This is a genomic window from Streptomyces sp. NPDC004051, from assembly GCF_053604275.1.
In genome coordinates, this window is record NZ_JBSGHG010000048.1 from 1 (window position 1) to 48,141 (window position 48,141).

Below are 48,141 nucleotides of genomic sequence, written 5' to 3' on the forward strand. Positions count from 1 at the left end.
GGTTGATAGGCCGGATCTGGAAGCCCCGTAAGGGGTGGAGGTGACCGGTACTAATAGGCCGAGGGCTTGTCCTCAGTTGCTCGCGTCCACTGTGTCAGTTCTGAGACAACGACCGTTGTCGGCTTTGAGCAGAACACAACAGAAGAGTGTGCTTGTTCGCTCGAAACCATTAGGGTTTCGGTGGTCATAGCGTGGGGGAAACGCCCGGTTACATTCCGAACCCGGAAGCTAAGCCCCATAGCGCCGATGGTACTGCAGGGGGGACCCTGTGGGAGAGTAGGACGCCGCCGAACAATCTTTGGAAGGACCCTTGGTCCCAGCGTTCAGCTGGGACCAAGGGTCCTTTTTTATTTCTGGAGCGCGCCGGAGGTCCGGCTGCGCGAGAATGCTTGCGGTACCGAAGACAGGAGCTACCCATGTCCACCAACTCTCCCGACGATCGACCGGAGCGCGACCAGCGGCGACGGGACAGTGGTGACCGTTCGGACCGTGGCGGTCAGCGAGGAGGCCCGCGTCGGTTCAGTGACCATGACCGCGGGGATCGCAGGGACGGAGACCGCGACCGCGGGTTCCGTCGGGACGACCGTGGTGGCAGCCGGCCGGACCGTGGTGGCTTCCGCCGTGACGACAACCGTGGCGGCGAGCGCGGTGGTTACCGCAGTCGGGACGACCGCCGTGACGACCGTGGTGAGCGGGGTGGTTTCCGTCGCGATGACAGTCGTGGTGGCGAGCGGGGCGGTTACCGGGGCCGCGACGACAACCGTGGTGGTGAGCGCGAGCGTTCCGGCTTCCGTCGGGACGACGACCGGGGTTACGGGCGCCGTGACGACCGCCGTGACGACCGCCGTGACGACCGGGGCGACCGGGGCGGCTACCGGGGCCGCGACGACAGCCGTGGGGGCGACCGGGGCGGCTACCGTGGGCGCGAGGACAACCGCGGTGCCGACCGGGGTGGTTTCCGCGGGCGCGACGACCGCGACCGTGGTGAGCGGGGTGGTTTCCGCCGTGACGACCGTGACGACCGGGACCGTGGTGGCTTCCGCCGTGACGACAACCGTGGCGGCGAGCGCGGTGGTTACCGCAGTCGGGACGACCGCCGTGACGACCGTGGTGAGCGGGGTGGTTTCCGTCGCGATGACAGTCGTGGTGGCGAGCGGGGCGGTTACCGGGGCCGCGACGACAACCGTGGTGGTGAGCGCGAGCGTTCCGGCTTCCGTCGGGACGACGACCGGGGTTACGGGCGCCGTGACGACCGCCGTGACGACCGGGGCGGCTACCGGGGCCGCGACGACAGCCGTGGGGGCGACCGGGGCGGCTACCGTGGGCGCGAGGACAACCGCGGTGCCGACCGGGGTGGTTTCCGCGGGCGCGACGACCGCGACCGTGGTGAGCGGGGTGGTTTCCGCCGTGACGACCGTGACGACCGGGACCGTGGTGGCTTCCGCCGTGACGACCGTGACGACCGCGACCGTGGTGGCTTCCGGGGGCGCGACGACCGAGGCCGCGACGACCGTGGGCGTGGACCGCGCCGGGATGACCGGGGCGGTCGGCCGGGCGGGTTCCGCGGGCGCGACGACCGGCACGGAGGCGACCGGTTCCGTGAGGAGCGCGACCGGGACCGCGAGCCCATCAAGCGGCTGCCGATCCCCGAGGACGTCACGGGCGAGGAGATCGACAAGGACGTACGGCAGGAGCTGCAGAGCCTGCCCAAGACCCTCGCGGACGATGTCGCCAGGAACCTGGTGATGGTCGCCCGGCTGATCGACGAGGACCCCGAGAGCGCCTACGGCTACTCCAGGGTGGCCCTGCGGCTGGCGTCGCGTGTCGCCGCCGTACGGGAAGCCGCCGGCTTCGCCGCCTACGCCAACCAGAAGTATTCCGAGGCGCTTGCCGAGTTCCGGGCGGCGCGGCGGATGACCGGGACCGCGGAGCTGTGGCCTCTCATGGCCGACTGCGAGCGCGGGATCGGGCGGCCGGAGAAGGCACTGGACATGGCCGGTGCTCCCGAGGTGCAGAAGCTCGACAAGGCCGGGCAGGTCGAGATGCGGCTCGTCGCGGCCGGCGCTCGGCGTGACATGGGGCAGCTGGACGCCGCCATCGTGACGCTGCAGAGCTCCGAGCTCGCCTCCCACTCCGTGCAGCCGTGGACCGCGCGGCTGAGGTACGCGTACGCGGATGCGCTTCTCGCCGCCGGGCGGACCGGTGAAGCACGGGAGTGGTTCGCGAAGGCCGTGGAGGCCGACCGGGACGGCAGCACGGACGCTTCGGACCGGCTGGCCACGCTGGACGGCGTGGAGTTCATGGACGCGCTCGACGAGGAGAGCGCCGACAGCGACGCCGACAGCGATGCCGACTCCGGGGTCCCAGAGGGCAAGGACGAGAGCGGCGTCGACAAGGATTGACGGCTCGCGCCTGTGACGCAGGACGCGAAGGGGTGGGGTTTCCGGTTCATGCGACCGGGGATCCCACCCCTTTCCGGTTTCCGGAGCCATCCGTCAGAACGCGCGCAGTACCAGCCCCGACGCCGGCTTGGGCCCGAAGGACGTCGACTTGCGGGGCATCGTCACGCCCTGGCGGGCGAGGTCGCGGACGACCTCCTCACGGACCGGGTGGAGCAGTACCGCCGTACCGCCGTCGCGTTCCGCCTTCTCGACGGTCGCGGCCGTGTCGTGGATGTAGGCGATATGGGCCGGGGAGTCCTCGGGGATGCGCCACACCTGCTTCAGGAGCGTGGAGTGCAGGACCGTGGCGTCCAGGGTGCGCCAGGCCGCCGGGCGGTCGCCGGGGACGCTGCGGGCCAGCAGATCGGGGTCCGGGCGGTCGACGAGGTGGAAGGCGCCGTCACCGGCCAGCAGGAAGGCGTTGCCCGCGCCGGCCGCCTCGGCCAGTACCTCCATAGCGTCCGGCAGCGGGGCGTCCACACGACGGACCCGGAACAGGCCGTGGAGGGCGGCCAGCGCGTCCGCGACGGGCAGGCCGTGCAGCAGGCGGTGGATCGCGCGGACACGCAGCGGATACCGGGCCGTGTCGACCAGGAGCACCAGGCCGTCGTCCCAGGGGCTGGGGGAGGGGTGCTCCGCGCGGAGCCGGCGGTAGGTCGCCCAGCGGTGGTGGCCGTCGGCGATGAGGGCCTGCTGGCCGGCCAGATCGGTTCGGACCGTGGCCAGGTCGGCGGGGTCGGTGAGGGACCACAGCCGGTGCTGGAAGCCGTCCTCCGTGGTGGTCGCGAGGAGGGGAGGGGTCTCGGCCGTGCGCTCGATCAGGTCGGCGGTGGCATCGGTCGAACCGTCGCCGGGGTAGCTCAGCAGCAGGGGCTCGAGGTTCGCGGACGTGGCCAGCATCAGGGCCGCGCGGTCGGCGACGACGTGCGGCATGACGTCCTCGTGCGGCAGCACCAGCCGCTCCTCGGGGTCCGAGACGCGCAGGGCGCCGATGATCCCGCGTTGCAGCAGTCCGGCGCCGTCGCGCTGTTCGTAGACGTACAGGCAGGGCTCGGGGTCCGTGGTCAGGACGCCTTCGGCGCGCCAGCGGTCCAGGGTGTCGGCGGCCTGGGCGTTGCGGGCCTCGGGGGTGTCGGCCTCGGGCAGGATCAGCCGGACGATGTTGTAGGGGTCGGCGGACTGCAGGTGATGCAGGCCGTCGGGGCGGACGACGACGTCGTACGGCGGGGATGTCACGGCGGCCAGGCTGCCGACCCGGTCGGGATCGTAACGAAGGCCTTGGAACGGGGTGAGTTCCAGGCCTCGGCGCGCCTTTGCTTCCGAGGGACCTGCAGTCTTCATCAGGGCATCGTACGGGGCCGGGGGCATGGGGGATGATCGGGGGAAAGCCGTCGAACGAGGAGCGATGCGGAATGAGCCGGAGCATCAGGACGAGGCCCGGGGGCAGTGGGCAGGCCCTGAGCGAGGCGTACGACACGGCGCTGCTCGACCTCGACGGTGTGGTGTACGCGGGCGGGGAGGCGATCGTCCACGCGGTCGACTCGCTGGCCACGGCCCGCGCGGGAGGCATGCACCTGGCGTACGTGACGAACAACGCCCTGCGCACCCCGGACACGGTGGCCGCGCATCTGACGGAGCTGGGGATACCGACGGACGCCGGAGACGTGATCACCTCGGCGCAGGCGGTCGCGCGGCTGATCAGCGAGCAGGTGCCGCAGGGCGCCAGGGTGCTGGTCATCGGCGGCGAGGGACTGCGGGTGGCGCTGAGGGAGCGCGGCCTGGTGCCCGTGGAGTCGGCGGACGACGATCCGGTCGCGGTGGCACAGGGGTACGGCGGGCCCGACTTCCCGTGGGGCCGGTTCGGGGAGGCGAGTTACGCGATCGCGCGCGGGGTGCCGTGGTTCGCGTCCAACACGGATCTGACGATCCCCAGCGGGCGGGGCATCGCCCCGGGCAACGGCGCGGCGGTGGAGGTCGTACGGATCGCCACGGGCGCCGAGCCGCAGGTCGCGGGCAAGCCGCTGCCGCCGATGCACCGGGAGACGATTCTGCGCACGGGCGCCGAACGGCCCCTGGTGGTGGGGGACCGGCTGGACACGGACATCGAGGGCGCGTTCAACGGCGGGGTGGATTCGCTGCTGGTGCTGACCGGAGTGACCGACGGGGCGCAGCTGCTGGCCGCGCCGCCGCAGCACCGGCCGACCTACGTCGACGCCGACCTGCGCGGAATGCTCACCGGGCAGCCGGAGGTGACCGCGGCGGACGGCGACGGCGGATTCCGGTGCGGTGGCTGGACGGCGGCAGCGGACGGCGGGGTTCTGACGCTGGACGGGAGCGGTGCCGCTCTGGACGGGCTGCGGGCGTTGTGCGCGGCGGCGTGGACAGCGGCGGGCGACGGCGTGTGCACGGGGGACGGAGCGAAGGCGCTGGCCCGGCTGGGTTTGTGAGGCCGCCTCGATCCAGCACCCCAGCACCTCAGAACCCCGGCACCTCAGCACCCCAGCACCTCAGAATCTCAGGATCGTGATCGCTTGGGAGGGTAGGCTAACCTAACTGCGTGTTGGTCGACAGTCCTTCCGAACCGCGCGCGGACATCGCCCCCGCGCTCCCGAACCGCCGGGCGATGTCACGTGTCCTCGGACTGGTCCTCTCCGCCGCGATCCTGGGGGCCATCGCCCTGGCGAGCCTCGCGATCGGGGCGAAGGACCTGTCCCTGGACCAGGTCTGGCACGGCCTGTTCGAGCAATCGGGCACCTACGGTGACGTCGTCGTCGCCGACCGGCTGTCACGGACCCTGCTCGGCGCGCTGGCCGGCGCCGCGCTCGGCCTGGCGGGGGCGGTGCTGCAGGCGCTCACCCGTAATCCGCTCGCCGATCCGGGACTGCTCGGCATCAACGCGGGCGCGTCGGCGGCGGTCGTCACGGCCATCACCTTCTTCGGCGTCACCTCGCTGTCGGGCTATGTGTGGTTCGCGTTCTGCGGGGCGGCCGCGGTCGGGGCCCTGGTGTGGTTCCTCGGCGGCAGCCGGGGCGCGACCCCGGTGCGCCTGGTGCTGGCCGGCACCGCGATCACCGCGGCGCTGTTCGGCTACCTCCAGGCGGTGATGATCCTGGACCAGGCGGCCCTGGGGCGGATGCGCTTCTGGACGGTCGGGTCGCTGTCCTCGGCGAGCGGCTCGGTCATCCGGCAGGTACTGCCGTTCCTGCTGGTCGGGTTCGTGCTGGCGCTGCTGCTCGCCCGGCCGCTGAACGCCATGGCCATGGGCGACGACACCGCCAGGGCCCTCGGCGCCAACCTGAACCGCACGCGGGCACTGGCCATGCTCGCCGCGACCGTGCTGTGCGGGGCCGCGACGGCCGCCTGCGGGCCGATCGTCTTCGTGGGTCTGATGGTGCCGCACGTCGTGCGCTCGTTCACCGGACCCGACCTGCGCTGGATCCTGCCGTACGCGGCCGTCCTGTCGCCGGTGCTGCTGCTCGGCGCCGACGTCCTCGGCCGGGTGCTGGCCCGGCCCGCGGAACTCCAGGTCGGCATCGTCACCGCGATCATCGGCGGCCCGGTCTTCATCTTTCTCGTACGACGGCGGAGGACGGCCCAGCTGTGAAGACCAACCGTGCTGTGCGGACGCCGGGCGGCCTCTCGTTCCGGGTGGACGTGCGGGCCCTCGTCGTCGCCGTCCTGCTCCTGCTGGTGGCGCTCACCGCGAGCGTGGTGCTGATCGGCACCGGTGACTTCCCGATACCGGCCGCCGACGTGATCCGGACCCTGCTGGGCGAGGGCGACCCGGGCCAGGAGTTCATCGTCACCGAACTGCGGCTGCCCCGGGTGCTGGTCGGGCTGCTGGTCGGCGTCTCGCTCGGGCTGGGCGGTGCGCTGTTCCAGTCCATCTCCCGCAACCCGCTGGGCAGTCCGGACGTCCTCGGTCTCGGCCAGGGCGCCACGGCCGGCGCGCTCGTGATGATCGTGCTGTTCTCCGGGACCGCCAACCAGGTCGCCGTCGGTGCACTGATCGGCGGGCTGGTGACCGGGTTCGCCATCTATGTGCTCGCCTGGAAGCGGGGCGTGCACGGATACCGGCTGGTCCTGGTCGGCATCGGTGTCTCCGCGATCGTCACCGCGGTCAACGGCTATCTGCTCACCAAGTCCGACATCGTCGACGCGGCCCGTGCGGTGGTGTGGATGACCGGCTCCCTCGACGGCCGTGACTGGGACCAGGTCTGGCCCCTGCTCGCGCTGTGCGTCGTCCTCGTGCCGCTGGTCCTGGCCAACTCCCGCGGGCTCAGGATGATGGAGATGGGCGACGACATCTCATACGCCCTCGGGGTCCGGGTGGAGCGCGTACGGCTGCTGCTGATGCTCTCCGCCGTACTGCTCACCGCGTCCGCGACCGCCGCCTCCGGGCCGGTCGGCTTCGTCGCGCTCACCGCGCCGCAGCTCGCCCGGCGCCTGACCCGTTCGCCCGGACCCAACCTGGTGGCATCGATGTGCATGGGCGCCGCCCTGCTGGTGAGCGCCGACTGGATCTCGCAGCGGGCCTTCGGCGCCGAGCAGTTGCCCGTGGGAGTGGTCACCGGGGTGCTCGGCGGCGTCTACCTGCTGTGGCTGCTGGTCACCGAGCGCAAGGCGGGCCGGATATGAGCGCCTGGAGCGCCAGGAACCCCACCACCGCCGGCGGCGGACGGAACAACCGAAGGAGCACCGTGAACCGACTGTCCGCCGAGGACGTCACCCTCGCCTACGACCAGCGTGTCATCGCCGAGCACCTGTCGGTGGAGATACCGGACAACTCCTTCACCGTGATCGTCGGCCCGAACGCCTGCGGCAAGTCGACGCTCCTGCGGGCGCTGTCGCGCATGCTGAAACCCGCCCAGGGGCGGGTGCTGCTGGACGGCCAGGTCATCCAGTCGATGCCCGCGAAGAAGGTCGCCCGCACCCTCGGACTGCTGCCCCAGTCGTCGATCGCGCCCGACGGGATCACCGTCGCCGACCTGGTGGGCCGGGGCCGGTACCCGCACCAGGGCATCCTGCGCCAGTGGTCGGCCGAGGACGAGCGGGTCGTCCGGGAGTCGATGGCCCGGACCGGCATCGCGGATCTCGGCGAGCGCCATGTCGACGAACTCTCCGGCGGGCAGCGCCAGCGCGTGTGGATCGCCATGGCGCTCGCCCAGGAGACCCCGCTGCTGCTCCTCGACGAGCCCACGACCTACCTGGACATCCAGCACCAGATCGACGTGCTCGACCTGTGTGCGGAACTGCACGAGGAGCAGGGGCGCACCCTGGTCGCCGTCCTGCACGACCTCAACCACGCCGCCCGGTACGCCACCCACCTCATCGCCCTGCGCGCGGGGAAGGTCATCGCGCAGGGCGCGCCGAAGGAGATCGTCACCGCCGAACTGGTCGAGCGGGTCTTCGGGCTGAGCTGCCAGGTCATCGACGACCCCGAGACGGGGACGCCCCTGATCGTGCCGGCGGCCCGCAAGGCGCGCGCCGCGGCCGGAACCGGGCGGACCGACCGGCAGGAGAAGGTGGGCGCTAGAGAAGCTTCCTGAGGTGGAACAGGTCGAGCAGACCCGCCTCCAGCCTCACCCGGCCGGAAGCCCAGGCCCTGGCGAAGTGCAGTTCGCCGTCGACCAGGGCCAGCAGGTCGTCCCCCTTCATGGCGAGCCTGAGCTGGGCCTTCTCACGCGGAGGGCCCTCCAGGGTGTCGTGCACCGCGATCCGTCCGCCGGTGAGGCGGCCGACGAAGGTCACCTCCAGGTCGGTGATGTGACAGCTGACGGAGCGCTCCATCGCAGCGGCCGCGCGGACGTTCCCCTCGGCGTGCCGCATGTTGTCCGAGAGTCTGCTGAGTGCGGCACGGCACTCCTCGATCGTGGCCATCGCGGACGACGGTACCCCAGTGGTTCGCGGTAGCGTCGGGGCATGAACGACGCAGTACCCCAGCCGGGGGGCGCGCAGCAGCCGCCCCCGCGGGGAGAGCACGACGCACCACCGGTCGAGGACACCGCTTCCCGCACCGCGCCCGAGTACGCCCCCACGGCCCCCGCCCCCCTGGACGTGCCCCGCACCCCCACCGGCGACGCCGAGGTGGACGCGCGGCTGGAGCGGCTGGCCGACGCCGACCACCTCACCACGGACGGCCACGCCGAGGTGTACGAAGATGTGCACCGGGGGCTGCGCGACGCGCTCACCGCGCTCGACACCCGTCCGGGGCCGCCGGCTCCCACCCGTCACCCGACCATCCCTCAACGAGGTCCTTCGGGCCACGGGTCCCATTCGCCGCACCGACAGGGGAGCTGAACCGAACGTGGCAGGAGTCGCACGCCGCCGTCTCGACGCGGAGCTGGTCCGCCGGAAGCTCGCGCGCTCGCGTGAACACGCCGGCCAGCTGATCGCCGCGGGGCGGGTCAGTGTCGGGAAGACCGTCGCGACCAAGCCCGCCACGCAGGTGGAGACCGCCGCCGCGATCCTCGTCGCCGAGGACGCCGGCGACCCGGACTACGTGTCGCGCGGCGGCCACAAGCTGGCCGGCGCCCTCGAGGCCTTCGTGCCCCGGGGGCTGGTCGTCGAGGGGCGGCGGGCGCTGGACGCCGGCGCCTCGACCGGCGGCTTCACCGACGTCCTGCTGCGGGCCGGGGCCGCGCACGTGGTCGCCGTGGACGTCGGATACGGACAACTCGCGTGGTCTCTCCGGAACGATGAACGCGTCACCGTCAAGGACCGTACGAACGTACGGGAGTTGACGCTTGAAGCAATCGATGGGGAGCCTGTGGATCTTGTCGTGGGGGATCTTTCCTTCATCCCGCTCGGGCTGGTCCTGCCCGCCCTGGCACGGTGCGCGAGGCCGGACGCCGATCTGGTGATGATGGTCAAGCCGCAGTTCGAGGTGGGCAAGGAGCGGCTGGGCAGCGGGGGAGTCGTCCGCAGCCCGGAGCTGCGCGCCGACGCCGTGCGGGGGGTGGCCGCCAAGGCCTGGGAGCTGGGACTGGGGGCGAAGGGCGTGACGGCGAGTCCGCTGCCCGGACCCTCGGGGAATGTCGAATACTTTCTGTGGCTGCGGGCCGGGGCACCGGAACTGGACCCGGCCGACGTTGACCGTGCAGTGGCGGAGGGGCCGCGTTGACACCGAATCGAGTGCGTACTGTTTTCCTGCTCGCCCACACCGGCCGCCCCGCGGCCATCCGCAGCGCGGAACTCGTGGTCAAGGGGCTGCTGCGTTCCGGGCTCGGCGTACGGGTGCTGGAGACCGAGGCGCAGGACCTGCCGCTGCCGGACGAGGTGGAGACCGTCAAGGAGGCCACGCCCGAGTGCCTCGACGGCTGCGAACTGCTGATCGTGCTGGGCGGTGACGGCACGCTGCTGCGCGGCGCGGAGTTCGCCCGCGCCTCGGGGGTGCCGATGCTCGGGGTGAACCTCGGCAGCGTCGGGTTCCTCGCCGAGGCCGAACGGGACGACCTCGACAAGGTCGTCGACCGGGTGGTGAGCAAGGCGTACGAGGTCGAGGAGCGGATGACCGTCGACGTCGTCGTGCACCGCAACGGCACCATCGTGCACACGGACTGGGCGCTGAACGAGGCGGCCGTGCAGAAGGTGTCCGCCGAGCGGATGCTGGAGGTCGTGCTGGAGATCGACGGGCGGCCGGTGACCGGATTCGGCTGCGACGGGATCGTGTGCGCCACCCCGACCGGATCCACCGCGTACGCGTTCTCCGCGGGCGGGCCCGTGGTGTGGCCGGAGGTCGAGGCGCTGCTGATGGTGCCGATCAGCGCGCACGCGCTGTTCGCCAAGCCGCTGGTGACCTCGCCGGACTCGGTGCTGGCCGTGGAGGTCCTGCCGCACGTTCCGCCGGGTGTGCTCTGGTGCGACGGGCGGCGGACCCTGGAGCTGCCGCCCGGGGCGCGGGTCGAGGTGCGGCGCGGCGCGGTGCCGGTACGACTGGCCCGGCTGCATCACGCCTCGTTCACGGACCGGCTGGTCGCGAAGTTCGCCCTGCCGGTCTCGGGGTGGCGGGGGGCTCCGCACTAGGGAGTGCCTCGGTGTGGGCCGGTAGGGGAGGGTTCCCACGCACGGGTGACGGCCTGCCGTGATCCCGCACGGGCGGGGGGCGGCGTCGCACAGCGCGAGGAAAACCTCGTAAGGTCTGGGACGTGTTGGAGGAGATGCGGATACGGTCGCTCGGAGTCATCGACGACGCCGTGGTCGAGCTGTCACCAGGCTTCACCGCCGTCACCGGTGAGACGGGCGCGGGCAAGACCATGGTGGTCACCAGCCTCGGGCTGCTGCTGGGCGGAAGGGCGGACGCGGCCCTGGTGCGGATCGGTGCCAGGAACGCGGTCGTCGAGGGGCGGATCGCCGTGCCCGAGGACGCCGCGGCCGTCGTACGGGCCGAGGAGGCCGGGGCCGAGCTCGACGACGGAGCGCTGCTGATCAGCCGTACCGTCTCCGCCGAGGGGCGCTCACGGGCGCACCTGGGCGGGCGGAGCGTGCCCGTGGGGCTGCTCGCCGAACTCGCCGACGACCTGGTGGCCGTGCACGGGCAGACCGACCAGCAGGGGCTGCTGAAGCAGTCCCGGCAGCGGCAGGCGCTCGACCGGTACGCGGGCGACGCGGTCGCCGGTCCGCTCGCCAAGTACACCGGGGCGTACAAGCGGCTGCGGGCCGTCGCCGCGGAGCTCGAACAGATCACCACGCGCGCGCGTGAGCGGGCCCAGGAGGCCGACATGCTGCGCTTCGGGCTCGACGAGATCGCCGCCGTGGAGCCCCGCGCCGGTGAGGACGTGGAGCTGGCCGAGGAGGCCGAGCGGCTCGGTCACGCCGAGGCCCTGGCGTCCGCCGCGCACGCCGCGCACACCGCCCTCGCCGGCAATCCGGAGGACCCCGAGGGCGTCGACGCCGGAACGCTCGTCGCGGGCGCCCAGCGGGCCCTGGAGGCCGTCCGGGCGCACGATCCCGCGCTGGCCGCGCTCACCGACCGGATCGGTGAGGTCGGCATCCTGCTGCGTGACGTGGCCGGGGAGCTCGCCGGGTACGCCGAGGACCTGGACGCCGACCCGCTGCGGCTGGCCGCCGTCGAGGAGCGGCGGGCCGCGCTCACCGGGCTGACCCGCAAGTACGGCGAGGACGTCGCCGCCGTGCTGGCCTGGGCCGAACAGAGCGCCGCGCGGCTCACGGAACTGGACGGGGACGACGAGCGGATCGAGGAACTCACCGCCGAGCGGGACGGTCTGCGCGCCGAACTGGGCGGGCTGGCGCAGGCGCTGTCGGAGGCACGGACCGAGGCCGCGGAGCGGTTCGCGGCGGCCGTCACCGCGGAGCTGGCCTCCCTCGCCATGCCGCACGCGCGCGTGTCGTTCGACATCCGGCAGACGGAGGACCCGGACGGCATCGAGGTCGGCGGGCGCACCGTCGCCCACGGACCCTCGGGTGTGGACGAGGTCGAGCTGCTGCTGGCCCCGCACCCCGGGGCGCCGCCCCGGCCCATCGCCAAGGGCGCGTCCGGCGGTGAGCTGTCGCGCGTGATGCTGGCCGTGGAGGTCGTGTTCGCCGGGACGGACCCGGTGCCGACGTATCTGTTCGACGAGGTGGACGCCGGTGTCGGCGGCAAGGCGGCCGTCGAGATCGGACGGCGGCTCGCCAAACTGGCCAAGAGCGCCCAGGTCGTGGTCGTCACGCACCTGCCGCAGGTGGCCGCGTTCGCCGACCGGCAGCTGCTGGTGGCGAAGACCGACGACGGGTCGGTCACCCGGTCCGGCGTGAAGGTGCTCGAAGGGGAGGAACGGATCCGGGAACTCTCCCGGATGCTGGCCGGCCAGGAGAACTCCGAGACGGCCCGGGCCCACGCGGAGGAACTCCTGGCGACGGCCCGCGCGGACGGCTAGCCGTCGTACCTCCCGGGACCCCGGCCCACGGGCCGGGGTCCCGGCCCGTGGGAGGTTTTTCACTCGTGTGGGTGAAGTTTCTGTCCGGTCCGGTACAGGCGGGTGCTCCCGTCGTCGCCGCGATCCCCTGGTGTCCTGGCATGCTGGACGGAGCACGCGTAGGAGACCGTGCGGTACACCCCCTCCGCACGGTCCTTCTGTACGTTCTTCGGGACCATCCGACCCGAACCAGGAGCTCGGCCACGTGACCCCCGTGAGCAGCCACTCACCGCACGGCCAGTCGCCGCTGCGCACCGTGCAGGTGCTGGGCGGTGGCAACGCCGCCACCAGCGCCCATGTGCGCTCACTGGCAGCCGGGCTCGTCGCACGGGGCGTGCGGGTCACGGTGTGCGCCCCCGCCGAGGCGGAGCACACCCACGACTTCACGGGCGTCGGTGCCGGCCACGTACACGTCCCGCGCAGCAGCGACCCCGGCTCGGTGGCCGCCCTGCGGACGGCCTGTGCGAACGCCGACCTGGTGCACGCGCACGGACTGCACGCCTCCTTCCGGACCGTGCTCGCCCTCGGCGGCCGGCACACCCCGTTGATCGTCACCTGGCACGACCGGGCGCCCGCCGACGGCGCCCGCGCGCACTTCCTGCGGCTGCTGGAGCGGAGGGTGGTCAAGGCGGCCACCGTGGTGCTCGGAACCACCTCCGCCCTGGTCGACCGGGCCCGCCGGACCGGAGCGCGGGACGCGCGGCTGGCGGCCGTCGCCCTCCCCGCGCCCCGCACGGCCGGGGAGCCGGAGGACCCCGAAGGGGCGCGGGCCAAACTACGTGCCGAACTCGGCGCCGTCGGCCGCCCCTTACTGGTCGCGGCCGGTTCCCTGGAACGGCGCCGGGGCCACCACACCCTGCTGGACGCCGCGCACGGGTGGCGCCGCCTCGACCCCGTGCCGCTGCTCGTCGTCGCGGGGGAGGGCCCGCTGCGCGGTGAACTCCAACGGCGGATCGCGGACGAGGAGCTGCCGGTCCGGCTCATCGGGCGATGCGACGACGTCACCGGGCTGCTCGGGGCCGCGGACCTCGCGCTGCTGCCGAGCCGGTGCGAGGGGCGCTCCGTGCTCGCCCAGCAGGCCCTCCAGGCGCGCGTACCGCTCGTGGCGACCAGGGCCGGCGGCATGCCCGAACTCGTCGGTGACGCCGCCGAACTCGTCCCGCACGGCAACGCGCGTGCGCTCGCCGACTCCGTCGTACGGCTGCTGGGCGACCCGCGGCGCCGGGAGGAACTCAGGGCCGAGGGCACCCGGCAGGCGGCCGGGTGGCCGACGGAGGACGAGGCGGTGGCCCAGGTGCTCAGCGTCTACGACGAGTTGACGCAGCACCGTCCGCTGACCTGACGTCTGATCTGACCTCTGATCTGACGTCATCTGCCGCGTCGGGGCACGTGCCGCCGTGCCCGCGGGGCCGGGCCCGGGATCAGGACCGTGTGCGGCTCGTCGAGGTCGCTGCCCGGCGACTACTCCGATCCTGGCCGGCCGGGTGTACAGCGTCCGGCGGTTCAGACGCAGTTCGTGGGCCGTCTCCGCCTCGCGGCCCGCACGGGCCGGACAGGTCTCCAGGGCGGGCGGCCTCGAGCGGCGGTCGTGGTCCAGGACCGGGCCGATCGCGCGGCCCCCGCAGGCCGCCAGGCCCGGCTGGTCGCGCAGCCGCCGCATCAGCAGGCCGATGTCCAGGCGGCGGGCGTCGTACCAGGGACGGTCCGGCAGCCCCTGCGCCGCGCTCGCGGTCCGGGCCGCGTGCCGCAGACCCGTCGACGGTGCCGCCCGGTCACCGGCCGCCCCGACCACCACCGCGGGCGGCCGCGCCCCCGGCGGCATCGTCCCCGCCCGCTCCGCCCGGCACGCAGTGCCGCCGCCCCCGGTCCGCGAGCGCCGGCCGTTCCGTCCGCGCGCAGCCCGAGCAGCAGCGGCACTCGCCCCTCCACCGGCCGCACACCCAGCAGCACGGGGACCCGAGCGAGACGGCTCCCCGGCGACCGCACGGGCCGGCACCGCCCAGCCGCCGCCCCGCGGGGACAGCACGTCGTCGATCCGCATCACCACCGGGAGCAGCGGGCCGGCGCCCGGCCTGAAAGCCGGCACGCGCGCCTGCGCGAGCGCGTCCTGCGGGGCGATTCGGCCCTCGGCGAGGTCGACGAGGAAGTCGCCGCGGCCGCGTGCCGCCGGTTCCTCCCCCTGACGGGCCCGCATCAGCACCACCGCGGGCAGCTCCAGCGCCTGCCGCACGGTGACCCCGGCACCCTGCGTGTCGTATCCGCCGTCACCGCCCCTGTCGCCGCCGCCCATGCCCCGGACGGCACCCGTGCGCACGGGGCGCACGGGTGCCGTCGGGCGGGCTCCTCAGCCCCCGTACGCCCCCGACGCCGTCAGGCGCAGGGCCGTGTCGATGAGGGGGACGTGGCTGAAGGCCTGGGGGAAGTTGCCGACCTGGCGCTGGTTGACCGAGTCCCACTCCTCGGCGAGCAGACCGAGGTCGTTGCGCAGGGCCAGCAGCTTCTCGAACAGCCGGCGGGCCTCGTCCACGCGGCCGATCATCGCCAGGTCGTCGGCCATCCAGAACGAGACGGCGAGGAACGCGCCCTCGTCCCCCGGCAGCCCGTCGACGCCTTCGTCGACGCCCTCCGTCGGGTACCGCAGGATGAAGCCGTCCGGGGTGGACAGCTCGCGCTGGATCGCCTCGATGGTGCCGATCACCCGCTTGTCGTCCGGCGGCAGGAAGCCCACCTGCGGGATCAGCAGCAGTGCGGCGTCCAGCTCCTTGGAGCCGTACGACTGCGTGAACGTGTTGCGCTCCTTGTCGTAGCCCTTCTCGCACACGTCCCGGTGGATGTCGTCGCGCAGCTGCTTCCAGCGCTCCAGCGGGCCGTCCGCGTCACCGGACTCGATGAGCTTGATGGTGCGGTCGACGGCGACCCAGGCCATCACCTTCGAGTGCACGAAGTGGCGACGCGGGCCGCGCACCTCCCAGATGCCCTCGTCCGGCTCCGTCCAGTGCTTCTCCAGGTAGGAGATCAGCTTCACCTGGAGCAGGGACGCGTAGTCGTTGCGTGTCAGGCCCGTCATGTGGGCCAGGTGCAGGGCCTCGGTGACCTCGCCGTACACGTCCAGCTGGAGCTGGTGCGCCGCGCCGTTGCCCACCCGGACCGGGGTCGAGTTCTCGTAGCCGGGCAGCCAGTCCAGCTCCGCCTCGCCGAGCTCGCGCTCACCGGCGATGCCGTACATGATCTGCAGGTTCTCCGGGTCGCCGGCCACCGCGCGCAGCAGCCACTCGCGCCAGGCGCGGGCCTCCTCGCGGTAGCCGGTGCGCAGCAGCGAGGACAGGGTGATCGCCGCGTCCCGCAGCCAGGTGTAGCGGTAGTCCCAGTTGCGGACGCCGCCGATCTCCTCCGGCAGGGAGGTGGTGGGCGCGGCGACGATGCCGCCGGTCGGGGCGTAGGTGAGGGCCTTCAGCGTGATCAGGGAGCGGATCACGGCCTCGCGGTAGGGGCCGTGGTACGTACAGTGCTCCACCCACTCCCGCCAGAACTCCTCGGTCGCCTCCAGCGACTGCTCCGGCTCCGGCAGCGGCGGCGGCTCCTTGTGCGAGGGCTGCCACGAGAGCGTGAAGGCGATCCGGTCGCCCGGCGCCACCGTGAAGTCCGAGTACGTCGTCAGCGACTCCCCGTACGTCTCGGAGGGCGTGTCGAACCACACCGAGTCCGGTCCCGCGACGGCGACCGTGCGCCCCTCGTGCCGGTGCACCCACGGCACCACCCGGCCGTAGGAGAAACGCATCCGGAGCGCCGAACGCATCGGCACCCGGCCCGAGACGCCCTCCACGATGCGGATGAGCTGCGGGGCGCCGTCGCGCTGGGGCATGAAATCGATCACCCGGACCGTGCCGTGCTCGGTGTCCCACTCCGACTCCAGGACCAGCGAGTCGCCGCGGTAGCCACGCCGGGTCGCGGCCGGCGGCGGGGCGTCGGAGGCATGCTCCGGGCCGATCCGCCAGAAGCCGTGTTCTTCGGTGCCCAGTAGGCCGGCGAAGATGGCGTGCGAGTCGAAGCGGGGCAGGCACAGCCAGTCGACTGTGCCGTCCCGGCAGACCAGGGCGGCGGTCTGCATGTCTCCGATGAGTGCGTAGTCTTCGATGCGCCCGGCCACGTGCAACTCCAGTCGAACGGCCACGTCACCCCACGAGGGGGCTGTCGCTAGTGCGGTCAAGGGGACAGTGAATGGTGCGTGACGTCATACGTCGTTGAGCGACGAAGCAAAGCAGTCGCTCAGTCATGAATGCAAAGCGCCGATTATTCAATCAACGAACTGACGAGCTTTCGTTGTTCCGGTGTGACGGGCGGGGGTGGTGCCGTCCGGCCGGCCGGGGCTCGGCAGTGGGGTGTCCGAGCAGGATACGACGCACGTGGAGGGTCTGTATGCCGCTCCGGACAACGCACCACTGCCGAACGGGTGAGCAGCGGGTGACGGGCCCGTGAGAGGTGACGGTCCCGTGCCCGGACGTGCGCGGAGCGTGGCCGGACGGCACCACCCCGCGTCGCTGATACGCTGGTAGCCCGTGGACCGGTGGGCCCCTTCCCCGAAGGGGAAATCCGAACAGGGCACCCCCGAACCGCAGCGACGGCACCGCCGGAGTTCTCCGGCAGGCAGCCGCCCCGCACCCTCCAGACCGCGACCACGGGAGCCCCCTCTTGGCCATGCCAAAATCCACGACGACCAAGCACATCTTCGTCACCGGGGGTGTCGCTTCCTCTCTCGGCAAGGGCCTGACCGCCTCCAGCCTCGGCATGCTGCTCAAGGCCCGGGGTCTGCGCGTCGTGATGCAGAAGCTCGACCCGTACCTCAACGTCGACCCCGGCACGATGAACCCCTTCCAGCACGGTGAGGTGTTCGTCACCAACGACGGCGCCGAGACCGACCTGGACATCGGGCACTACGAGCGCTTCCTCGACCGTGACCTGGACGGCTCCGCCAACGTCACCACGGGACAGGTCTACTCGACGGTGATCGCCAAGGAGCGGCGCGGCGAGTACCTGGGCGACACCGTGCAGGTCATCCCGCACATCACCAACGAGATCAAGCACCGCATCCGCCGGATGGCGACGGACGAGGTCGACGTCGTGATCACCGAGGTCGGCGGCACGGTCGGCGACATCGAGTCGCTGCCGTTCCTGGAGACCGTCCGTCAGGTGCGGCACGAGGTCGGCCGCGACAACGTGTTCGTCGTCCACATCTCGCTCCTGCCGTACATCGGTCCCTCGGGCGAGCTGAAGACGAAGCCGACCCAGCACTCGGTCGCCGCGCTGCGCAACATCGGTATCCAGCCGGACGCGATCGTGCTGCGCTGCGACCGCGAGGTGCCGACCGCGATCAAGCGGAAGATCTCGCTGATGTGCGACGTCGACGAGGCCGCCGTGGTCGCCTGCCCCGACGCCCGTTCGATCTACGACATCCCGAAGGTCGTGCACGCCGAGGGCCTGGACGCCTACGTCGTGCGCAAGCTCGACCTGCCGTTCCGGGACGTGGACTGGACGACCTGGGACGACCTGCTCGACCGGGTCCACAACCCCGACCACGAGATCGTCATGGCCCTGGTCGGCAAGTACATCGACCTGCCCGACGCCTACCTGTCGGTCACCGAGGCGCTGCGCGCGGGCGGCTTCGCCAACAAGGCCCGGGTGAAGATCAAGTGGGTCGCCTCCGACGACTGCAAGACCCCGGCCGGCGCCCAGGCGCAGCTCGGTGACGTCGACGCGATCTGCATCCCCGGCGGCTTCGGGGACCGCGGGGTGCTCGGCAAGGTCGGCGCGATCCGCTACGCGCGCGAGAACCGGATTCCGCTGCTCGGTCTCTGCCTGGGGCTGCAGTGCATCGTGATCGAGGCGGCCCGCAACCTCGCGGACATCTCCGACGCCAACTCCACCGAGTTCGATCCGGCCACCTCCCACCCGGTCGTCTCCACCATGGCCGAGCAGCTCGACATCGTCGCCGGTGAGGGCGACCTGGGCGGCACGATGCGGCTCGGCATGTACCCGGCGAAGCTGGCCGAGGGCTCGATCGTGCGCGAGGTGTACGACGGCAAGGAGTACGTCGAGGAGCGCCACCGGCACCGCTACGAGGTGAACAACGCCTACCGCGCGGAGCTGGAGAAGAAGGCGGGGATCGTCTTCTCCGGCACCTCCCCGGACGGCAAGCTCGTCGAGTACGTCGAGTACCCGCGCGAGGTCCACCCGTACCTGGTCGCGACCCAGGCGCACCCGGAACTGCGGTCGCGTCCGACGCGTCCGCACCCCCTGTTCGCGGGTCTCGTCAAGGCCGCCGTCGAGCGGAAGATCTCGAAGTAGCACACCGGTTGTACGGTTGCCGGGGTGCGAACTCCCCAAGGGTGAGCACCCCGGCCGCTCTTCACACCCACCGCAATCGCACGACCCCTGTACGTCGGGAAGGACGGGCATGACGATCAAGGACACCCCGGAGGAGTGGGAGGTCCGGGAGACCCGGACCCCCTTCGTCGGCAACAAGACCTCCGTCCGCACCGACGACGTGGTCATGCCCGACGGGACCGTGGCCCACCGCGACTACCAGGTCCACCCGGGCTCCGTGGCCGTCCTCGCCCTCGACGACGCCGACCGTGTCCTGGTCCTGCGCCAGTACCGCCACCCCGTGCGCCACAAGCTGTGGGAGATCCCGGCCGGTCTGCTCGACGTGCCCGGAGAGAACCCGCTGCGCGCCGCCCAGCGGGAGCTCTACGAGGAGGCGCACGTCAAGGCCGAGGACTGGCGGGTGCTGACCGACGTCTACACCACCCCCGGCGGCTGCGACGAGGCCGTACGGATCTTCCTGGCCCGCGGGCTGTCCGAGGCCGAGGGCGACCGCTTCGAGGTCGAGGACGAAGAGGCCGACATGGAACTGGCCCGGGTGCCCGCCGCGGACCTGGTCCGCAAGGTGCTGGCCGGTGAACTGCACAACAACTGCCTGGTGGTGGGCGTCCTCTCGCTCGTCGCCGCACGGAGCGGGGACGGGCTCGACGCGCTGCGCCCCGCCGAGGCGCCGTGGCCGGCGCGCCCGTTCGAGGCCTGAACCACCCCGGCCCCTTGCGATGTGACCATCGGCTGATCCGATTGGGGGACGCGTTCGCCGCGCTCCCCACGGAACGTAGCAGAGCGTGAACTAGGCTCTGGAAAACGCCCGGTCCGGAGTCCCGGCGGGCTTGCGCGTGCGGTGGGACGGGAGTGTGGCCCGTGACGGATCAGGCGGCGGACACGGACGGTGCACGGCTCTCCCGGGGTGCTGCCGTGGGCGACCGGTTCCTGGGCCGTACCAGGGAGCTGAAGGAACTGCGCGCCGACATCGAGCGGGCGGGACTGGACACCCTCTCCGGCCGCAAGGCTCCCCGCGCGCGCGTGCTGCTCATCGCCGGCCGGCCGGGCTCGGGCCGCACGGCTCTCGGCGAGGAACTCGTACGCCAGGTCGCCGACCGGTACCCCGACGGGGTGCTGCGCGCCCGGCTGAGCGAAACCGACGGCACGCGCGTACCCGTCGAGCGCTCCGCGCGCGAACTGCTCGACGCGCTCGACGTGCCCGCCCCGGCCGGCGCCGCCGAGGACGATCTCGTCGAGGCGCTGCGGACCGCCCTCGCCGACCGCCGGACGCTGCTCCTGCTGGACGACGCGGCCGACGCCGAGCAGGTCGACGCCCTGCTGCCGGACAACCCCGACTGCCTGGTGGTCGCCGTCTCGGAGGGGCCGCTGACCGGCATCTCCGACGTCCGCCCGTGCACCCTCGGCGGCCTCGACACCAAGTCCGCCGTGGAACTGCTCTCCCGCTCCACCGGCTCGGTCCGCGTCACCGTCGACCCCCGGGCCGCGGAGAGCCTGGCCGAACAGTGCCAGGGGCAGCCGGCCGCCCTGGTCCTGGCCGGCGGCTGGCTCGCCGCCCGGCCCAAGGCCGCCGTCGCCGACCTCGCCAGGCAGCTGCACACCGACCCCGACACCGGCGCCGTCGGCGCCGCGGGCACCGCGGTCGCCCGTGTCCTCCACCTCGTGCACGCCGAACTGCCCGCGCCCGCCGCCCGGACCCTGCGCCTGCTGAGCCTGGCCCCGGCCGGCCTGGTCGACCCGCACACCGCCTCCGCGCTCGCCGGCTGCTCGGTGGGCAGCGCACGCGCCACCCTGGACGACTTCGTCTCCGTGGGCCTGCTGCACCCGGTGGGGTCGTCGCTGCCGCAGTACGAGGTGCCCTGCTGTCTGCACCCCCTGCTGCGCGATCTCGCCGAGACCCACGAACGGCCCGGGGAGCTCCAGCTGGCCCGCGCCCGCATGCTGGAGCGGACCGTGCGGCTGCTCCAGTCGTGCAGGGCCATCACCGAGACCGACAGCCCCCAGGCCCGCGAGAGACTGCTCGGGATGCCGCGCTCCCTGCGCTTCGTCACCCCCCGGGCCGCCGCCGACTGGCTGCGGGCCCGCAGGCCCGCCCTGCTGGCCTCGGCCCGGCTCGCGGTCGCCGACGGGACGCTGGACACCCTGGCCCGCCGTCTGATGTCGCAGCTGGTGCGCGCCATGGTGGCCCACTTCGGCACCCAGGCCGCCGCGAGCGACCTGTACGGCATCCACCGCCTCGTCCTCGACGTGGCCGAGCGCCGGGAACTGCCCCGCGAGAAGGCCGCGGCCCTGCTGAACCTCGGCGACCTCGACGCCCGGACCGGCCGCACGGCCGACGCGCTGGCGCGCTACCGGGCCGCGCTGGACGCCGGACGCGCGGCGAACGACCCGTACGCGACCGGCCGCGCGATGGAATCCGTGGGGGGCGCCCATCTGGAGCTCGGGGACTTCGACCGGGCCGCCGACTGGTTCGGGCGGGCCCTCGCCGAGCGGCTCGCCCGGGACGAGCGCGCGGACGCCGCCCGCCTCTACGGCCGGATCGCCGCCGCCCACACCTACGTCGGCCGCTACGGCGAGGCGCTGCGGAACTGGCGGGCGGCGGTCGCCGGGTACCGCAAGAGCGGCGATGTGGCCGCCCAGGCGCGGGCGCTGAGCGAACTGGCCCGGGTCCAGGAGTACGCGGGCCGGCCCGAGGAGTCGCTGCGCACCTGCCGGGAGGCGGTGGAATGGGCCCGGCGGGCCGAGGACACCCGGCTGCAGGCGGCGCTGCACCTGCGGCTCGCCGACACCTTCGAGCACCTCGGCGACCCCGCCTCGGCCGCGCTGCACCGGGAGACGGCCGAGCGGATGCTGCGGGAGGAGGCCGAGGCGTCCGACGTGTCCGAAGCGGCCGAGGCGTCCGGAACCGCCCCGGAGCGAGAAGGCGGCGCCTGCGAAATCCGTGGTGTTCCCGCGGAAGACTGATGCTTTGCGAGGCCGGACAGTGGTACGGCCTTCGTCGAGACGGTGATGCGGCGCTGTCTCCGGCGGTCCCCCGGTGCGCGCGCGGGCGCCGGGGTATGAGTAGTGATACCTCATGCCCTGCGTATCCTGCGAACTCTCCTGCGAACCGAGGACCGTGATCGATGTGAAGGTCGGCATCCCCCGCGAGGTCAAGAACAACGAGTTCCGGGTGGCCATCACCCCCGCCGGCGTGCACGAACTGGTGCGCCACGGCCATCAGGTCGTCATCGAGCGCGGCGCGGGCGCCGGCTCCTCGATCCCGGACGGCGAGTACATCGCCGCGGGAGGGCAGATACTGGACACCGCCGACGAGGTCTGGGCAGCCGCCGACCTGCTGCTGAAGGTCAAGGAGCCGACCCCCGCGGAGTACCGCCTGCTGCGCAAGGACCAGACGCTCTTCACCTATCTGCACCTGGCCGCCTCCAGGGAGTGCACGGACGCACTGCTGGCGGCCGGCACCACCGCGATCGCCTACGAGACCGTCGAGCTGCCCGGCCGCGTGCTGCCGCTGCTCGCGCCCATGTCCGAGGTCGCGGGGCGGCTCTCCGCCCAGGTCGGCGCCTACCACCTGATGCGGGCCGGCGGCGGCCGCGGTGTGCTGCCCGGCGGAGTCCCCGGGGTGCAGGCCGCCCGGGCCGTCGTCATCGGCGGAGGAGTGTCCGGCTGGAACGCCGTGGAGATCGCCGTCGGCATGGGGTTCCACGTGACCCTGCTCGACAAGGACGTCGACAGACTCCGTGAGGCCGACCGGGTCTTCGGCACGAGGATCCAGACCGTCGTCTCCAACGCCTTCCAGCTGGAGACGGCCTGTCTGGAGGCCGATCTGGTGATCGGCGCGGTGCTGATCCCCGGCGCCAGGGCGCCGAAGCTGGTCACCAACGACCTCGTCGCACGGATGAAGACCGGAAGTGTCCTTGTCGACATCGCGATCGACCAGGGCGGCTGCTTCGAGGACTCCCGCCCGACCACGCACACCGAGCCGACCTTCACGGTCCACGAGTCGGTCTTCTACTGCGTCGCCAACATGCCCGGCGCGGTGCCCAACACGTCCACCTACGCCCTCACCAACGCCACGCTGCCCTACGTCGTCGAACTCGCCGACCGCGGCTGGGCGGAGGCGCTGCGCCGCGACCCCGCGCTCGCCAAGGGCCTCAACACGCATGACGGCAAGGTCGTGTACCGGGAAGTCGCCGAAGCCCACGGCCTGGACCACGTGGAAGTCGCCGCGCTGCTCGACTGAACCCGCGGGCGGAGGGGAAGGTGACCTCCGGGCGTCAAGTCGACCAAGTCACCGACCGGTAAAGGCGATACGTCAACCGGTTTCACCAACGCGGCCGACTCGGCCCGGCCTTGCCCGACAGGTCCGGCGCGATGTGTGTATGGTCACTTCACGGATCCAGGACAACTCGCCTCGAACGTAACGCTTCCGCCGATTCGCACACCGGTGAAACCTGCTGTGCGACGGTCGTACGCCCTTGACAGAGGGATGTTTCATTGTCGACACATCGGGCCGGGTCCGGCGGATTGTGTTGCTGCGGACCGCCGACACGCCATAGAGTCGCCAACCGTCGGCATGATGCCACGCTGACCTGTCTAGAAGTTTCCTGGTCACCAAGGAGGTAAGACGACTTGTGAATGAGTCGACATTTACTCCCGGGGGTGGTCAACCAGGAATGCCTGCACGGGACCGGGGTCCCGCGGGGTTCGCTGCTGTCGGCTCCGTCGCCGTGCACACCTTCGCAGCCCAACAGAGTCAGCAGGCGACTCTCACTGCACACCCGAGCATGGATGGCCATCACGTGAACGCCATGGCCGGCGACGGAAGTGGCGCGCCCCACAACCAACTCGCCGACTACGACGAACTGCCCGAGGGGCATTTCTACGACCCTGACGCCGAGTACGAGCCGGATCCCGAGTACGCGGCCACCCTCGCGCCCGACGCTGCCCGCCAGCGCCGTGAGCGCGTCGGCCCGACCGGCCGCCCGCTGCCGTACTTCCCGATCCCGGGCCCGCTGACCGACCACGGCCCCGCGAAGATCATCGCGATGTGCAACCAGAAGGGCGGCGTCGGCAAGACGACGTCGACCATCAACCTGGGTGCCGCGCTCGCCGAGTACGGCCGCCGGGTGCTGCTCGTCGACTTCGACCCGCAGGGCGCGCTGTCGGTCGGGCTCGGCGTCAACCCGATGGAACTCGACCTCACCGTCTACAACCTGCTCATGGAGCGGGGCATGGCGGCCGACGAGGTGCTGCTGAAGACGGCGGTCCCCAACATGGACCTGCTGCCCAGCAACATCGACCTGTCGGCGGCCGAGGTGCAGCTCGTCTCCGAGGTCGCCCGCGAGTCGACGCTGCAGCGCGCGCTGAAGCCGCTCATGGACGACTACGACTACATCGTGATCGACTGCCAGCCCTCGCTCGGCCTGCTCACGGTCAACGCGCTGACGGCGGCGCACAAGGTGATCGTGCCGCTGGAGTGCGAGTTCTTCGCCCTGCGCGGCGTGGCGCTGCTCACCGAGACCATCGAGAAGGTCCAGGAACGGCTCAACCCCGAGCTGGAGCTCGACGGGATCCTCGCCACGATGTACGACTCGCGCACGGTGCACAGCCGCGAGGTGCTCGCGCGCGTCGTCGAGGCGTTCGACGACCACGTCTACCACACGGTCATCGGGCGCACGGTCCGCTTCCCGGAGACGACCGTCGCCGGTGAGCCGATCACCACGTATGCGTCCAACTCCGTCGGCGCCGCCGCCTATCGCCAGCTTGCCAGGGAGGTGCTCGCCCGGTGTCACGCCGAGTGAGTCTGCCGGGAGCCGACGAACTCTTCCGTACGACAGGGGGGATGGCGCTCCAGCCGTCCACGCCGAGGCGCCAGGCGGGCGGCGAGGCCCGGATCCCCGCTCCCGCGGGGGAGGGCGGCGCGGCCCAGGACGACACTCCGCAGTCGGTGCCCGCGCAGGGCGGCGACGGCGAGGGCGCCGAGCACGTCGCCACGGAGCCCGAGCCGGCCGAGGCCGCCGAGTCCCGCAGCCGCACCGCGCCGGAGCGCCCCGCGCGACGGCGGGGGACGCAGCAGGGGGCGACGGGCTCCGCGGGTTCTGTCGGTTCCGCCGGCACGGCCGCCGAGGCGGCCCCGCGCAAGCGCGCGAGAGCGGCGGCGCGACGGCCCAGTGGACGTGAGCGGCACGACGAGAAGATCACGGTGTACGTGTCCGCCGAGGAGCTCATGGACCTCGAGCACGCCCGTCTGGTGCTCCGGGGCGAGCACGGACTGGCCGTCGACCGGGGCCGGATCGTCCGCGAGGCGGTCGCCGTGGTCCTCGCCGACCTGGAGTCCCGCGGGGACGCCAGCATCCTCGTACGGCGCCTGCGCGGGCGGTAGCGGTAGCCTGCGGAGGCCATGACCTCGAACGACACCCCCGCCACCGGCCACGGCCCGCGGCCCGGCCGCCGGCGCGCGCTGGGGCGGGGGCCGGGGGCCGCGCCTCCGGCAGAGGCCCGGGCTCCGGTTCCTGCTCCCGCCCCCGTGCCCGCTCCGGCGGCCACGGAGGACCGACCGGACGCCGAAAGCGCCGAAGAGACCGGAAGCGCCGGGGGCGCCGGGGAGGGCGACGGCAGGTTCAAGGTCCGGCTGTCGAACTTCGAGGGACCGTTCGACCTGCTGCTTCAGCTGATCTCGAAGCACAAGATGGACGTCACCGAGGTCGCGCTCTCCGAGGTGACCGACGAGTTCATGGCGTACATCCGGGCGCTGGGCCCGGAGTGGGACCTGGACGAGACGACCGAGTTCCTGGTCGTGGCGGCCACCCTGCTCGATCTCAAGGCGGCCCGCCTGCTGCCCGTCGCCGAGGTGGAGGACGAGGCGGACCTCGCCCTGCTGGAGGCCCGGGACCTGTTGTTCGCCCGCCTGCTCCAGTACCGGGCGTACAAACGGATCGCGGAGATCTTCAGCGGGCGGCTCGACGACGAGGCCCGGCGCCACCCCCGGACCGCGGGGCTCGAGCCGCACCACGCCGAGCTGCTGCCCGAGGTCGTCCTCGACATCGGCGCGGAGGGGTTCGCCAGGCTCGCCGTCAAGGCGATGCAGCCCAGGCCCGAACCGCAGGTGTACGTCGACCACATCCACGCGCCGCTGGTCAGCGTGCAGGAGCAGGCTGCGATCGTCGTGGCGCGGCTGAGGGAACTCGGCGAGGCCGGTTTCCGGGAGCTGATCGAGGACACCGACGACACGCTGACCGTCGTCGCCCGGTTCCTCGCGCTCCTGGAGCTGTACCGGGAGAAGGCCGTCGCCCTCGAGCAGGAGACCGCGCTCGCCGAGCTGACCGTGCGCTGGACCGGCGGCGACGGGGACGTCACCCCCACCGTCACGGACGAGTTCGACCGGCCGCCCGAGCCGCCGGGGGAACCGGAGGAGGCGGGGGAGCCGGAGGGACGACCGGAGGAGGAGAAGGCGTGAGCGAGGACACGAGCGACGTTCCCGCGGGGCTGCGCACCGTCGCGGACCTCGACCTCGGGCCCGCTCTGGAGGCGGTCCTCATGGTCGTGGACGAGCCCGTGACCGAGGAGCACCTGGCGAAGACACTGGAACGGCCGAGACGCCTGATCGCGGACGCGTTGCGCGCGCTGGCCGACGAGTACACCGCCCAGGGGCGCGGCTTCGAGCTGCGGCTCGTCGCCGGCGGCTGGCGCTTCTACAGCCGCCCCGAGTACGCCGCGGCCGTCGAGGGCTTCGTCCTGGACGGCCGGCAGGCCCGGCTCACCCAGGCCGCCCTGGAGACCCTCGCCGTGGTCGCCTACCGCCAGCCGGTCAGCCGCAGCCGGGTCTCCGCCGTGCGCGGAGTGAACTGCGACGGGGTCATGCGCACCCTGCTGCAGCGCGGTCTGGTCGAGGAGGCGGGCACGGAACCCGAAACAGGTGCGATCCTGTACACGACGACGAACTACTTCCTGGAGCGGATGGGCCTGCGCGGTCTGGACGAGCTCCCGGAGCTCGCGCCCTTCCTCCCGGAGGCGGAGGCGATCGAGGCCGAGACCCAGGAAGCCGTACCGTCGTTCGATCCGGACGCCCCGGACCCGGACGACGGTCCCCCTACGAACACGGAATTGTGATGCGAAGCAGCGGCAAGAGCGGCGGACGCGGTAACCCCCGCGGTGCAGGCGGCAACAGGGACCAGAGGCAGGGGCAGGGCCGCCCCGGCAAACCCCGCCCCGAGGAGCGCCGCTACGACGTGGGCCCCGAGGGAGCCAAGGAGGGGCCCAAGTCCGGCCGTGGCGGCGCCAAGCCGTCGTCCCAGAAGGGCGGCGGCCGGGGCGGTCGCACCCTCCCCGGGCGTTCACGCGAGTACGAGACGCGGATGGAGGAGCGCAACCGCGACCGGTACGCGGGCAAGAAGGACGTGAAGCCCCCGAAGACCTTCCCGGGCGCCGAGCAGGAGGGCGAGCGGCTGCAGAAGGTGCTCGCCCGCGCGGGGTACGGCTCCCGGCGCGCCTGCGAGGAACTGATCGAGCAGGCGCGGGTCGAGGTCAACGGCGAGATCGTGCTGGAGCAGGGCCGCCGGGTCGACCCCGAGAAGGACGAGGTCAAGGTGGACGGGCTGACCGTCGCCACCCAGTCCTACCAGTTCTTCTCGCTGAACAAGCCCGCCGGCGTCGTCTCCACCATGGAGGACCCCGACGGGCGTCAGTGCCTCGGCGACTACGTCACCAACCGCGAGACCCGGCTGTTCCACGTCGGCCGGCTCGACACCGAGACCGAGGGCGTCATCCTGCTCACCAACCACGGTGAGCTGGCACACCGGCTGACCCACCCGAGGTACGGGGTGAAGAAGACCTACCTCGCGCACATCATCGGGCCGGTCCCGCGCGACCTGGGCAAACGGCTGAAGGACGGCATCCAGCTGGAGGACGGTTACGCGCGCGCGGACCACTTCCGCATCGTCGAGCAGACCGGCAGGAACTACCTCGTCGAGGTGACCCTGCACGAGGGCCGCAAGCACATCGTGCGCCGCATGCTCGCGGAGGCCGGCTTCCCGGTCGACAAGCTGGTGCGCACGGCGTTCGGGCCGATCACCCTGGGCGACCAGAAGTCGGGCTGGCTGCGCCGGCTGTCGAACACTGAGGTCGGCATGTTGATGCAGGAGGTCGAGCTCTAGGGGCTTGCCGCCGGGCCGCACCCCCTTTTTTATGGTCAGGGCGACCATAAAAAGGGGGTGCGGCTCATGGACGGCTACGACAAGTACGCCTTCGAGCCCTTCGCCGTCACCGCCGACCTCGCCGTGTTCACGATCCGCGGGGGCGCGCTGCACGTGCTGCTCGTCGAGCGCGGCCAGGAGCCGTACGCCGGGCGGTGGGCGCTTTTGGGAGGCTTCGTCCGGCCGGAGGAGTCCGCCGAGAGCGCCGCGCGGCGCGAGCTGGGCGAGGAGACCGGGCTGACGGACGTGTCCGGGCTGCATCTGGAGCAGCTGCGGACCTACAGCGAACCCGGCCGGGACCCGCGGATGCGCGTCGTGTCCGTGGCCTTCGCCGCACTGCTGCCCCACGCTCCCGAGGCGCACGGCGGCAGCGACGCGGCACAGGCCCGCTGGACGCCGTACGACTGTGCGCGCAAGCTCGCCTTCGACCACGACCGGATCCTGGCCGACGCCCGGGAGCGCGTCGGCGCCAAGCTCGAGTACACCTGCCTCGCCACCGCCTTCTGTCCGCCCGAGTTCACCCTCGGGGAGCTGCGGCAGGTCTACGAGACCGTGTGGGGCACCGCGCTCGACCGGCCCAACTTCCGGCGCAAGGTGCTCGCCACCCCGGGCTTCGTCGAGGCCGTCCCGGGCGCCGCGCGCCTCACCGGCGGCCGGGGCAAACCCGCCGCGCTGTACCGCGCGGGCACCGCCGTCACCCTCCACCCGCCACTGCTCCGGCCGGCTCCGGAAGGACGTCCCGCGTGACCACGACCACCGTCACCAAGCGCGCCGTGACAGGCGCGCTCACCGGACTCGCCCTGGGGGACGCACTGGGCTTCCCGACCGAGTTCATCGGCGTACCGAAGATCCTGGACCGGTACGGGACCTGGCGGGCGATGGAGTTGCCCACTCCTGCCCGCGTCACCGATGACACCCAGATGACGCCGGCGCTCGGCAGGGGGCTGCGGACGGCCGTGGACCGGGGCATGCTCACCCCGAAAGGGCTGGAGCGTCCGGCGCGCGAGGAGTTCGTGGAGTGGTACCGCTCGCCCGAGAACAACCGGGCACCGGGGCGGACCTGTCTCACAGCGTGCGGTCCGCTGCAGAGCGCTCTCCCCTGGCAGGACGCCTTCCAGGTCGGCTCCAAGGGCTGCGGCGCCGACATGCGGGTCGCCCCCACAGGCCTGGCCCCGGCCTGACCGGCGAACAGCACGCGGGCGCCGCCCAGTTGCAGGCAGCCCTCACCCGCGGGCACCCGACCGCGCTCGCCGCCTCCGACCTCACCGCCCACGCCGTACGACTGCTCGCCCAGGGCGCCGAACCCACCGGCCTGATCGGCCTGTTGCGTTCCTACGCCTACGAGAACCGCACCCGCTACCACGAGTTCTGGCTCGGTGACCTGTGGACCCGCGCCCAGGACCCCGCCCCCGAGCACTTCATCGCGCGCGGCTGGGACGAGTGCCTGGCCGTCCTGGAGCGCCTCCGGCACGTCGTGCGCACCGTCTCGCCGGAGACCGACCCGTGCCTGGCGACGGGGGAGGGCTGGATCACGGAGGAGGCACTGGCGACCGGCCTGCTCTGCTTCCCGCTCTTCGTCGACGAACCGCTCACCGCTCTGCGCCGCGCCGCCTGCACCGCGGGCGACTCCGACTCGATCGCCTGCCTGGCGGGCGCCTTCGCCGGCGCCCACCTGGGCGCCGACGCCTGGCCCGCCGCGTGGGCGGACCGCGTCGAGCACCGCGAGGAGCCGCCGGCGCTCGGCACGCTCTGGGACGCCCGTTCCTAGCCCGCCCGGAGGGCCGAGGCGCGGCGGGTGCGGACGAGGAAGTCCTCCACCCGCCGGCGGTCCGGTTCCGCGGGGAGCGGGCTGTGACGGGCGGCCTCCCCGGCCTCCCGCTCCAGGCGCGTCATCCGTGCCTGGACCTCGGACCAGGCGACCTCGCCCCGCTTCACCGCGAGCAGCGACGCGCGCTCCTCGCCCACGTCGATCGTGAGGGCGCCCGTACGGAGGACATCGCGGGCGGAGGCCAGCAGACGGAGCAGATGCATGGCGTGCTTCCAGCGGGGCGCCCCGTGGGCGCGGACGCCGGCCTCCAGCTTGCGGCGCTGGCTGTGGGCGTACCCGGTGAACGTCTCGTGGACCCGGCGGGAGAGGAACGCGCCGCGCAGGGCGAGCAGCTCGCGCCCGGTGTCGTCGGCGTGCTCCACGAGCGGTGAGTGCAGGCACTCCAGGATGTTCGGGTCGGCCCGCAGCGCCAGCTCGCAGAAGCGTTCCAGCTCCCAGCTGAACTGCTCCTCGGCCGGTCCCTCGACATGGGGCGGCGGCTTCTCGAAGCGCCAGAACAGGGGAGTGGGGGCGAGGAAGACGCCCCGGCGGTCGGTGTCGCTGCCCTCCGTGGCCAGACCGAAGGCACGCGACCCCATGACGCAGGCGTAGACGGTGTGGTCGCGGACCAGGTGCTCGGAGCGCATGCCCGGGAGCGTATGCGGCGGTCCACGCCAGGCGAATCGAATTTCCCTCCACCGGACCACCGACGTCTCGGCGGGCGGGCACCGCACGCCGAGCGCGTCCGTTCTGACTAGGCTGGACGACCGACACCCACGTCGGTGTGCCGACGAGCGAACACTCCGGCACACCCGTACACCAGCGCACCAGCAAGGAGCATCGTCGTGGCGGTACGAGCGGTCCGGGGCGCCGTCCAGCTCGAGCGGGACGAGTCCGGCCACATGGAGGAGAGGGTCGGAGCCCTGCTCACCGCTGTTCTGCAGCGCAACGATCTGGTCGTGGACGACCTGATCAGCATCTGGTTCACGGCCACGCCCGACCTGCACTCCGATTTCCCGGCCGCCGCCGCCCGCAAGCTCGGCATCGTCGACGTCCCCCTGATCTGCGCCCAGGAACTGGACATCGAGGGAGCCATGCCCCGCGTCGTCCGCATCCTTGTGCACGTCGAGTCCGACTTGCCGCGTGCCGACATCGCCCATGTGTACCTCGGTGCCGCGGCGGCCCTGCGCAAGGACATCGCCCAGTGAGAAGCGCACTCGTCATCGGCACCGGGCTGATCGGCACGTCCGCCGCCCTCGCCCTGTCCCGGCGGGGCGTCGTCGTCCACCTCGTCGACCACGACCCGGAGCAGGCCCGTACGGCCGCCGCGCTCGGCGCCGGCACCGACCGGGAGCCGGAGGGCCCGGTGGACCTGGCGATCGTCGCCGCCCCGCCCGCCCATGTGGCCGACGTCCTCGCCGAGGCCATGAGCCGTGGTGCGGCGCGCGGCTACATCGACGTCGCCAGCGTGAAGGGCGGCCCGCGCCGCGAGCTCGAGGAGCGGGGGCTCGACCTGTCGGCGTACATCGGCACCCACCCCATGTCCGGCCGGGAGAAGTCCGGCCCGCTGGCCGCCGGCGCGGATCTCTTCGAGGGCCGCCCGTGGGTGCTCACCCCCACCCGGGACAGCGACACCGAGGTGCTGAACCTCGCCCTCGAGCTGGTCTCGCACTGCAGGGCCGTGCCGGTCGTCATGGACGCCGACGCCCACGACCGTGCCGTGGCCCTCGTCTCCCACATGCCGCACCTGGTGTCCAGCATGGTCGCCGCGCGCCTGGAGCACGCCGAGGAGGCCGCCGTACGGCTGTGCGGGCAGGGCATCCGGGACGTGACCCGGATCGCCGGCTCGGACCCCCGGATGTGGATCGACATCCTCTCCGCGAATCCCGGACCGGTCGCCGACCTGCTCACCGACGTCGCCGCCGACCTGGAGCAGACGGTGCGGTCCCTGCGCGCGCTGCAGTCCTCCGACGAGGACAAGCGCCGCGAGGGCAGCGCCGGCGTCGCGGGCGTGCTGCGCCGGGGCAACGCCGGCCGGATCCGGGTCCCCGGCAAGCACGGCTCCGCGCCGCGCGTCTACGAGGTCGTGGCGGTGCTCATCGACGACCAGCCGGGTCAGCTGGCCCGCATCTTCGCCGACGCGGGACGCGCGGGCGTCAACATCGAGGACGTGCGCATCGAGCACGCGACCGGACAGCAGACCGGTCTGATGCAGCTCATGGTGGAACCCGACGCGGCCCCGGTGCTCACCGCGGCGCTCCGGGAGCGGGGCTGGGCGATCCGCCAGTAGGCACCCGCCGGAAGCGGTACGGGCGGTGCGTCCCGCGACAGCGCCCGTACCGCTTCCGGGGCCCTGCGCGCAGCCGGGAACGGGCAGGGCCGATCGAGGGACATACACCCAGTAACCTTGTCCAGGGCAGTCGCGCCCCGCTCCCCGTCAGCCAGGTCCAGGAAGGTCCCCACTGTGGAAAGCGCCACGCCAGTGATTGTCGCCATCGACGGTCCGTCCGGCACGGGCAAGTCGAGCACGTCGAAGGCCGTGGCGGCACAGCTCGGCCTGAGCTACCTGGACACCGGCGCCCAGTACCGGGCGATCACGTGGTGGATGGTCGCCAACGGCATCGACATCACCGACCCCTCCGCGATCGCCGCCGTGGCCGGCAAGCCCGAGATCGTCTCCGGCACCGACCCGGCGGGACCGACCATAACCGTCGACGGTGTCGACGTGGCCGGTCCGATCCGCGAGCAGGACGTCACCTCCAAGGTCAGCGCCGTCAGCGCGGTCCCCGAGGTGCGTTCCCGGATCACCGAGCTGCAGCGCACGATCGCCGGCTCCGCCGTCACCGGCATCGTCGTCGAGGGCCGCGACATCGGGACCACCGTGCTGCCCGACGCCGACCTGAAGATCTTCCTCACCGCCTCCCCGGAGGCGCGCGCGGCCCGCCGCAGCGGTGAGCTGAAGGGCGCCGACCTGCACACCACCCGCGAGGCCCTGATCAAGCGGGACGCGGCCGACTCCAGCCGCAAGACCTCCCCGCTGGCCAAGGCGGACGACGCGGTCGAGGTGGACACCACCGACCTGACACTGAAGCAGGTCATCGAGTGTGTCGTCACCCTCGTCGAGGAGAAGCGAGCCGGACGGTGACCGCACTTCCGTCGGCGCGGGGCGCCGAGGTCGGGCGGCGGATCGGCGTCGGCCTGATGTACGGGCTGTGGAAGCCGCGCGTGCTGGGCGCCTGGCGGGTGCCCGCGACCGGTCCGGTGGTGCTCGCCGTGAACCACTCCCACAACATCGACGGACCGATGGTCATGGGCGTGGCGCCCCGGCCGACGCACTTCCTGATCAAGAAGGAGGCGTTCGTCGGACCGCTCGACCCGTTCCTGACCGGCATCGGCCAGGTGAAGGTGGACCGGGAGACCACCGACCGCACGGCGATCTCCCGGGCACTCGGCGTCCTGCGGGAGGGCGGCGTCCTCGGCATCTTCCCCGAAGGCACCCGGGGCGAGGGAGACTTCGCCTCGTTGCGCGCGGGGCTCGCGTACTTCGCCGTACGCGGCGGCGCGCCGATCGTGCCCGTCGCCGTGCTGGGAAGTTCCGAGCGGAGCGGACGGTTGATAAAGGGGCTGCCCCCGCTGCGCTCCCGGGTCGACGTCGTCTTCGGCGACCCGTTCGACGCGGGCGACGGCGACGGCCGCCGCACCCGCAAGGCGCTGGACGCGGCCACCGAGCGGATCCAGAAGCAGCTCACCGCGCACCTGGAAAACGCCAGACGCCTCACCGGGCGCTAGGCGACACTGAGTAGTGGATCACCCGGAACCGGGCATTCCACCGACCACCACGATGGACAACGAGGTACGGACTTCATGAACGACCACATCCAGCCCGACGGCTCGGCCGAGCACGAGCACGATCACGGGGCGCTCGGTGACGCCGAGTTCGCGGAGTTCATGGAGCTCGCCGCGGAGGAAGGCTTCGACCTCGAGGACGTCGAGGGCGCCATCGAGGCCGCCGGGCACGGCCCGCTGCCCGTGCTCGCCGTCGTCGGACGCCCCAACGTCGGCAAGTCGACCCTGGTGAACCGCATCATCGGCCGCCGCGAGGCCGTCGTCGAGGACAAGCCCGGCGTCACCCGCGACCGCGTCACCTACGAGGCCGAGTGGGCCGGCCGCCGCTTCAAGGTCGTCGACACCGGCGGCTGGGAGCAGGACGTCCTCGGCATCGACGCCTCCGTGGCGGCGCAGGCCGAGTACGCGATCGAGGCGGCCGACGCCGTGGTGTTCGTGGTGGACGCCAAGGTCGGCGCGACCGACACCGACGAGGCCGTCGTCCGGCTGCTGCGCAAGGCGGGCAAGCCGGTCGTCCTGTGCGCCAACAAGGTGGACGGCCCGAGCGGTGAGGCCGACGCCTCCTACCTGTGGTCCCTGGGCCTGGGCGAGCCGCACCCCGTCTCGGCCCTGCACGGCCGCGGCACCGGCGACATGCTGGACCGGATCCTGGAAGCGCTGCCGGAGGCGCCGGCGCAGACCTTCGGCACCGCGGTCGGCGGCCCCCGCCGGGTCGCCCTGATCGGCCGCCCGAACGTCGGCAAGTCCTCCCTGCTGAACAAGGTCGCCGGCGAGGAGCGCGTCGTCGTCAACGAGATCGCCGGCACCACCCGCGACCCGGTCGACGAGCTGATCCAGCTGGGTGGAAAGACCTGGAAGTTCGTCGACACCGCGGGCATCCGCAAGCGCGTCCACCTGCAGCAGGGCGCCGACTACTACGCCTCGCTGCGCACCGCCGCCGCCGTCGAGAAGGCCGAGGTGGCCGTCGTCCTGCTCGACGCCGCCGACACCATCTCGGTGCAGGACCAGCGCATCGTCACCATGGCCGTCGAGGCGGGGCGGGCGCTCGTCCTGGCCTTCAACAAGTGGGACACCCTCGACGAGGAACGCCGCTACTACCTGGAGCGGGAGATCGAGACCGAACTCGGCCAGGTGACGTGGGCACCGCGGGTGAACGTGTCGGCCCGCACCGGACGCCACATGGAGAAGCTGGTCCCGGCGATCGAGACGGCCCTGGCGGGCTGGGAGACCCGGGTCCCGACGGGCAGGCTGAACGCCTTCCTCGGCGAGCTGGTCGCCTCCCACCCGCACCCCGTGCGGGGCGGCAAGCAGCCGCGCATCCTGTTCGGCACGCAGGCCGGCACCAAGCCGCCGCGGTTCGTCCTGTTCGCCTCCGGCTTCATCGAGGCGGGTTACCGGCGCTTCATCGAGCGTCGGCTGCGCGAGGAGTTCGGCTTCGAGGGCACGCCGATCCACATCTCGGTGCGGGTGCGCGAGAAGCGCGGCAAGAAGAAGTGACCCGACGGCACGCGGGGTGAAGCAGGGTGAAGGGGGCGGTCCCGACCGGGACCGCCCCCTTCACCCTGCGGGGCCGACGGGCTCGGCGACCCTCGGTCAGGCCTCCCGGCGCGGGGCCGGGGGCAGCGCCGCCGGCACGTGGTGCATCCCGATGGCGTGCCGGCCGACCGCTGTGACCTGCTGCCACTGCGGCTGCTGCCCGGCGGTCCGACGGGCACTGCCCGCCCCCGCCTCGTAGGCGCCGTACGACCCGCCGCCGAAGGTCCCCGAACCGTGGCCGACGGACGAGTCCGCACCGCCGGACGGGCTCGTTCTGTGCGGGATGCTTCCGAAGGCGGTGAAGCCCAGTTTGTCCTCGCCGCTGCGGTCGCCCGGCAGTGAGCGGAAGGACTTCACGTACTCGGCGTAGAGCGCGTCGTAGATCGGCGTGGCCGAAGGGCCGCCCGGGGAGCCCTGGGCAGACCGCACCGGGGCGGGGACCAGCGGGAAGGCCTGGCGGCGGGGAGCGTCGTATGCGTGCACATATCTCCCAACGACCCCGCCCGGCAAGGGATGCGGCCCCTGTGGGGTTTTCGCCGGTCAGCGGCGGCTCGGCAGCCGCTCAGAGACCGGCCAGCGGCAGGGCCGCCGCGACCAGCCTCCCGTTCGCCGCCGCCCGGTCCAGGGCGTCGCGCAGCAGGTCCTCGCGCGGCTGACGGCCGATCGAGCCGACCGGGGCCGCGAACAGCAGCACCTGCTGGTGCTTGTTGGCGGCCGTCCGCCAGCCCTCGGTGACCTGGAGCGGCTGGTGCGCCTGCCACCAGGCCACCGGCTGCCCGCCGTTCGGGTTCGGCTGGAGCACCGCGTGCAGCTGGCCCATGGCCAGCAGGACCGACCAGCCGTGCAGCACGGGCGGTGTGGTGGACAGCTCGGTCACGGGGACGAATCCCTGCTCGATGAGCAGGGGCAGGAATTCGTCGCCGGACGCGAGCGAACCGGGGCGTGCGACCGGTGCGGTCGGCTCGACGACCAGGGCCGGGTGCAGTTCCCCGGCGACCAGGACCAGTCCGCTGGTCACGCCGAGCACGGCCTGCTCCGGTACGACCTGCTCCGGTGCGACGTGTCCCGGTGGGGCGTAGGCGGCCTGTACGGGGGGTGCGGCCGGTGCGGGCGCGGTGTCGTTTCCGCCGATGGACCGCACGGCGCCCTGGAGCTGCTCCTCGGTGACCTGGACGACCTGCGAGGGCAGGCAGGTGGAGTGGGCGAAGGCGAGGACGGCGGTCTCCTCCCCGATGAACAGGACTGTGCTGGTGCGCTCCTGCTCCGGGTCGCCCGGGGTGCGGCAGGAGGTGCAGTCGTAGCCGCCCGGGGCGGAATCTCCGGCGAGCAGGCGGTCGGCTTCTTCGTCGCCGATCTCGGCGCGTACCTCGTCGCTGACGTCGAGCATGCGCGGCACGGGTGACTCCCTCGGGATGCGGTGCGTGGACGAGGCCGGGGGGCTCCCGGCCCGTGGTCCGGGCGGGTCCCCGGCTCACACAGAAGACAACGGGCGATCCGCGGGGGGAGTCACGCCCTGAAGCGAACGGAATCGAACCATCTGGCGCACCCGGTCACTTCCGGCACGGAATCGGACACTCATCGTCAACTGCCTTCGGTTTCAAAGGTGTTGCCCGGAGAGAACAGCTCGCGGAGCGTCCGGCGTGTCGGTCGGTAAATCAGGAAATAGGGGAATAAAGTGGGTGTCCGGAAACTGACGCTACTTAGGGTAAAGGTGAACTGGCCTGGGAGGACGGGGAGTTGCTTGATCCTGCCGGTTCGGGCGTTGGCGCACGGCGTCTCGTGACGTGGTGGCGGCGCTCCGCCTTGGGGGACCCCGAGTCCTTGGAGAGGGAACTACATGTTCGAATGCGCCGGCGACATCCGCGGCAACAACCACGACGATGCCCACGACGGCGAGCGAAAGGCTCAGAAGCCCCGTACGGCGGCGGTGCTGGCCGGCGCGGTGCTGCTCGCTCCCCTCGGGCTGCTGGCCGGGGCCGACAACGCCACGGCGGCGGACAGCGGAGTGTGGGACCGCATCGCGCAGTGCGAGAGCGGCGGCAACTGGCACACGAGCACCGGCAACGGCCACTACGGCGGGCTGCAGTTCACCGCATCCACCTGGCGCGCGTTCGGCGGCACGGCCTATGCGCCGACCGCCGACCGGGCCACCAAGGAGCAGCAGATCGCCGTCGCCGCCAAGGTCCAGCAGGTCCAGGGGTGGGGCGCCTGGCCCACCTGCTCGGTACGCGCCGGGGCGACCGGGAGCGCACCCGCCGCCGGCCCGGCGCCCGTCGGGAAGGAGCCGGCGCAGTCGTCGGGCGAGGCGAAACAGGACTCGTCCGGCGGCCACTACACCGTCCGCAAGGGCGACACGCTGAGCGGCATCGCCGCCCGGCACGGGACCACCTGGCAGCGGCTGTACGCCGCCAACGATGACGTCATCGGCGGCGATCCCGACCTGATCATGCCCGGACAGCGCCTCGCGCTCTGAACCGCCCGGGTGGACCGGAGGCCCAGGTGAGGCCCGGTCGCCCGTGGTGAAGCCCCCCGTCCGGCCGGCTGCCGGTACTCGGCCGGCCGGACGGGGCCTTCGGCGTCGGGCCGGGCGCCGGAACCGGCGGCCGGGCTGCTGTTTCCCGTCATGTCCGCCCGCCCGCCCGAACCGCCGCGGAGCATGTGAGGGAAGCGCGAACAATCTGTGCGGATGACGCCTCCGCGGGCGTGCGGACGGCGAAATGTGCGAGGCCCCGGACGTTTCTTCCGGGAACCGCGCCAGGTTTATCCGCGCCCCCGGTACGAGGCTCGGGAATTGTCCGCGACCTCCTCCGGAAGAGGTGTCGAATCACCCATTCGTGTGATGGTTGCGGGCATAAACGCCTGTCGTGATCCTGTGACAGAAGTGTGACCACCGGGGGATGTCGGAGCGTGTTCCCGGCCGGGCCTTCCCCGTCCGCCGGGCAGGGCATAGCGTGACCGTATGGCACCCATTCCGACACCCTCCGCCGAACCCGACGACAGCCCCGACGCCTATGTGGGCCTGCCCGCGGACCGCGCCGAGCGACTCGCGCGCGAGCGCGGCTGGTCGACGGTGCGGGCGCTGCCGCCGGGGGCGATCATCACCATGGAGTACCTCGTGGGACGGCTGAACTTCGAGGTGCGGGACGGCAGCGTGGCGCGTTCCTGGAAGGGCTGAGGCACGGCGGCGCCCCGGGATCCGCCAGGGAATCCGTCAGGAGCGGGCCGACGGCGCGCTGCCGCGCGGATGGCGTTCCCCGTGCGACGGGCGGCGGCTGCCCGCCGGGCTGACCGGACTGCGCTCCGCCCGGCCCAGGTGCGGGCCGGGCGCCAGGTAGACGGGAGACCGGGTGGCGGAACGGGACGCGGAGACCGGCTCGGGGACCGCGGTGTCCTCGCGGTCGGTGAGGGGCTTGAGCGTGACCGGCGCCGCGGCGGGCAGGGGGGCGGCGGGCGCCGTACGGCCCCGACGCGCGTACCGGCGCTCGCGCCAGCGGTCGCGCCAGTCGAAGATCCGGTCCTCGGTGCGGGCGATCATCGGCTCGAACCAGGGCAGCGCCAGCAGGATCAGCAGGCCGGCCACCCAGCCGAGCAGTACGTCGCTCAGCCAGTGGGTGCCGAGGTAGACGGTGGACAGGCCGACACCGAGCGAGGTCACCGCGGAGAGGGCGGACAGCCAGCGCCGCGCTCTCGGAGTGGAGGCCAGATAGGCCAGGATTCCCCAGGTCACCACGGCGTTGGCGGTGTGGCCGCTGGGAAATATGCTGCCGCCGAGCCACATCTCGCTGGACCCGATCTCGGTGGCGTAGTGCGGTCCGAGGCGCCCCATGCCGTACTTCGCGGCACCGACGGTGATGTTGAGCAGCAACAGGGAGACCCCGAGCGCGAGCAGCGGACGCAGCGTGTGCTGCCGCCAGGAGCGCCAGCCCAGCCAGGCGGCGACCATCACCGCGGTCGGGCCGCGCTGGCCGAGCACCACGTAGTAGTCGACGAAGGCGTGGAGCTGTGCCCACTGCTCGTAGGGGCGGAAGAACATCACCCGCCAGTCCAGCCGGACCAGCCAGGACGTGATGACGACGGCCCACACGATCGCCACGTAGAAGGCCAGGGCGGAGCCGAAGAGCACCGTCCGGTGCCGGCTCATTCGGGGCATGTCGATGTGAGCCGGTCGTTCCGGCTCACGATCCAGCCTCGCGAACACCCGGTCCAGACGGGTGGGCTTACGTTCGGTACGCACCCAATCGACGTTACAGGGAGTGAACGCGCGGCCCCGCCGAACCGGCGGCTTTGTGATGACGATGTGATGTGGGATTGCTCTCAAGGTGACCTTTGTTCTTGGTGAATCGGCAATCCCCGAACATTGTTTCCCTGAATTCTTTTGATCATTCGGGGGTGCGGATTTATCGCGCTTTTGGAATTCGTTCACCAGGCGATGGTGCGGAATTTCCCCGGTGCTCACCGCCGGTGGCCGGGGCGGGAGCGGCTCAGGGCGGGCCGGAACCGTTCAGCCAGAAGGCGCCGTAGACCGCCGAGGACACCGCGACGGACACCACCACCAGCGCCGACCTGGGCGTACGCAGCCGGGCCAGGCCCTGTGCGGGGGGCAGCAGCAACGGGAAGGCGGGCATGAGCAGACGCGGCTTCGAGCCGAAGTAACTCGACGCGCACAGGGCGAGGGCGGTGACGACGCCGGCGTACACCAGCAGGGGCAGCGGCTGGCGCCGCCGTACGCAGACCACGTACAGCCACACCAGCAGACCGACCCCGAGGACCAGTCCGAGGCCCGCCAGGGCCGACGGGAACGAGGTGAACTTCTCGAGGGCGAACCGGGCGAAGGCGTAACCCCCGTCGAACCCGTTCCGCCAGCCGGCCTGCACGTCGAGATACCCGAACGGCCCCTTTCCGGTCCGGTGGCCGACCCACAGAACGTAACCGGCGGCGCCGAGCGGAGCGAGGAACATGCCGAGCGCCCGGCGGACGCCGACGCCGGGGGCGCTCGGCGGCACGTGCGCGCCCTCGGGCGAGGAAACACGCCGGGTGTCCTCGTGCGGGGCGGCGCGTTCCGCGGAGCGCGCGCCGCCCGCCGGTGCCGCGCCCCGGCTTCCCCCTAACGAGCGGAAGCCGGCGGGGGAGCGGCGGCCGTGCGCGAGGGAGGCGATGCCCGCCGCCCAGACCGCCGCGACCACCGCCAGCCCCACCGGGCGGGTCAGCCCGGCCAGACCCGCCAGCACCCCGGCCGTCACCCAGCGCCCGGTCAGCACCGCGTACAGCGACCACGCGGCGAGTGCCGTGAACAGGGACTCGCTGTACGCCATCGACTGGACGACACCGACCGGCAGCACCGCCCAGAGCAGCACCGCGCACAGTCCCACCCGGGGCCCGTACACATGGTCCGCCACCGCGAAGATCCCCCAGGCGGCGGCGAGCGAGGCCAGTACGGCGACGGCGAAGCCCCCGTCGGCGTACGACAGCGGGGACACCGCCGCCAGCAGCCGCTCCAACCAGGGGAGCAGGGGGAAGAAGGCCAGGTTCGAGTGCACGTCCCCGTTCGGGAGGCGCACCTCGTAGCCGTACCCCAGCTCGGCGATCCCCGTGTACCAGAGCGCGTCCCAGCGGGCCGTCAGCAGGGTGTACGCGCTCTTGCCGCGCGTCTCGCTCCACAGCGCCAGGACGACCAGCCCCAGGGCGCGCACGGCCGCGTACCCGAGGAGCGCCGGCGCGGCCCGGCGCAGCGGGCCGGGGCGGGACGACGGGGCACGCGTCTCGAGATCGGTCACGGGCCCGATTATCGACCGGGCGCGTGGCGAATCGGTTCGGCGGAGCGCCCTCCCCGTGGGAGGCGGGCCGCCCACGGGGAGGGGCGATCCTGCAGGACGCACGGGCCCCGGAGACGACCGGAAGGCGCCGGAAGCGACCGGAAGCGACCCGAAAGAAAGTGGTGTACGCCACACGTTTCTGCCGAATCTGTGAGAGGCCCGCCACTCGATACCACCGTTCCCTCGCGTACGCTGACGTGTCACTCGCCGTTCGTTGCGCAGGCCGGAGGCCACACCGCTCCTCTCCGACCGAGTCGCGGGGAAGTCCCCGACCCCGTGAGCCGCCGAGCGCGAGGGAACATCTGGGAGGTCTGTGCATGTCCGGGACGACCACGGCTGCCGCGCTGCGTCGTAGGGCGGCCGGGGCCGGGGCCAACCGCTGGGTGGTACTCGTCGTCCTCTGCGTCAGCCTGCTGCTCGTGGCCGTCGACGCGACCGTGCTGCACGTGGCGGTCCCCGCCGTCACGGAGGACCTCAGGCCCGGCGGGATGGAACTGCTCTGGATCGTCGACTCCTACCCGCTGGTCTGCGCCTCGCTGCTGATCCTGTTCGGCACCCTGGGCGACCGGGTCGGACGCAGGCGCGTACTCCTGCTCGGCTACGCCCTGTTCGGCGTCGCCTCCGGTGTCGCGGCCTTCGCGGACGACGCGCAGGTGCTGATCGCGGCGCGGGTGCTGCTGGGCGTCGGCGGCGCGATGATCATGCCCGCGACGCTGTCGATCCTGCGGCAGGTCTTCCCGGACCGGCGCGAGCGGGCCCTCGCCATCGGCGTCTGGAGCGCAGTCGCCGCGGTCGGCGCGGCGGTCGGCCCCCTGCTCGGCGGGTTCCTGCTGGAGCACTTCTGGTGGGGCTCGGTCTTCCTCATCAACATTCCGCTGATGCTGGTCAGCCTCCCGGTGGGGCGGATCCTGCTGCCGGAGTCGAAGGGCGACGGCAGCGGCCCCTGGGACGTGGTGGGCGCGCTGATGGCCGCCGCGGGGCTGTTCGCGGTGGTCCTGGGCGTGAAGCGGCTCGGCAGCGGCGGATCCGCCGCCGGCGGCGGTGTGTGGACCGCCCTGACGCTGGTCGCGGGCGCCGCCCTGCTCATCGTCTTCGTCCGCAGGCAGCGGCGCCGCGCGCACCCGCTGGTCGACCTGCGGATGTTCACCCGGCCGGCGTTCAGCACGTCGGTGGGCTGCATCGTGCTGGCGATGCTCGCCCTGGTGGGCCTGGAACTGATCGCCGCGCAGTACCTCCAGCTCGTCCTGGGACTGTCCCCGTTGGAGACCGGACTGCGCCTGCTGCCGCTGACGTTCGCGGCGATGGCGGCGGGACTGGCGGGCGCGCGGCTGCTGCGCCGGTTCGGGCCGCGCCGCATGGTCTGCTTCGGTTTCTGCCTGACGGCCGCCGCGGTGCTGCTGCTGACCGCGATGGGCGGGCAGGACAACCGCACCCTGCTGCTGAGCGGATTCGTCCTGCTCGGCTTCGGCCTGGAGACCACCCTGTTCGGGGCGTACGAGTCGATGCTGAGCGAAGCGCCCCCGGAGCAGGCGGGCGGGGCCGCCGCCATAGGCGAGACCTCGTACCAACTGGGCGCCGGCATCGGGATCGCGCTCCTCGGCAGCATCATGAACGCCGCCTACGCGCCCGGCCTCACCGGAGTTCCCGGAGTGCCCGCGTCGGCTTCCGCGGCGGCGGGGCACTCGCTGGGGGAGGCCCACCAGGTCGCCGCCCAACTGGGCGGGCCCGCCGGGGCCGCCCTGCTGGACGCGGCACGCCACGCCTTCGTGCACGGGCTGCATGTGACCCTGCTGGTCAGCGCCGGCCTGCTGCTGCTCGGGGCCGCGATGGCGCTGCGGCTGCCGCGGGCGATGCACTGCGAGACGGCGGAGGCCGGGGTGACCCCCGCGGAGGTGCCGGCCGAACCTCCCGCGCAGGCGCCTGCGGCCGTGCCCGCCGACGAACCCTCGGTCAAGTCGATCGAACCGAGTGAACCGGCTGAACCTGCCGAATCGCGCAAAGCCGCCGAGGTGCCCGCCCCGCGGGCGGCCGCGGACTCCGGCGTCTCGGTGTGAGGCGTGCCGCCGCCGGGCCGGGTGGACGTGTGCGGCACCGCGCCGTAACGTCGGGTCGGTCCGAGCCCTGACCAGCAGCGCTAGTTGACAAGTGCGCCGGCCGGCTCCGCCCCGGTCGGATTCCTCGGAGGGTGCCCCATGTCCGTCTCATCGAAGACATCGAAGACATCGCCGTCACCGAAGTCGCCCCCCTTCGACCCGGCCGACCCGCTCGGCCTCGACGACCTGCTGGAGCCGGAGGACCTGGCGGTCCGGGACACCGTGCGCGCCTGGGCGGAAGACCGGGTACTGCCCCATGTCGCCGACTGGTACGAGAAGGGCGAACTGCCCGGCATCCGGGAGCTGGCCCGGGAGCTCGGCGGGATCGGCGCGCTCGGCATGCCCCTTCGCGGCTACGGCTGCGCGGGCGCCTCGGCCGTGCAGTACGGGCTCGCCTGCCTGGAACTGGAGGCCGCCGACTCCGGCATCCGGTCCCTGGTCTCGGTGCAGGGCTCGCTCGCCATGTACGCGATCCACCGGTTCGGCGGCGAGGACCAGAAGCAGCGGTGGCTGCCGGAGATGGCCGCCGGTGAGGTCATCGGCTGCTTCGGGCTCACCGAACCCGACCACGGTTCCGACCCCGCGGCCATGCGGACGTACGCCAAGCGCGACGGCGGGGACTGGATCCTGAACGGTCGCAAGATGTGGATCACCAACGGGTCCGTGGCCGGTGTCGCCGTCGTGTGGGCGCAGACCGACGACGGGATCCGCGGGTTCGTGGTGCCCACCGACAGCGCCGGGTTCTCGGCGCCGGAGATCAAGCACAAGTGGTCGCTGCGCGCCTCCGTCACCAGCGAGCTGGTCCTCGACGACGTACGGCTGCCCACCGACGCCGTACTGCCCGAGGTGACCGGGCTGCGCGGCCCGCTCAGCTGCCTGACGCACGCCCGGTACGGGATCGTCTGGGGTGCGATGGGCGCGGCGCGCGCCTGCTTCGAGGCCGCCGTCGACTACGCGAAGTCGCGGGAGCAGTTCGGGCGGCCCATCGGCGGGTTCCAGCTGACGCAGGCCAAACTCGCCGACATGGCGGTCGAACTGCACAAGGGGACACTGCTCGCCCATCATCTCGGGCGGCGCATGGACGCCGGCCGCCTGCGTCCCGAGCAGGTCAGCTTCGGCAAGTTGAACAACGTCCGCGAGGCCATCGACATCTGCCGCACGGCCCGCACCATCCTCGGCGCCAACGGGATCTCGCTCGAGTACCCCGTGATGCGGCACGCGACGAACCTCGAATCGGTGCTCACCTACGAGGGCACCGTGGAGATGCACCAGCTGGTGCTGGGCAAGGCGCTCACCGGAATCGACGCGTTCCGGTAGGCCCGGTGGGGGCAGGGCCGGCGAGCGGCCCTGCCTCAGCTCTGGTTGTAGAAGCCGTCCGACCGGTGCGCCGCGGGCTCTCCGCTGACGACCTCGGTGTCGGCCGGGCTGAGCAGGAACACCCGGTTGGACACGCGCTCGATGGAGCCGCGCAGACCGAAGATCAGTCCGGCGGCGAAGTCGACGACGCGCTTGGCGTCACCGGCGTCCATGGCGGTGAGGTTGATGATGACGGGAATCCCGTCCCGGAACAGTTCGCCGATGGCGCGGGCGTCCCGGAAGCTGTCCGGGGTGACCGTGCCGATGCGGCGGCCCTTCTCCTCGGCGACGTCCGTGGCCACCTTGACCCGCGGATCGGTGACCCAGGCGTCCCCCGGCTCGGTTCCGTCGGAGTAGTCGTCGTCGTAGTAACGCTCGTCTTCGTTGTCGTCGACGAGGCCAAGCCAGGCACTTGCCTTGCGTACCGATCCCATGGACGCCTCCTCTCACAGCGGTCCTTCTTGCTTTCCGCATCCCTATGGTCGTCCATGATGCGGATGGCGCGCCAAGTGATGGGACGCCGCGCGGGGGGTTTGTGACGGTACTGGTGCACGGAGAATCCGTCGAGAGCCCAAGCCCCCCAAGGGCCTTGACGTAAGCGGGTGCTGACTGTGAGTGAAATATGATTCTTCTCGGCGTATGGGTGATGGGCAGCGCGTACGGGTGAATGTGACAGTCGGTACGATGCCGCCGCTCCACTTCGCGACATCCACGGGGGGACGTCATGTTCGGAATGGTCAGGCCCTGCCGGCATCGGCTCGGTGAACGGCTCACGGCTCAGTGGACGGCGCACCTGTGCGGACTGTGCCTGGCGTTGCGCGGGGACCACGGGCAGTTCGCGCGCGTGGTCACCAACTACGACGGTCTGCTCGTCTCGGTCCTGACGGAGGCTCAATCGGCGCGCGCGGACGCCGTACGGCGCACGGCCGGGCCGTGTCCGCTGCGCGGCATGCGGACCGCCTCCGTCGCGCACGGCGAGGGCGCGCGACTCGCGGCGGCCGTCTCGCTGGTCCTGGCCTCCGCCAAGGTGCGCGACCACGTGGCCGACGGGGACGGGCTGCTGGCCCGCCGGCCGGTGGCGCTCGCCGCTCGCCGCGTCGCCGCGAGCTGGGGCCGGGCCGGAGCGCGGACCGGTTCGGACGTCGGGTTCGACACGGCCGTCCTGGTCGACGCCGTCGACCGGCAGACCGGCATCGAGGCCCTGGCCGGGCCGGGTACCCCGATCCTCACCGTCACCGAACCGACCGAGACCGCCACCGCGGCGGCCTTCGCGCACACCGCGGTGCTCGCCGGGCGCCCGCACAACGCCGGGCCGCTCGCCGAGGCCGGGCGTCTCTTCGGCCGGCTCGCCCATCTCCTGGACGCCGTGGAGGATCGGGAGGCCGACGCCGCGGCGGGCGCGTGGAACCCCCTCACCGCCACCGGAACCCCACTCGCCGAGGCCCGCCGGCTCGCCGACGACGCCGTGCACGGCATCCGGCTCGCGCTGCGCGAGGTGGAGTTCGGTGACGGAGGTCTGGCGCACCGGCTGCTCGTCCACGAACTGCCCAACTCCGTCCACCGTGCCTTCGATACCGTCTCTTGTGCCCACGGCTCCGGCCCCTACGCCCCGCCCGGCGCACCGGGCATGCCCGGAGGCCCGATGCCGCCCGAGCCGCCGCGCCGCGACCGGCGCGGGTTGCTCGCCGGCTGCGCCGTGTGGCTGGGGCTGGCCTGTACGTGCCGGATGTGCTGCGGCACGTACGAGGACCCCTGGAGCCGGGAGCACAAGGACGCGCTCTGCTCCCGGTACGACTGCGGCGGGTGCTGCGACTGCTGCAACTGCTGTGAGTGCTGCCGCTGCTGCGGTGAGGACGGCGGCTGCGACTGCGGCTGCGACTGCTGAACCGGCTTTCGGGGAGGCGTTCCAAGGGGCCCTGCGGAAGGAACCGGAGGGGAAATCGGAGAGGGAACAGGGAGGAATCGGAGGGGCTACTTCCGGACACCGCGCGGCGGGTGACGTCCGAAAGGCACTCTTGCGCCGACCGGCCGTTCGGCCGAATACTCACCCCCAGCGCTTGTCAGGGGCACGGCATGTTCGGAATCCGGACGACCTGCTTCCTGACTGCGCCTCACGGGCCCGAACCCCACGGGGCCCCCTACTTCCTTTGTGGAGGAACGAGAAGTGAGGATCAAGCGCACCACCCCCCGCAGCGGCATCTCGAGACGCACCCGGCTGATCGCCGTCTCCACCGGCCTCGTGGCCGCCGCCGCGATCGCGATCCCCAGCGCGAACGCGTCCGAAGCACCCACCACCTTCAGCTCCGCCGAGCTCAACAGCGTCAGCGGATCGGTGCTGAAGGCCGACATCCCGGGCACTGCCTGGGCCGTCGACAGCAAGACCAACCGGGTCGTCGTCACCGTCGACAGCACGGTGTCCCAGGCCGAGATCGCGCAGATCAAGCAGCAGGCCGGCGCCGACGCCGGCGCGCTGCAGATCAAGCGCACGCCCGGTACGTTCAGCAAGCTCATCCAGGGTGGCGACGCCATCTACTCGAGCACCGGCCGCTGCTCCCTCGGCTTCAACGTCCGGTCCAGCAACGGGACCGAGTACTTCCTGACCGCCGGCCACTGCACCCAGGGCTCGAGCACCTGGTACGCCAACTCCGGCCGCACCACGGTGCTCGGCACGACCGCCGGCTCCAGCTTCCCGGGCAACGACTACGGCATCGTCCGGTACACCAACTCCTCGATAGCCAGGCCCGGCACCGCGAACGGCGTCGACATCACCCGCGCGGCCACCCCGAGCGTGGGCACCACCGTCATCCGTGACGGCTCCACCACGGGTACGCGCAGCGGCCGGGTCACCGCGCTCAACGCGACCGTGAACTACGGCGGCGGCGACGTCGTCTCCGGCCTCATCCAGACCACGGTCTGCGCCGAGCCCGGTGACTCCGGCGGCTCGCTCTACGGCAACGACGGCACCGCGTACGGTCTGACCTCCGGCGGCAGCGGCAACTGCACCTCCGGCGGCACGACCTTCTTCCAGCCGGTGACGGAGGCCCTGAGCGCCTACGGCGTCAGCGTCTACTGAGCCGGCTGAACCTGCTGAACCTTCTGGACCTGCTGGGTCGACGGACCAGCAGCGGGTCGCCCGTCCAGGAGGACGGACCGGGGGTCGGCCGGTACCACCGGCCCCCGCAGGTTCACCGCAGCCGGCAGCACGACGAGCCCCCGCACGGCAACCGCCGCGCGGGGGCTCGCCCTTGTGGGGGCACGGAGCTACCGTCTAGGGACACACACCAGGACGCGCCGGGCGGCGCCGGTCGCGGGATCACCTGATGCGCCACTTCGGACTCTGGGGGGCCGTGATGGTCGAGGAACTGGTGACGGCGGGGGTGGCGCTGGCGTCGGCCGGAGCGGTCGGTCTGATGTCGGCGGCGCGGGTCGTCAAGCAGTACGAGCGCGGGGTGGTGCTCCGGCTCGGCCGGCTCCGTCCCCAGGTGCGGGGTCCGGGGCTCACGCTGATCGTTCCGTTCGTGGACCGGCTGCACAAGGTCAACCTGCAGATCGTCACGATGCCCATCCCCGCGCAGGAGGGCATCACCCGGGACAACGTCACCGTACGGGTGGACGCGGTGGTCTACTTCAAGGTCGTCGACGCCTCCGCCGCACTCGTCAACGTCGAGGACTACCGGTTCGCGGTCTCCCAGATGGCCCAGACCTCGCTGCGCTCCATCATCGGCAAGAGCGACCTGGACGACCTGCTGTCCAACCGGGA

General features: G+C 72.3%; 41 protein-coding genes, 1 rRNA gene and 3 pseudogenes. 35 read left to right on the top strand and 10 right to left on the bottom strand.

Translation table 11 applies throughout. From position 1 onward, the window contains the following. Positions 1-176 precede the first annotated feature (176 nt). From rrf to ACWEQO_RS31485, 3 genes and pseudogenes are all read left to right on the top strand, one after another. Positions 177-293: ribosomal RNA gene (gene rrf, locus ACWEQO_RS31475) — 5S ribosomal RNA — on the top strand. Positions 294-518: 225 nt separating this feature from the next. Beyond that, a pseudogene (locus tag ACWEQO_RS31480) lies at positions 519-1,208 on the top strand (hypothetical protein); the annotation flags it as partial. Between the two features lie 429 nt (positions 1,209-1,637). Then, the gene (locus ACWEQO_RS31485; protein WP_452986083.1) at positions 1,638-2,402 is read left to right on the top strand and encodes a tetratricopeptide repeat protein; all 765 of its coding nucleotides are present in this window, start codon (positions 1,638-1,640) and stop codon (positions 2,400-2,402) included. 93 nt (positions 2,403-2,495) lie between these two features. On the opposite strand, the gene ACWEQO_RS31490 is transcribed toward ACWEQO_RS31485, so the two are convergent. Continuing rightward, positions 2,496-3,782: a DUF1015 domain-containing protein gene (locus tag ACWEQO_RS31490; protein WP_452986067.1), complete on the bottom strand. Its 1,287-nt coding sequence runs from the start codon at positions 3,780-3,782 to the stop codon at positions 2,496-2,498. 71 nt (positions 3,783-3,853) lie between these two features. Here ACWEQO_RS31490 and ACWEQO_RS31495 point away from each other — a divergent pair, with 71 nt between their 5' ends. The 4 genes from ACWEQO_RS31495 to ACWEQO_RS31510 all read left to right on the top strand — a co-directional run bounded on the left by ACWEQO_RS31495 (position 3,854) and on the right by ACWEQO_RS31510 (position 7,990). Next, positions 3,854-4,888, top strand: coding sequence for an HAD hydrolase-like protein (locus ACWEQO_RS31495; protein ID WP_452986068.1), 1,035 nt, complete (start codon positions 3,854-3,856; stop codon positions 4,886-4,888). Positions 4,889-4,998: 110 nt separating this feature from the next. Further along, positions 4,999-6,045 carry a FecCD family ABC transporter permease gene (locus ACWEQO_RS31500; protein ID WP_361460560.1) on the top strand — a complete coding sequence of 349 codons (1,047 nt, stop codon included), beginning with the start codon at positions 4,999-5,001 and terminating at the stop codon, positions 6,043-6,045. Further along, positions 6,042-7,079, top strand: a complete 1,038-nt coding sequence (locus tag ACWEQO_RS31505; RefSeq protein ID WP_361460562.1) for a FecCD family ABC transporter permease — start codon at positions 6,042-6,044, stop codon at positions 7,077-7,079. The genes ACWEQO_RS31500 and ACWEQO_RS31505 overlap by 4 nt, the downstream gene beginning before the upstream one ends. After that, positions 7,076-7,990 (top strand): ABC transporter ATP-binding protein, encoded by a 915-nt coding sequence (locus ACWEQO_RS31510; RefSeq protein ID WP_361460564.1) that lies wholly within the window; start codon positions 7,076-7,078, stop codon positions 7,988-7,990. The genes ACWEQO_RS31505 and ACWEQO_RS31510 overlap by 4 nt, the downstream gene beginning before the upstream one ends. Here the strand turns inward: ACWEQO_RS31510 and ACWEQO_RS31515 are convergent. Beyond that, complete coding sequence (locus ACWEQO_RS31515) at positions 7,974-8,321, bottom strand: SCP2 sterol-binding domain-containing protein (protein ID WP_361460565.1); 348 nt, start codon at positions 8,319-8,321, stop codon at positions 7,974-7,976. The two genes, ACWEQO_RS31510 and ACWEQO_RS31515, sit on opposite strands and share 17 nt — an antisense overlap. Positions 8,322-8,363: 42 nt before the next feature. Between ACWEQO_RS31515 and ACWEQO_RS31520 the strand changes: the two genes are divergently transcribed. From ACWEQO_RS31520 to ACWEQO_RS31540, 5 genes are all read left to right on the top strand, one after another. Next, entirely contained in the window at positions 8,364-8,741 is a 378-nt protein-coding gene (locus tag ACWEQO_RS31520) for a hypothetical protein (RefSeq protein ID WP_452986069.1), read from the top strand. Positions 8,742-8,748: 7 nt separating this feature from the next. After that, on the top strand, positions 8,749-9,564 hold the full coding sequence (locus tag ACWEQO_RS31525; RefSeq protein WP_361460568.1) for a TlyA family RNA methyltransferase: 816 nt from the start codon (positions 8,749-8,751) through the stop codon (positions 9,562-9,564). Then, positions 9,561-10,466: an NAD kinase gene (locus ACWEQO_RS31530; protein ID WP_202280504.1), complete on the top strand. Its 906-nt coding sequence runs from the start codon at positions 9,561-9,563 to the stop codon at positions 10,464-10,466. Before ACWEQO_RS31525 ends, ACWEQO_RS31530 begins: the two co-directional genes overlap by 4 nt. Positions 10,467-10,600: 134 nt before the next feature. After that, entirely contained in the window at positions 10,601-12,319 is a 1,719-nt protein-coding gene (recN, locus tag ACWEQO_RS31535; RefSeq protein ID WP_361460616.1) for a DNA repair protein RecN, read from the top strand. Between the two features lie 244 nt (positions 12,320-12,563). Then, positions 12,564-13,700, top strand: coding sequence for a glycosyltransferase family 4 protein (locus ACWEQO_RS31540; RefSeq protein ID WP_452986070.1), 1,137 nt, complete (start codon positions 12,564-12,566; stop codon positions 13,698-13,700). Positions 13,701-13,726: 26 nt separating this feature from the next. Here ACWEQO_RS31540 and ACWEQO_RS31545 read toward each other — a convergent pair. Both ACWEQO_RS31545 and ACWEQO_RS31550 read right to left on the bottom strand, forming a co-directional pair. Further along, positions 13,727-14,570, bottom strand: a pseudogene (locus ACWEQO_RS31545) (PucR family transcriptional regulator); the annotation flags it as partial. Positions 14,571-14,702: 132 nt separating this feature from the next. Continuing rightward, positions 14,703-16,505, bottom strand: a complete 1,803-nt coding sequence (locus ACWEQO_RS31550) for a glycoside hydrolase family 15 protein (protein WP_361460618.1) — start codon at positions 16,503-16,505, stop codon at positions 14,703-14,705. Between the two features lie 548 nt (positions 16,506-17,053). Here ACWEQO_RS31550 and ACWEQO_RS31555 point away from each other — a divergent pair. The 11 genes and pseudogenes from ACWEQO_RS31555 (at position 17,054) to ACWEQO_RS31605 (ending at position 29,698) form a co-directional block, all read left to right on the top strand. Next, a complete protein-coding gene (locus ACWEQO_RS31555) occupies positions 17,054-18,700 on the top strand; it encodes a CTP synthase (protein ID WP_361460572.1) in 1,647 nt (548 codons plus the stop codon). A 109-nt stretch (positions 18,701-18,809) separates the two neighbouring features. Then, a complete protein-coding gene (locus ACWEQO_RS31560; RefSeq protein ID WP_361460574.1) occupies positions 18,810-19,436 on the top strand; it encodes an NUDIX hydrolase in 627 nt (208 codons plus the stop codon). A 161-nt stretch (positions 19,437-19,597) separates the two neighbouring features. Further along, positions 19,598-21,700 (top strand): tetratricopeptide repeat protein, encoded by a 2,103-nt coding sequence (locus ACWEQO_RS31565; protein ID WP_452986071.1) that lies wholly within the window; start codon positions 19,598-19,600, stop codon positions 21,698-21,700. 154 nt (positions 21,701-21,854) lie between these two features. Further along, a complete protein-coding gene (gene ald, locus ACWEQO_RS31570; protein ID WP_452986084.1) occupies positions 21,855-22,979 on the top strand; it encodes an alanine dehydrogenase in 1,125 nt (374 codons plus the stop codon). A 433-nt stretch (positions 22,980-23,412) separates the two neighbouring features. Further along, positions 23,413-24,540: a ParA family protein gene (locus tag ACWEQO_RS31575; RefSeq protein ID WP_202280511.1), complete on the top strand. Its 1,128-nt coding sequence runs from the start codon at positions 23,413-23,415 to the stop codon at positions 24,538-24,540. Beyond that, on the top strand, positions 24,525-25,121 hold the full coding sequence (locus ACWEQO_RS31580) for a hypothetical protein (RefSeq protein WP_361460578.1): 597 nt from the start codon (positions 24,525-24,527) through the stop codon (positions 25,119-25,121). Before ACWEQO_RS31575 ends, ACWEQO_RS31580 begins: the two co-directional genes overlap by 16 nt. Positions 25,122-25,139: 18 nt before the next feature. Then, entirely contained in the window at positions 25,140-26,195 is a 1,056-nt protein-coding gene (locus ACWEQO_RS31585; protein WP_452986072.1) for a segregation and condensation protein A, read from the top strand. After that, positions 26,192-26,848 carry an SMC-Scp complex subunit ScpB gene (gene scpB / locus ACWEQO_RS31590; protein WP_361460582.1) on the top strand — a complete coding sequence of 219 codons (657 nt, stop codon included), beginning with the start codon at positions 26,192-26,194 and terminating at the stop codon, positions 26,846-26,848. The genes ACWEQO_RS31585 and scpB overlap by 4 nt, the downstream gene beginning before the upstream one ends. Then, on the top strand, positions 26,848-27,891 hold the full coding sequence (locus ACWEQO_RS31595; protein ID WP_361460583.1) for a pseudouridine synthase: 1,044 nt from the start codon (positions 26,848-26,850) through the stop codon (positions 27,889-27,891). The genes scpB and ACWEQO_RS31595 overlap by 1 nt, the downstream gene beginning before the upstream one ends. Positions 27,892-27,957: 66 nt before the next feature. Then, positions 27,958-28,677: an NUDIX hydrolase gene (locus ACWEQO_RS31600; protein ID WP_452986073.1), complete on the top strand. Its 720-nt coding sequence runs from the start codon at positions 27,958-27,960 to the stop codon at positions 28,675-28,677. Beyond that, positions 28,674-29,698: pseudogene (locus ACWEQO_RS31605) on the top strand (ADP-ribosylglycohydrolase family protein). Before ACWEQO_RS31600 ends, ACWEQO_RS31605 begins: the two are co-directional and overlap by 4 nt. Here the strand turns inward: ACWEQO_RS31605 and ACWEQO_RS31610 are convergent. Continuing rightward, entirely contained in the window at positions 29,695-30,384 is a 690-nt protein-coding gene (locus ACWEQO_RS31610) for a nucleotidyltransferase domain-containing protein (protein WP_361460586.1), read from the bottom strand. The pseudogene ACWEQO_RS31605 and the gene ACWEQO_RS31610 overlap by 4 nt on opposite strands. A 198-nt stretch (positions 30,385-30,582) precedes the next feature. On the opposite strand from ACWEQO_RS31610, the gene aroH reads away from it, so the two are divergent. The 5 genes from aroH to der all read left to right on the top strand — a co-directional run bounded on the left by aroH (position 30,583) and on the right by der (position 35,080). Next, positions 30,583-30,945, top strand: a complete 363-nt coding sequence (gene aroH / locus ACWEQO_RS31615; RefSeq protein ID WP_361460588.1) for a chorismate mutase — start codon at positions 30,583-30,585, stop codon at positions 30,943-30,945. Then, complete coding sequence (locus ACWEQO_RS31620; protein WP_361460590.1) at positions 30,942-32,027, top strand: prephenate dehydrogenase; 1,086 nt, start codon at positions 30,942-30,944, stop codon at positions 32,025-32,027. The genes aroH and ACWEQO_RS31620 overlap by 4 nt, the downstream gene beginning before the upstream one ends. Positions 32,028-32,201: 174 nt before the next feature. After that, positions 32,202-32,882, top strand: coding sequence for a (d)CMP kinase (gene cmk / locus ACWEQO_RS31625; RefSeq protein ID WP_361460591.1), 681 nt, complete (start codon positions 32,202-32,204; stop codon positions 32,880-32,882). After that, a complete protein-coding gene (locus tag ACWEQO_RS31630; RefSeq protein WP_452986074.1) occupies positions 32,879-33,526 on the top strand; it encodes a lysophospholipid acyltransferase family protein in 648 nt (215 codons plus the stop codon). Before cmk ends, ACWEQO_RS31630 begins: the two co-directional genes overlap by 4 nt. Before the next feature lie 75 nt (positions 33,527-33,601). Then, entirely contained in the window at positions 33,602-35,080 is a 1,479-nt protein-coding gene (gene der / locus ACWEQO_RS31635; RefSeq protein WP_452986075.1) for a ribosome biogenesis GTPase Der, read from the top strand. Positions 35,081-35,176: 96 nt separating this feature from the next. Here the strand turns inward: der and ACWEQO_RS31640 are convergent, their stop codons facing one another. After that, positions 35,177-35,602: a hypothetical protein gene (locus ACWEQO_RS31640; RefSeq protein ID WP_361460597.1), complete on the bottom strand. Its 426-nt coding sequence runs from the start codon at positions 35,600-35,602 to the stop codon at positions 35,177-35,179. A 79-nt stretch (positions 35,603-35,681) separates the two neighbouring features. After that, complete coding sequence (locus ACWEQO_RS31645; RefSeq protein WP_452986076.1) at positions 35,682-36,515, bottom strand: hypothetical protein; 834 nt, start codon at positions 36,513-36,515, stop codon at positions 35,682-35,684. 441 nt (positions 36,516-36,956) lie between these two features. Here ACWEQO_RS31645 and ACWEQO_RS31650 point away from each other — a divergent pair, with 441 nt between their 5' ends. Further along, the gene (locus ACWEQO_RS31650) at positions 36,957-37,592 is read left to right on the top strand and encodes a transglycosylase family protein (RefSeq protein ID WP_361460600.1); all 636 of its coding nucleotides are present in this window, start codon (positions 36,957-36,959) and stop codon (positions 37,590-37,592) included. A gap of 486 nt (positions 37,593-38,078) precedes the next feature. After that, positions 38,079-38,294 carry an I78 family peptidase inhibitor gene (locus tag ACWEQO_RS31655; protein WP_361460602.1) on the top strand — a complete coding sequence of 72 codons (216 nt, stop codon included), beginning with the start codon at positions 38,079-38,081 and terminating at the stop codon, positions 38,292-38,294. Between the two features lie 36 nt (positions 38,295-38,330). Here the strand turns inward: ACWEQO_RS31655 and ACWEQO_RS31660 are convergent, their stop codons facing one another. Both ACWEQO_RS31660 and ACWEQO_RS31665 read right to left on the bottom strand, forming a co-directional pair. Then, positions 38,331-39,353: a phosphatase PAP2 family protein gene (locus ACWEQO_RS31660; protein WP_452986077.1), complete on the bottom strand. Its 1,023-nt coding sequence runs from the start codon at positions 39,351-39,353 to the stop codon at positions 38,331-38,333. A 247-nt stretch (positions 39,354-39,600) separates the two neighbouring features. After that, complete coding sequence (locus tag ACWEQO_RS31665; RefSeq protein WP_452986078.1) at positions 39,601-40,893, bottom strand: glycosyltransferase family 39 protein; 1,293 nt, start codon at positions 40,891-40,893, stop codon at positions 39,601-39,603. A 356-nt stretch (positions 40,894-41,249) separates the two neighbouring features. Between ACWEQO_RS31665 and ACWEQO_RS31670 the strand changes: the two genes are divergently transcribed. Together ACWEQO_RS31670 and ACWEQO_RS31675 are read left to right on the top strand one after the other, a co-directional pair. After that, entirely contained in the window at positions 41,250-42,986 is a 1,737-nt protein-coding gene (locus ACWEQO_RS31670) for an MFS transporter (RefSeq protein WP_452986079.1), read from the top strand. A gap of 138 nt (positions 42,987-43,124) precedes the next feature. Next, positions 43,125-44,342 (top strand): acyl-CoA dehydrogenase family protein, encoded by a 1,218-nt coding sequence (locus tag ACWEQO_RS31675; protein ID WP_452986080.1) that lies wholly within the window; start codon positions 43,125-43,127, stop codon positions 44,340-44,342. 35 nt (positions 44,343-44,377) lie between these two features. Here ACWEQO_RS31675 and ACWEQO_RS31680 read toward each other — a convergent pair whose 3' ends face one another. Continuing rightward, on the bottom strand, positions 44,378-44,815 hold the full coding sequence (locus ACWEQO_RS31680; RefSeq protein ID WP_361460610.1) for a cell division protein SepF: 438 nt from the start codon (positions 44,813-44,815) through the stop codon (positions 44,378-44,380). A gap of 290 nt (positions 44,816-45,105) precedes the next feature. On the opposite strand from ACWEQO_RS31680, the gene ACWEQO_RS31685 reads away from it, so the two are divergent. The 3 genes from ACWEQO_RS31685 to ACWEQO_RS31695 all read left to right on the top strand — a co-directional run. Next, positions 45,106-46,266: a DUF5685 family protein gene (locus ACWEQO_RS31685; protein WP_452986081.1), complete on the top strand. Its 1,161-nt coding sequence runs from the start codon at positions 45,106-45,108 to the stop codon at positions 46,264-46,266. 279 nt (positions 46,267-46,545) lie between these two features. Further along, positions 46,546-47,454 carry a S1 family peptidase gene (locus ACWEQO_RS31690; RefSeq protein WP_452986082.1) on the top strand — a complete coding sequence of 303 codons (909 nt, stop codon included), beginning with the start codon at positions 46,546-46,548 and terminating at the stop codon, positions 47,452-47,454. Between the two features lie 277 nt (positions 47,455-47,731). Further along, the coding region (locus ACWEQO_RS31695; RefSeq protein WP_452986085.1) for an SPFH domain-containing protein at positions 47,732-48,141 on the top strand (410 nt) is incomplete at its 3' end.

What these genes read in the sequence shown, in the direction of transcription:
- ACWEQO_RS31490 (WP_452986067.1), bottom strand. Translation starts at nt 3,782, where the DNA reads ATGAAGACTGCAGGTCCCTCGGAAGCAAAGGCGCGCCGAGGCCTGGAA.
- ACWEQO_RS31495 (WP_452986068.1), top strand. Translation starts at nt 3,854, where the DNA reads ATGAGCCGGAGCATCAGGACGAGGCCCGGGGGCAGTGGGCAGGCCCTG.
- ACWEQO_RS31510 (WP_361460564.1), top strand. Translation starts at nt 7,076, where the DNA reads ATGAGCGCCTGGAGCGCCAGGAACCCCACCACCGCCGGCGGCGGACGG.
- ACWEQO_RS31515 (WP_361460565.1), bottom strand. Translation starts at nt 8,321, where the DNA reads ATGGCCACGATCGAGGAGTGCCGTGCCGCACTCAGCAGACTCTCGGAC.
- ACWEQO_RS31520 (WP_452986069.1), top strand. Translation starts at nt 8,364, where the DNA reads ATGAACGACGCAGTACCCCAGCCGGGGGGCGCGCAGCAGCCGCCCCCG.
- recN (WP_361460616.1), top strand. Translation starts at nt 10,601, where the DNA reads ATGCGGATACGGTCGCTCGGAGTCATCGACGACGCCGTGGTCGAGCTG.
- ACWEQO_RS31555 (WP_361460572.1), top strand. Translation starts at nt 17,054, where the DNA reads ATGCCAAAATCCACGACGACCAAGCACATCTTCGTCACCGGGGGTGTC.
- ACWEQO_RS31560 (WP_361460574.1), top strand. Translation starts at nt 18,810, where the DNA reads ATGACGATCAAGGACACCCCGGAGGAGTGGGAGGTCCGGGAGACCCGG.
- ACWEQO_RS31575 (WP_202280511.1), top strand. Translation starts at nt 23,413, where the DNA reads ATGCCTGCACGGGACCGGGGTCCCGCGGGGTTCGCTGCTGTCGGCTCC.
- ACWEQO_RS31585 (WP_452986072.1), top strand. Translation starts at nt 25,140, where the DNA reads ATGACCTCGAACGACACCCCCGCCACCGGCCACGGCCCGCGGCCCGGC.
- ACWEQO_RS31595 (WP_361460583.1), top strand. Translation starts at nt 26,848, where the DNA reads ATGCGAAGCAGCGGCAAGAGCGGCGGACGCGGTAACCCCCGCGGTGCA.
- ACWEQO_RS31600 (WP_452986073.1), top strand. Translation starts at nt 27,958, where the DNA reads ATGGACGGCTACGACAAGTACGCCTTCGAGCCCTTCGCCGTCACCGCC.
- ACWEQO_RS31610 (WP_361460586.1), bottom strand. Translation starts at nt 30,384, where the DNA reads ATGCGCTCCGAGCACCTGGTCCGCGACCACACCGTCTACGCCTGCGTC.
- der (WP_452986075.1), top strand. Translation starts at nt 33,602, where the DNA reads ATGAACGACCACATCCAGCCCGACGGCTCGGCCGAGCACGAGCACGAT.
- ACWEQO_RS31650 (WP_361460600.1), top strand. Translation starts at nt 36,957, where the DNA reads ATGTTCGAATGCGCCGGCGACATCCGCGGCAACAACCACGACGATGCC.
- ACWEQO_RS31655 (WP_361460602.1), top strand. Translation starts at nt 38,079, where the DNA reads ATGGCACCCATTCCGACACCCTCCGCCGAACCCGACGACAGCCCCGAC.
- ACWEQO_RS31670 (WP_452986079.1), top strand. Translation starts at nt 41,250, where the DNA reads ATGTCCGGGACGACCACGGCTGCCGCGCTGCGTCGTAGGGCGGCCGGG.
- ACWEQO_RS31675 (WP_452986080.1), top strand. Translation starts at nt 43,125, where the DNA reads ATGTCCGTCTCATCGAAGACATCGAAGACATCGCCGTCACCGAAGTCG.
- ACWEQO_RS31680 (WP_361460610.1), bottom strand. Translation starts at nt 44,815, where the DNA reads ATGGGATCGGTACGCAAGGCAAGTGCCTGGCTTGGCCTCGTCGACGAC.
- ACWEQO_RS31685 (WP_452986081.1), top strand. Translation starts at nt 45,106, where the DNA reads ATGTTCGGAATGGTCAGGCCCTGCCGGCATCGGCTCGGTGAACGGCTC.